At 63.6% G+C, this 54,580-nt stretch carries 62 protein-coding genes and 1 riboswitch (1 of these 63 cut by a window edge); of the genes, 32 read left to right on the forward strand and 30 right to left on the reverse strand.

Features of this window, described 5'->3' with window-relative positions:
- Positions 1-370: 370 nt before the first annotated feature.
- Both JQ600_RS37305 and JQ600_RS37310 read left to right on the forward strand, forming a co-directional pair.
- Positions 371-505 carry a hypothetical protein gene (locus tag JQ600_RS37305; RefSeq protein ID WP_283813474.1) on the forward strand — a complete coding sequence of 45 codons (135 nt, stop codon included), beginning with the start codon at positions 371-373 and terminating at the stop codon, positions 503-505.
- Positions 506-599: 94 nt separating this feature from the next.
- Positions 600-734: a hypothetical protein gene (locus JQ600_RS37310; protein ID WP_283813475.1), complete on the forward strand. Its 135-nt coding sequence runs from the start codon at positions 600-602 to the stop codon at positions 732-734.
- 29 nt (positions 735-763) lie between these two features.
- On the opposite strand, the gene JQ600_RS32995 is transcribed toward JQ600_RS37310, so the two are convergent.
- Positions 764-979 (reverse strand): hypothetical protein, encoded by a 216-nt coding sequence (locus JQ600_RS32995; RefSeq protein ID WP_212392339.1) that lies wholly within the window; start codon positions 977-979, stop codon positions 764-766.
- Positions 980-1,242: 263 nt separating this feature from the next.
- Here JQ600_RS32995 and JQ600_RS33000 point away from each other — a divergent pair, with 263 nt between their 5' ends.
- From JQ600_RS33000 to JQ600_RS33010, 3 genes are all read left to right on the forward strand, one after another.
- Positions 1,243-1,392, forward strand: coding sequence for a hypothetical protein (locus JQ600_RS33000; protein ID WP_212392338.1), 150 nt, complete (start codon positions 1,243-1,245; stop codon positions 1,390-1,392).
- A gap of 69 nt (positions 1,393-1,461) precedes the next feature.
- On the forward strand, positions 1,462-1,764 hold the full coding sequence (locus JQ600_RS33005) for a plasmid stabilization protein (protein ID WP_212392337.1): 303 nt from the start codon (positions 1,462-1,464) through the stop codon (positions 1,762-1,764).
- A gap of 11 nt (positions 1,765-1,775) precedes the next feature.
- Entirely contained in the window at positions 1,776-2,009 is a 234-nt protein-coding gene (locus JQ600_RS33010; RefSeq protein WP_212392336.1) for a hypothetical protein, read from the forward strand.
- Positions 2,010-2,109: 100 nt separating this feature from the next.
- Here the strand turns inward: JQ600_RS33010 and JQ600_RS33015 are convergent, their stop codons facing one another.
- The 3 genes from JQ600_RS33015 to JQ600_RS33025 all read right to left on the reverse strand — a co-directional run bounded on the left by JQ600_RS33015 (position 2,110) and on the right by JQ600_RS33025 (position 4,030).
- Positions 2,110-2,481, reverse strand: coding sequence for a hypothetical protein (locus JQ600_RS33015; protein ID WP_212392335.1), 372 nt, complete (start codon positions 2,479-2,481; stop codon positions 2,110-2,112).
- 218 nt (positions 2,482-2,699) lie between these two features.
- Positions 2,700-3,179, reverse strand: a complete 480-nt coding sequence (locus JQ600_RS33020) for a Crp/Fnr family transcriptional regulator (RefSeq protein WP_212269569.1) — start codon at positions 3,177-3,179, stop codon at positions 2,700-2,702.
- A gap of 161 nt (positions 3,180-3,340) precedes the next feature.
- Complete coding sequence (locus tag JQ600_RS33025) at positions 3,341-4,030, reverse strand: TIGR02594 family protein (protein ID WP_212392334.1); 690 nt, start codon at positions 4,028-4,030, stop codon at positions 3,341-3,343.
- Between the two features lie 240 nt (positions 4,031-4,270).
- Between JQ600_RS33025 and JQ600_RS33030 the strand changes: the two genes are divergently transcribed.
- Positions 4,271-5,137, forward strand: a complete 867-nt coding sequence (locus JQ600_RS33030; protein WP_212392333.1) for an alpha/beta fold hydrolase — start codon at positions 4,271-4,273, stop codon at positions 5,135-5,137.
- Between the two features lie 116 nt (positions 5,138-5,253).
- On the opposite strand, the gene metW is transcribed toward JQ600_RS33030, so the two are convergent.
- Complete coding sequence (gene metW, locus JQ600_RS33035) at positions 5,254-5,919, reverse strand: methionine biosynthesis protein MetW (protein ID WP_212269572.1); 666 nt, start codon at positions 5,917-5,919, stop codon at positions 5,254-5,256.
- Positions 5,916-7,124 (reverse strand): homoserine O-acetyltransferase, encoded by a 1,209-nt coding sequence (locus JQ600_RS33040; protein WP_212269573.1) that lies wholly within the window; start codon positions 7,122-7,124, stop codon positions 5,916-5,918. The genes metW and JQ600_RS33040 overlap by 4 nt, the downstream gene beginning before the upstream one ends.
- A gap of 87 nt (positions 7,125-7,211) precedes the next feature.
- A riboswitch (SAM riboswitch) is annotated at positions 7,212-7,291 on the reverse strand.
- 161 nt (positions 7,292-7,452) lie between these two features.
- Between JQ600_RS33040 and JQ600_RS33045 the strand changes: the two genes are divergently transcribed.
- The 8 genes from JQ600_RS33045 to JQ600_RS33080 all read left to right on the forward strand — a co-directional run bounded on the left by JQ600_RS33045 (position 7,453) and on the right by JQ600_RS33080 (position 14,531).
- Complete coding sequence (locus tag JQ600_RS33045; RefSeq protein WP_212392332.1) at positions 7,453-8,313, forward strand: chorismate mutase; 861 nt, start codon at positions 7,453-7,455, stop codon at positions 8,311-8,313.
- Positions 8,314-8,343: 30 nt separating this feature from the next.
- Positions 8,344-9,441 carry a histidinol-phosphate transaminase gene (gene hisC, locus JQ600_RS33050; RefSeq protein WP_212392331.1) on the forward strand — a complete coding sequence of 366 codons (1,098 nt, stop codon included), beginning with the start codon at positions 8,344-8,346 and terminating at the stop codon, positions 9,439-9,441.
- Positions 9,442-9,448: 7 nt separating this feature from the next.
- A complete protein-coding gene (locus JQ600_RS33055) occupies positions 9,449-10,390 on the forward strand; it encodes a prephenate/arogenate dehydrogenase family protein (protein ID WP_212392330.1) in 942 nt (313 codons plus the stop codon).
- A gap of 23 nt (positions 10,391-10,413) precedes the next feature.
- Positions 10,414-11,463 carry a malate/lactate/ureidoglycolate dehydrogenase gene (locus tag JQ600_RS33060; protein WP_212392329.1) on the forward strand — a complete coding sequence of 350 codons (1,050 nt, stop codon included), beginning with the start codon at positions 10,414-10,416 and terminating at the stop codon, positions 11,461-11,463.
- A gap of 23 nt (positions 11,464-11,486) precedes the next feature.
- The gene (locus JQ600_RS33065) at positions 11,487-12,104 is read left to right on the forward strand and encodes a HutD family protein (protein ID WP_212392328.1); all 618 of its coding nucleotides are present in this window, start codon (positions 11,487-11,489) and stop codon (positions 12,102-12,104) included.
- Positions 12,105-12,289: 185 nt separating this feature from the next.
- Positions 12,290-13,324: an amino acid ABC transporter substrate-binding protein gene (locus JQ600_RS33070; protein ID WP_212392327.1), complete on the forward strand. Its 1,035-nt coding sequence runs from the start codon at positions 12,290-12,292 to the stop codon at positions 13,322-13,324.
- Positions 13,325-13,342: 18 nt separating this feature from the next.
- Complete coding sequence (locus JQ600_RS33075) at positions 13,343-14,236, forward strand: L,D-transpeptidase (RefSeq protein ID WP_212392326.1); 894 nt, start codon at positions 13,343-13,345, stop codon at positions 14,234-14,236.
- A 136-nt stretch (positions 14,237-14,372) separates the two neighbouring features.
- Complete coding sequence (locus tag JQ600_RS33080; RefSeq protein WP_212269581.1) at positions 14,373-14,531, forward strand: hypothetical protein; 159 nt, start codon at positions 14,373-14,375, stop codon at positions 14,529-14,531.
- Between the two features lie 918 nt (positions 14,532-15,449).
- On the opposite strand, the gene JQ600_RS33085 is transcribed toward JQ600_RS33080, so the two are convergent.
- The 4 genes from JQ600_RS33085 to JQ600_RS33100 form a co-directional block, all read right to left on the reverse strand.
- Entirely contained in the window at positions 15,450-15,704 is a 255-nt protein-coding gene (locus JQ600_RS33085; protein ID WP_212269617.1) for a hypothetical protein, read from the reverse strand.
- Between the two features lie 13 nt (positions 15,705-15,717).
- Positions 15,718-15,975, reverse strand: coding sequence for a hypothetical protein (locus JQ600_RS33090; RefSeq protein WP_212269582.1), 258 nt, complete (start codon positions 15,973-15,975; stop codon positions 15,718-15,720).
- A 423-nt stretch (positions 15,976-16,398) separates the two neighbouring features.
- Positions 16,399-16,623, reverse strand: coding sequence for a hypothetical protein (locus tag JQ600_RS33095; protein ID WP_192738297.1), 225 nt, complete (start codon positions 16,621-16,623; stop codon positions 16,399-16,401).
- A gap of 242 nt (positions 16,624-16,865) precedes the next feature.
- A complete protein-coding gene (locus JQ600_RS33100; RefSeq protein ID WP_312011180.1) occupies positions 16,866-17,795 on the reverse strand; it encodes a LysR family transcriptional regulator in 930 nt (309 codons plus the stop codon).
- Between the two features lie 82 nt (positions 17,796-17,877).
- On the opposite strand from JQ600_RS33100, the gene JQ600_RS33105 reads away from it, so the two are divergent.
- Complete coding sequence (locus JQ600_RS33105) at positions 17,878-18,375, forward strand: SgcJ/EcaC family oxidoreductase (RefSeq protein WP_212269584.1); 498 nt, start codon at positions 17,878-17,880, stop codon at positions 18,373-18,375.
- A gap of 65 nt (positions 18,376-18,440) precedes the next feature.
- Here JQ600_RS33105 and JQ600_RS33110 read toward each other — a convergent pair whose 3' ends face one another.
- Positions 18,441-19,628 (reverse strand): DUF2125 domain-containing protein, encoded by a 1,188-nt coding sequence (locus tag JQ600_RS33110; protein WP_212392325.1) that lies wholly within the window; start codon positions 19,626-19,628, stop codon positions 18,441-18,443.
- 110 nt (positions 19,629-19,738) lie between these two features.
- Here JQ600_RS33110 and JQ600_RS33115 point away from each other — a divergent pair, with 110 nt between their 5' ends.
- The gene (locus JQ600_RS33115; protein ID WP_212392324.1) at positions 19,739-20,335 is read left to right on the forward strand and encodes a gamma-glutamylcyclotransferase; all 597 of its coding nucleotides are present in this window, start codon (positions 19,739-19,741) and stop codon (positions 20,333-20,335) included.
- An 83-nt stretch (positions 20,336-20,418) separates the two neighbouring features.
- Complete coding sequence (locus JQ600_RS33120) at positions 20,419-21,141, forward strand: GrlR family regulatory protein (RefSeq protein ID WP_212269587.1); 723 nt, start codon at positions 20,419-20,421, stop codon at positions 21,139-21,141.
- Between the two features lie 21 nt (positions 21,142-21,162).
- On the opposite strand, the gene JQ600_RS33125 is transcribed toward JQ600_RS33120, so the two are convergent.
- The 3 genes from JQ600_RS33125 to ftsE form a co-directional block, all read right to left on the reverse strand.
- Positions 21,163-21,876 (reverse strand): YdcF family protein, encoded by a 714-nt coding sequence (locus JQ600_RS33125; RefSeq protein ID WP_212269588.1) that lies wholly within the window; start codon positions 21,874-21,876, stop codon positions 21,163-21,165.
- Positions 21,877-21,992: 116 nt separating this feature from the next.
- On the reverse strand, positions 21,993-22,964 hold the full coding sequence (locus tag JQ600_RS33130) for an ABC transporter permease (protein ID WP_212269589.1): 972 nt from the start codon (positions 22,962-22,964) through the stop codon (positions 21,993-21,995).
- Positions 22,957-23,616, reverse strand: a complete 660-nt coding sequence (gene ftsE, locus JQ600_RS33135) for a cell division ATP-binding protein FtsE (protein WP_212269590.1) — start codon at positions 23,614-23,616, stop codon at positions 22,957-22,959. The genes JQ600_RS33130 and ftsE overlap by 8 nt, the downstream gene beginning before the upstream one ends.
- Before the next feature lie 204 nt (positions 23,617-23,820).
- Here ftsE and JQ600_RS33140 point away from each other — a divergent pair, with 204 nt between their 5' ends.
- A complete protein-coding gene (locus JQ600_RS33140) occupies positions 23,821-24,696 on the forward strand; it encodes an MJ0042-type zinc finger domain-containing protein (RefSeq protein WP_212269591.1) in 876 nt (291 codons plus the stop codon).
- 38 nt (positions 24,697-24,734) lie between these two features.
- A complete protein-coding gene (locus tag JQ600_RS33145) occupies positions 24,735-25,109 on the forward strand; it encodes a response regulator (protein WP_212269592.1) in 375 nt (124 codons plus the stop codon).
- 221 nt (positions 25,110-25,330) lie between these two features.
- Here the strand turns inward: JQ600_RS33145 and JQ600_RS33150 are convergent, their stop codons facing one another.
- Positions 25,331-27,991 (reverse strand): TIGR02302 family protein, encoded by a 2,661-nt coding sequence (locus JQ600_RS33150; RefSeq protein WP_212490311.1) that lies wholly within the window; start codon positions 27,989-27,991, stop codon positions 25,331-25,333.
- A 177-nt stretch (positions 27,992-28,168) separates the two neighbouring features.
- On the opposite strand from JQ600_RS33150, the gene JQ600_RS33155 reads away from it, so the two are divergent.
- Together JQ600_RS33155 and JQ600_RS33160 are read left to right on the forward strand one after the other, a co-directional pair.
- Positions 28,169-28,549: a carboxymuconolactone decarboxylase family protein gene (locus JQ600_RS33155; RefSeq protein WP_212392321.1), complete on the forward strand. Its 381-nt coding sequence runs from the start codon at positions 28,169-28,171 to the stop codon at positions 28,547-28,549.
- Positions 28,550-28,677: 128 nt separating this feature from the next.
- Positions 28,678-29,589, forward strand: coding sequence for an NAD(P)-dependent oxidoreductase (locus JQ600_RS33160; protein ID WP_212392320.1), 912 nt, complete (start codon positions 28,678-28,680; stop codon positions 29,587-29,589).
- Between the two features lie 38 nt (positions 29,590-29,627).
- Here JQ600_RS33160 and JQ600_RS33165 read toward each other — a convergent pair whose 3' ends face one another.
- From JQ600_RS33165 to argH, 4 genes are all read right to left on the reverse strand, one after another.
- Positions 29,628-29,888: a DUF3551 domain-containing protein gene (locus JQ600_RS33165; protein ID WP_212392319.1), complete on the reverse strand. Its 261-nt coding sequence runs from the start codon at positions 29,886-29,888 to the stop codon at positions 29,628-29,630.
- A gap of 57 nt (positions 29,889-29,945) precedes the next feature.
- Positions 29,946-31,211: a diaminopimelate decarboxylase gene (lysA, locus tag JQ600_RS33170; protein WP_212392318.1), complete on the reverse strand. Its 1,266-nt coding sequence runs from the start codon at positions 31,209-31,211 to the stop codon at positions 29,946-29,948.
- Positions 31,212-31,322: 111 nt separating this feature from the next.
- The gene (lptM, locus tag JQ600_RS33175) at positions 31,323-31,595 is read right to left on the reverse strand and encodes an LPS translocon maturation chaperone LptM (RefSeq protein WP_212392317.1); all 273 of its coding nucleotides are present in this window, start codon (positions 31,593-31,595) and stop codon (positions 31,323-31,325) included.
- A gap of 113 nt (positions 31,596-31,708) precedes the next feature.
- On the reverse strand, positions 31,709-33,106 hold the full coding sequence (gene argH / locus JQ600_RS33180) for an argininosuccinate lyase (RefSeq protein ID WP_212392316.1): 1,398 nt from the start codon (positions 33,104-33,106) through the stop codon (positions 31,709-31,711).
- Between the two features lie 128 nt (positions 33,107-33,234).
- Here argH and tlpA point away from each other — a divergent pair, with 128 nt between their 5' ends.
- Positions 33,235-33,924, forward strand: coding sequence for a thiol:disulfide interchange protein TlpA (tlpA, locus tag JQ600_RS33185; RefSeq protein ID WP_409363358.1), 690 nt, complete (start codon positions 33,235-33,237; stop codon positions 33,922-33,924).
- Positions 33,925-33,929: 5 nt separating this feature from the next.
- Here tlpA and JQ600_RS33190 read toward each other — a convergent pair whose 3' ends face one another.
- The 6 genes from JQ600_RS33190 to JQ600_RS33215 all read right to left on the reverse strand — a co-directional run bounded on the left by JQ600_RS33190 (position 33,930) and on the right by JQ600_RS33215 (position 37,965).
- Entirely contained in the window at positions 33,930-34,118 is a 189-nt protein-coding gene (locus JQ600_RS33190; RefSeq protein WP_212269601.1) for a hypothetical protein, read from the reverse strand.
- A gap of 61 nt (positions 34,119-34,179) precedes the next feature.
- Positions 34,180-35,061 (reverse strand): 3-hydroxybutyryl-CoA dehydrogenase, encoded by an 882-nt coding sequence (locus tag JQ600_RS33195; protein WP_212392314.1) that lies wholly within the window; start codon positions 35,059-35,061, stop codon positions 34,180-34,182.
- Between the two features lie 188 nt (positions 35,062-35,249).
- Complete coding sequence (locus JQ600_RS33200; RefSeq protein ID WP_212269602.1) at positions 35,250-36,200, reverse strand: electron transfer flavoprotein subunit alpha/FixB family protein; 951 nt, start codon at positions 36,198-36,200, stop codon at positions 35,250-35,252.
- The gene (locus JQ600_RS33205) at positions 36,200-36,949 is read right to left on the reverse strand and encodes an electron transfer flavoprotein subunit beta/FixA family protein (protein WP_192738320.1); all 750 of its coding nucleotides are present in this window, start codon (positions 36,947-36,949) and stop codon (positions 36,200-36,202) included. The genes JQ600_RS33200 and JQ600_RS33205 overlap by 1 nt, the downstream gene beginning before the upstream one ends.
- A gap of 225 nt (positions 36,950-37,174) precedes the next feature.
- The gene (locus JQ600_RS33210) at positions 37,175-37,747 is read right to left on the reverse strand and encodes a cob(I)yrinic acid a,c-diamide adenosyltransferase (protein WP_212269603.1); all 573 of its coding nucleotides are present in this window, start codon (positions 37,745-37,747) and stop codon (positions 37,175-37,177) included.
- 23 nt (positions 37,748-37,770) lie between these two features.
- The gene (locus JQ600_RS33215) at positions 37,771-37,965 is read right to left on the reverse strand and encodes a twin transmembrane helix small protein (protein WP_192738322.1); all 195 of its coding nucleotides are present in this window, start codon (positions 37,963-37,965) and stop codon (positions 37,771-37,773) included.
- Between the two features lie 180 nt (positions 37,966-38,145).
- Here JQ600_RS33215 and JQ600_RS33220 point away from each other — a divergent pair, with 180 nt between their 5' ends.
- Complete coding sequence (locus JQ600_RS33220) at positions 38,146-38,997, forward strand: YihY/virulence factor BrkB family protein (RefSeq protein WP_212269618.1); 852 nt, start codon at positions 38,146-38,148, stop codon at positions 38,995-38,997.
- Here the strand turns inward: JQ600_RS33220 and JQ600_RS33225 are convergent.
- The gene (locus tag JQ600_RS33225) at positions 38,933-40,183 is read right to left on the reverse strand and encodes an ATP-binding protein (RefSeq protein ID WP_212392160.1); all 1,251 of its coding nucleotides are present in this window, start codon (positions 40,181-40,183) and stop codon (positions 38,933-38,935) included. The two genes, JQ600_RS33220 and JQ600_RS33225, sit on opposite strands and share 65 nt — an antisense overlap.
- 87 nt (positions 40,184-40,270) lie before the next feature.
- The gene (gluQRS, locus tag JQ600_RS33230; protein WP_212392133.1) at positions 40,271-41,155 is read right to left on the reverse strand and encodes a tRNA glutamyl-Q(34) synthetase GluQRS; all 885 of its coding nucleotides are present in this window, start codon (positions 41,153-41,155) and stop codon (positions 40,271-40,273) included.
- Between the two features lie 37 nt (positions 41,156-41,192).
- Here gluQRS and JQ600_RS33235 point away from each other — a divergent pair, with 37 nt between their 5' ends.
- Complete coding sequence (locus JQ600_RS33235) at positions 41,193-41,840, forward strand: DNA-3-methyladenine glycosylase (protein WP_212392134.1); 648 nt, start codon at positions 41,193-41,195, stop codon at positions 41,838-41,840.
- Between the two features lie 2 nt (positions 41,841-41,842).
- Here JQ600_RS33235 and JQ600_RS33240 read toward each other — a convergent pair whose 3' ends face one another.
- Entirely contained in the window at positions 41,843-42,730 is an 888-nt protein-coding gene (locus JQ600_RS33240) for a LysR family transcriptional regulator (RefSeq protein WP_212392135.1), read from the reverse strand.
- A 145-nt stretch (positions 42,731-42,875) separates the two neighbouring features.
- Between JQ600_RS33240 and JQ600_RS33245 the strand changes: the two genes are divergently transcribed.
- The 8 genes from JQ600_RS33245 (at position 42,876) to JQ600_RS33280 (ending at position 52,297) form a co-directional block, all read left to right on the forward strand.
- A complete protein-coding gene (locus JQ600_RS33245) occupies positions 42,876-43,850 on the forward strand; it encodes a nitronate monooxygenase family protein (RefSeq protein WP_212392136.1) in 975 nt (324 codons plus the stop codon).
- Positions 43,851-43,938: 88 nt separating this feature from the next.
- Entirely contained in the window at positions 43,939-45,084 is a 1,146-nt protein-coding gene (locus JQ600_RS33250) for an ABC transporter substrate-binding protein (protein ID WP_249133266.1), read from the forward strand.
- Positions 45,085-45,096: 12 nt separating this feature from the next.
- The gene (locus JQ600_RS33255) at positions 45,097-46,623 is read left to right on the forward strand and encodes an acyl-CoA synthetase (RefSeq protein ID WP_212490312.1); all 1,527 of its coding nucleotides are present in this window, start codon (positions 45,097-45,099) and stop codon (positions 46,621-46,623) included.
- Positions 46,624-46,829: 206 nt separating this feature from the next.
- A complete protein-coding gene (locus tag JQ600_RS33260) occupies positions 46,830-47,912 on the forward strand; it encodes a DUF2855 family protein (protein WP_212392139.1) in 1,083 nt (360 codons plus the stop codon).
- 105 nt (positions 47,913-48,017) lie between these two features.
- A complete protein-coding gene (locus JQ600_RS33265; RefSeq protein WP_212392140.1) occupies positions 48,018-49,799 on the forward strand; it encodes an NAD(P)/FAD-dependent oxidoreductase in 1,782 nt (593 codons plus the stop codon).
- 142 nt (positions 49,800-49,941) lie between these two features.
- Positions 49,942-50,910 (forward strand): peptidyl-alpha-hydroxyglycine alpha-amidating lyase family protein, encoded by a 969-nt coding sequence (locus JQ600_RS33270; RefSeq protein ID WP_212392141.1) that lies wholly within the window; start codon positions 49,942-49,944, stop codon positions 50,908-50,910.
- A gap of 217 nt (positions 50,911-51,127) precedes the next feature.
- Entirely contained in the window at positions 51,128-51,685 is a 558-nt protein-coding gene (locus JQ600_RS33275) for an HNH endonuclease (protein ID WP_192738334.1), read from the forward strand.
- A 111-nt stretch (positions 51,686-51,796) separates the two neighbouring features.
- Complete coding sequence (locus JQ600_RS33280; RefSeq protein ID WP_212392142.1) at positions 51,797-52,297, forward strand: GrpB family protein; 501 nt, start codon at positions 51,797-51,799, stop codon at positions 52,295-52,297.
- 116 nt (positions 52,298-52,413) lie between these two features.
- Here the strand turns inward: JQ600_RS33280 and JQ600_RS33285 are convergent, their stop codons facing one another.
- A complete protein-coding gene (locus JQ600_RS33285) occupies positions 52,414-53,544 on the reverse strand; it encodes a hypothetical protein (RefSeq protein WP_212392143.1) in 1,131 nt (376 codons plus the stop codon).
- A gap of 265 nt (positions 53,545-53,809) precedes the next feature.
- Positions 53,810-54,580, reverse strand: partial view of a GMC family oxidoreductase gene (locus JQ600_RS33290; RefSeq protein WP_212392144.1) — the final stretch only. It continues 798 nt past the right edge of the window; the window shows 771 of its 1,569 coding nt (coding positions 799-1,569); its start codon lies off the right edge, out of view; it ends in the stop codon at positions 53,810-53,812.

Here is a 54,580-nt window from a genome sequence, read left to right on the forward strand (position 1 = left end):
GTTCAGCTCTCGCCTACCCGACGGCTTGACACCTGCAACGGGTGCCAGGACCACACGGTTTTGCCGTACGCTTATCCACGCCGTCGTCGAGGCGTAAACCAGCGTCCACCGCAACCCGTCCAACGTCCGTGACGACGGCCGACGCCCTCTGAGTGGGACGGGATGGGCATAGATGTGCCCCTGATTTGGGTCGAAGGAAAGGAGAATATTTTTGATTTTCAGAAATTTATGACTTGACATCATTTCTGATAATCGCAACTGATTTGCCCGTCGGGTCGTTTTGTCGCGCCTGCTGTGCCCGTCCGCGGGCATAGGCCATCCAAATGGAACCGGCGGCCATTCAGAAAGTTTACATGGGGTGGAGGACACCATGCGCAAAGTCTTCTCACTGTTGGACGACGAACAGCGGCAGGCTCTCATTGAGGTTGTTGACCTCGGCACGGCCGTTGCTTCAGCCGGGCTGATCGTGTCGCTCCTCAACGTGTTCGTCGATCTGGTGACGTGAACCGCCTGAGCCATCGGGTGGGTGGGAGTTTCTGGTTAGCCCGCTTCGAGGGCCGGAACGATTCGTGCTTTCGGTTTGAACCTGGAGGTGCGTTATGAAACACGATCTGATTCATGAGGACGCTGCGAGAGAAGCGCTGCCGACCGAGAAAGAGCGGAACTACGGGATGCTGACCGCTGGGGTTATGGCCCTGGTGGCTGTTGGAATGGCAATCTACTGGATTGTGTAGAGCCTGCCGGATTTCACAAAGCGCCGGCGTCAGGAGATATCGCGCGGAAGTTTCCAATCGGGCCGCGGGTCGCAGGGCTCTTCGACCCTGGCGACGTGATAACCGCTGGGAATCACCTGGCCGCCTTCCTCATCCGCAACCGGAACGTCCGTCACAAGCCCCTCTATCAGGGCTGCTCCCAGACCTCTTTCTCGGTAGGGGAAGGCACTTCCGATCTGCTTGTCGCCTTCAAATAGCGCATACATCGGGCCTCCTAACCAAAACCCCGCCAGCTACACGTGTAACTGACGGGGCTTTTGAGATGATATTTCCGGTGGATTTCTCCCTCGTTGTATCACTCGAATAATCAACGTGCCCGGAGAAGAATCGTTCCGATATTCCTGCCGATTCTTTTTGTGGCTGGAAGCGGACATCGAGCGGGGAACCAGGGCAATTGAGAGGCCGTTTGTTTCGGTACGCGCAAAGCGTTCATCGCACGAGTGTGCTTTGGGGGCTCCGGAGAAACGTCATGATCCGTAAATTAGCTTCGGGCGAATACCGGCTCTATTCCCGCAAGATCAATCCCAAGACCGGGAAGAGACGCAATCTCGGCACCTTCAAGTCCCGCGCCGCGGCTGAAAAACATGAACGCGAAGTTCAGTATTTCAAGAGGCATTAAGCACGGAAGCATCGATAGGAACTCTCCAGCACCGATGGTGTTTTTGCATCAACCAACGAAGGAGGGATCATGCCGCGCGGCGACAAATCATCCTATACCGACAAGCAAAAGCGTCAGGCCGAGCACATCGAGGAGGGCTACGAGCAGCGCGGCGTCTCCCACGACGAAGCCGAGCGGCGGGCCTGGGCTACCGTGAACGCTGAAACCCATGGCGGCAGAAAGAGCGGGTCCGGGCGAGGCAAGAAGGTGGACCACGCCCCGTCCCGCAAGGGCGGCAAGCTCGGTGGAAAGGCCGCCGCCAAACGCCCGGCGGCGGAACGTTCCCGGTCGGCGAAGACGGCGGCACAGACCCGTAAACGACGTGCAGCTTAAGGAGGCGAGAGATGGCCAGTTGCGAGACCTGCGGAAATTCGTACGACAAGGCTTTTCAGGTCGTGATGAACGGCAAATCGCACACTTTCGATAGCTTTGAGTGCGCCATTTTTGCCCTTGCACCAACCTGCAAGCAGTGTGGAACGCGCATCGTCGGTCATGGCCTCGAAAAGGCCGGCACCTTCTACTGCTGCGACCATTGCGCTCAAAACGACGGGGTCAGCGGGTTGCGCGACCGTCTTTGATACCGCGATGTCGCTGCAACGAGGATGACGGCATTAAGCCCGCCGGATTCACGCCCGGCGGGCTTAATGGTCGCATCTAAGTTTTAATGAGGTTTCCCGGTCAGGCCGTCTTGGCAAACATCGTGAGAACGCCGTCGGCGATGTTGATGGCCACGACTTGTGACGAAGTCAGGCCCTTGGCCTTGAGCACCGATGCCGCTTCCGGCGTCGCGTCGATGGACTTGCGAAGCGACTGAATGTCTTCCTCGCGGGTTTGAGCCACGAGTTCGTCGACCTTCGAACGTACCGCCGGCTGCAGATCCTTGACGTCGACGACCTGGATGCTCCGGATGACGGTGCTGGACTGCGAGGGCTGCTCCTCGGATTGCGAGGGGCTTCCCTGGGACTGCGAGGGGGTTCCCTGTGCCTGCACGATGGCTGGCGCGCCCAGAGAGAGGGCGGCAATGATGACGGATGCCGTAACGATGCGCATGCTCACTCCTTTTCAGTTTGACTGAAGGGACTCCTATCCACGAAGTTTGGTTGGGGTCTGATTCCGATGTGGCCATTCAGTGAAACCAATGCGGCTGCAATGCGCGCAGCCGAGCCTGCCGGTTCCCGGTCTGATCGGCCGAAGGTTCCGATTTGCCTGTCGGGGTGGATGTAGCGCCCTGCAGCGCGCTCAGCCCACCTGACGCACGCGAGGCTGTGTCAATCACTCGTGCGAAGCATCTGCAACTCGGCAATGCGTTTGTCGGCGCGGCGGAGCCGCCGGCAAAGCTCGCGGTTGATGTTCTGCATCACCATCACATAGGCGTGGATGTCGGCTTTGTAGCAGGCGTAGAGTTGCCGGGCGGTGAGTTCGTACAGCACGGTCGGGCTCTCCGCGACGACGGTGGCTGACCGGTTCTGCATTTCGATCAGCGTCATTTCGCCGAAAAAATCTCCGGGCTCGAGACCCGTCATGCGCAGGACGCGCCCGGACTCCAGCAGCTTGCTCACCACCAGCTGGCCGGAGTGAACGATGAACATCGATCGACCCGCCTCGCCTTCCGCGACGACCGTGGCGCCGGCGTCGAAGCGGCGCTCGGCCAGCATTGAGATCAAAAGATCGAGGCTTGCGTCTGAGAGGCCACCGAAGAAAGGCGTGGCGAGCAGGAACGCTTTCAGATCTGGGGAGCTGACAGCCATCGGACCAATATACCCGCGCGCCCGGCGGCGGCAAGCGGGCCAGGCCCGATGGGCTGCTCAGCGAGGGCGGAGGCTGCCCGCCGGCTTGCTTCGGCGAGGCCATGATGGGCACGGCGCCGACGCGCCTGCGCCCATCATCCGGTTCGACCGCAATGACGATTTCAGCTCGTCGGCATCACGTAGGCGTAGATCCGACCACGCGAGACCGGCGCTTCCCGGACCCGGTTGCCGTTGTTGCCGGAGATCATGATCGGGTTGCCCTTGGCGTCGATGCCGGTGATCACGCCGACATGGCCGCCGCCGCGGCCCCTTGTCATCACGGCGATGGCGCCGACCTGCGGGCCGGAGACGCGCTGGCCGTAGCTGGCGAACGATTTCGCCATGTCCGAGCCGGTGCCGCGATAGCCGGAATGCTGCAGCACCATGTTCATGAAGCGGGCGCACCACAGGCTGCCGCGCCCGGTCGGGTTGCCGCCTAGATACCGGCGCGCCTCGGCGACGACGTTGGAGGAACCAAAGTTGCTCGGCGCCATCACGCCGCCGGGCGGCGTCAGGGTCGAATTATGATCGGTAAAGGTTGCGCTGGCATCAACGTTTGCGTTGGCATCGGCAAAGCCGCCGGCCTGCATTTGCGCGACACCGCGCTCCCAGCGCGACAGGCGCGCGATCTTCCGGTGATGGTGGCGGGCGTAATGCCGTGCATGGTGACCGGCGTGGTAGCCGCGGACGTGGCGCCCTGCGCCATGGTGGGGCCGGGCTGACGCCGGCGTGGCAATGACTACGATCGAAACCGAACACAACGCCAGCGCAAGGACACGAAGCGACCGGCGAAACGCAAACAACTGAAGCATCTTTGATCCTCTATGACACACCACAATCCCGCAACGTTCGTGGACAAACGAACGCGGCGACGGGTTTGAATTTTTGGCTGTGGCGGGAGGAAGATTTCATGCGGCGGTGCGGAAACGATTCCGGGGTGATTCCGCGCCCATTTGATGGCCAAAAAGAAACGAGCCTGCCGCATTGCGGCCCAGAGCATTAACTGCAATTTTCGAGGCCGGAGAACGTGCCAAAACCAAGAGGAACCTTAAATGCCCCATGCCGTCACCAGCGATAATGTCCGCCTGTATTTCGAAGAAGCGGGCACGGGAACGCCGATCATCTTCCTGCATGAATTCGCGGCCGACCACACCAATTGGGAGCCGCAGATGCGCTACTTCTCGCGCGGCCACCGCTGCATCGCCTATTCGGCGCGGGGCTATACGCCTTCCGACGTGCCGCCGACATCGGACGTCTACACCTACCAGCATTTCTACACCGACGCGCTCGCGGTGCTCGATCACCTCGGGATCGCAAAGGCGCATTTCGTCGGGTTGTCGATGGGCGCCTATTCGTCGCTGCAGGTCGGCCTCAACGCCCCGGAGCGTGCGATGTCGATGACGCTGGCCGGCGTTGGCTCCGGCTCTGCAATCGAAAATCTCGAAGCCTTCCGCAAGCAATGCGTTGCCAATGCCGAGCAGTACGAGAAAATCGGCTCGGTGGAGGTCGCCAAAGTGACGCGCGAGGCGCCGAGCCGGATTCCGTTCCTGGTCAAGGACCCGCGCGGCCACGCCGATTTCTATGCCGCGCTGGCGCGCCATGACGCCAAAGGCTCGGCCAACACCATGCGCAGTTTTCAGGGCGGCCGCCCCTCGATCTACACCCTGACCGACGCGATCCGCAACGTGCCGACGCCGGCGCTGATCATCTGCGGCGACGAGGACGACAATTGCATCGAGCCGAGCCTGTTCCTGAAGCAGCATTTGCCGGCGGCGGGACTGACGTTTTTCCCGAAATCGGGCCACGTGCTCAACTTGGAAGAGCCGGCGCTGTTCAACGAAATGGTCGAGCGGTTTATCGCGCTGGTGGAGGCCGGGAGGTGGCCGGTGCGGGATCCGAGGTCGATGGTGGCGGGGTAGCCTCTTTCCGTCATTCCGGGGCGTGCGTAGCACGAGCCCGGAATCCATTGAGCGACTAGTTGCGTGGATGAATGGATTCCGGGCTCGCTACGCGCGCCCCGGAATGACGGCGGGCGTCATTTCCCCTTCTCCGCCCGGCTCAGCAAAAACACACCCTGCTCGCCGAACATGTTCCAGAACCACCACGGCAAATTCAGCCGCAACGGGCGGCCGTAGAGATCGAGGGCGACCGCGCGCTCCATCTTGACGTTGATCTGTTCGCAGAGCTGGACGAAATCCTTGATGGTGCAGAAATGGATGTTCGGCGTGTCGTACCAGGTCGCGGGCAGGTTTTCGGTGCGCGGCATGTGGCCGCCGACCAATAGCTGCAGACGCATCCGCCAGAACCCGAAATTCGGGAACGAGACGATGGCGCGATGGCCGATCCGCAGCAGGTTTTCCAAGACCACCCTCGGCTGCCGGGTCGCCTGCAGCGTCTGCGACAGGATCACGTAGTCGAAGGCGTCGTCGGGATAATTGACGAGGTCGGTGTCGGCGTCGCCCTGCACCACCGCAAGGCCCTTGGCGACGCAGCGGTTGACGCCCTCGCGCGACAGCTCGATGCCGCGGCCGTCGATGCCGCGGCTTTCCAAAAGCTGCAGCAGTTCGCCATCGCCGCAGCCGACGTCGAGCACTTTGGAGCCGCGCTGCACCATTTCGGCGACCAGCAAATGATCGCTGCGATAGTTCCCGGTGCGGCCGGGTGTGACGCCCGTGAGCGGCAACGCCTGTTGGATACTCATGACGCAGCGCCACCATTTTCGAGGCCACGCGCCTTGCCAGCGGACTCCAGGAAGGCACGGGAGATGTCGAAGAATTCGGGCACGTCGAGCAGGAAGGCGTCGTGACCGCGATCGGTTTCGATTTCGGCGAACGACACCCGCGCGCTCGATGCGTTGAGCGCATGCACCAATGCCCGCGATTCCGAGGTCGGGAACAGCCAGTCTGACGTGAACGACACCACGCAGAACCGCGTCTGAATGCCGGAGAACGCCTTCGCCAGCACGCCGTCATGATCGGCGGCGATGTCGAAATAATCCATCGCCCGCGTCAGATAGAGATAGGAGTTGGCATCGAAGCGCTCGACGAACGACGAGCCCTGATAACGCAGATAGCTTTCGACCTGGAAATCGGCGTCGAACGAAAATGTCGGCAGATCCCGGTCCTGCATCCGCCGCCCGAACTTGCGATGCAGCGCGGCGTCCGACAAATAGGTGATATGCCCGGCCATCCGCGCCACCGCGAGGCCACGATGCGGATGCGTCCCCTGATCGACATAGCGTCCACCATGCCAATCCGGATCGGCCATTACTGCCTGCCGGCCAAGCTCGTGGAACGCGATATTCTGCGCCGAATGGCGCGTGCTGCACGCGGTCGGGAGCGCGGAGAACACGCGTTTCGGATAGGCCGCGGTCCATTGCAGCACCTGCATGCCGCCCATCGAGCCCCCGACAACACAGAGCAGCGTGTCGATGCCGAGGCGGTCGAGCAGCATGGCCTGCGCCCGCACCATGTCCGGTATCGTGACGACCGGAAAATCCAGTCCCCACACCTTACCTGTCGCGGGGTTGGTCGAGGCCGGACCGCTCGAACCCATGCAGCCGCCGATCACGTTGGAGCAGATGATGAAATACTTGTCAGTGTCGAGAGGACGGCCAGGACCGACCATGATTTCCCACCAGCCCGGCTTGCCGGTCAGCGGATGCACATTGGCGACATGCTGATCAAGCGTCAGCGCATGGCAGATCATGATGGCGTTGGATCGCCCTGCATTGAGCTTGCCATAGGTCTGGTAGGCGATCTGGAAGGGCGCCAGATCGATGCCGCAATCAAGCCGCAACGGTTGATCGGCGCCGAACGCCGCCACCAGCGAACTCGGATGGTCCGCCTCGTGTGCGCGCTCCTCGGTATGCACCGAGGAGCTGGCTATCGACTGAACGTTTGTCATTTCGGCCACCGACCTCCCAAAGGGAGGCCCTCCCGGACAGAAATCAGGCCATAAAAAAACCCGGCCTGAACAAAGGTTCGACCGGGATCACTTCTGTCCCCGGCCTGTTTAGCGAGTTGTTTAACGTGGCTGCAAGCCGGCCGGCTCAAATGACCACGGAATAGGCTAAAGCTAGTCCGAAGGGAGCTTTTCGTCAAGGCGGGCCATGGTTAACCGGCCGGGCGCGCCATCATTGCTGATGTTTCTCTTTGCTTTCGGCGGCCGTCTTTCCTAATCAATGCCCTTGTATTTGCCGGTGATTTCGGCCCCCGGCGCTAAAGGCTAGAACATGTCCAAGGGATCCTCGAAGGCACCCCCCGCCCCGCCCTCCCTCGCGGTGCTGCGCCAGGAGATCGACAGCATCGACGAGCAGGTTCACCGCCTGTTGATGGCGCGCGGCGACATCATCGATCGGTTGATCCAGGTGAAAGAGACCCAGGAGGTCGGTTCCGCGTTCCGCCCGGCGCGCGAGGCCGACATGATGCGGCGGCTGGTGGAGCGTCACCGCGGCATTCTCCCGATCGACACCATCGAGAGCATCTGGCGCGTCATCATCTCGACGTTCACCTACGTCCAGGCGCCGTTCTCGGTGCATGCGGACGTCTCGGTCGGCGAATCCGCGATGCGCGATTCGGCGCGGTTTCATTTCGGATTCGTGGTGCCATACGTCGGGCATTTCAGCGCGCAGGCCGCGGTCGAAGCGGTGGCGAAATCGAAGGGCGATCTGGCGCTGGTCTCGGCGACGTCGAGCCGCACGCCGTGGTGGATCGAGCTCGAAGCCGACGGCGCGCCGAAGATCATCGCGCGGCTGCCGTTCCTCGAACGCGCCGACCATCCGGCAGCCTTGCCGGTGTTCGTGGTCTCGCGCGTCGCCGACAACGCCATGGTGACCGAAGTCGAGACCTGGAGCGTGCGCGTCTCCGGCTGGAACGCCGAGATTGCGCGCGCGCTGGCGCCGCTTGCCGAAATCGTCGCCGTCCCCGATACCGCCTTCGATGGTGCGGCGCTGCTGGTGTCGATATCAGGCATTGGCCTGGAGAAGATCAAAACCGCTTTGATCGAGGCCGGCGCGTCGGTGCGCTCTTCGGCCCTCGTCGGCAGCCACGCAACACGCTATACGGTGCCCCCGAACGGGGCGGCCAAATCCTAAAATAGACGCCCTACGATCCGGAGCCAGAAGATGTCCCGCCCCGTGCCGAACCCCGGCATTCTCGATATTGCGCCCTACACCCCCGGCAAGAGCCCGGTGGCCGAGCCCGGCCGCAAGGTGTTCAAGCTGTCCGCCAACGAGACGCCGTTTGGCCCGTCACCGAAGGCGCTGGCGGCCTACAAGGACGCGGCTGGTCATCTGGAGGACTATCCGGAAGGCACCTCACGGGTGCTGCGCGAGGCGATCGGCCGCGCCTTCGGGCTCGATCCGAACCGCATCATCTGCGGCGCCGGCTCGGACGAAATCCTCAATTTGCTGGCGCACACCTATCTCAAGCATGGCGACGAGGCGATCTCGACCTGCCACGGCTTCCTGGTGTACCCGATCGCGACCATGGCGAACGGCGCCAAGAATGTCGTGGCGGCCGAAACCAATTTCACCGCCGATGTCGACGCGATCCTGAAGCTGGTCACGCCGCGCACCAAGATGGTGTGGCTCGCCAATCCGAACAACCCGACCGGAACCTACATTCCGTTCGACGAGGTCAAGCGGCTGCGCGCTGGATTGCCTGACCATGTGCTGCTGGTGCTCGACGCCGCCTATGCCGATTACGTGTCGCGCAACGATTACGAACTCGGCATCGAGCTGGTGGCGACCACCGAAAACACCGTGGTGACGCATACGTTCTCCAAGATTCACGGGCTGGCGTCGTTGCGGATCGGCTGGATGTTCGGCCCGGCGAACATCGTCGACGCCGTCAACCGGATTCGCGGGCCTTTCAACGTCTCGACGCCGGCAATGCTGGCGGCGGTGGCCGCGATCGAGGACACCGCGCATGTCCAGATGTCGAAGACCTTCACGGAGCACTGGCGCAACTGGCTGACGGAAGAAATTTCCAAGCTCGGCCTCAAGGTGACGCCGAGCGTGGCGAATTTTGTGCTGATCCATTTTCCGCAGGAAAAGGGCAAGACCTCGGCGGATGCCGACGCGTATCTGACAAAACGCGGCCTGGTGCTGCGGGCGCTGAACAATTACGGCCTGCCGCATGCGCTGCGCATGACCATTGGCACCGAAGAGGCCAACCGCCTCGTCGTCGACGGCCTCAAAGACTTTATGGCGGGCAAGTGAGCATCACGTGAGCACTGAACCTCTCTTCAAACGCGTCGCGCTGATCGGCTTCGGCCTGATCGGGGGCTCGATCGCCCGCGCCGCACGCGCGCAGGGTCTCGCCGGCGAGATCGTCACCTCGGCACGCTCGGCCAAGACCCGCGCGCGGGTGGAAGAATTGCGCGTGGTCGATCGCGTGCTCGAAACCAACGCGGAAGCGGTCAAAGGCGCCGACCTCGTGATCCTCTGCATCCCCGTCGGCGCCTGCGGACCGGTCGCCGAGGAGATCGCGCCGTTCCTCGAGCCGGGCGCCATCGTCTCCGACGTCGGCTCGGTCAAGGGCGCCATCGCGCGCGACATGGGCCCGCATATTCCGCAAGGCGTCCATTTCGTTCCCGCCCATCCCGTCGCCGGCACCGAGCACTCCGGTCCCGATTCCGGCTTTGCCGAACTCTTCATCAACCGCTGGTGCATTCTCACGCCGCCGGAAGGGACCGATCCCGCCGCGGTGGAAAAGCTGCGCGAGTTCTGGGCCGGCCTCGGCGCCAAGGTCGAGATCATGACGCCGGATCATCATGATCTCGTGCTCGCGATCACCAGCCATCTGCCGCATCTGATCGCCTACACCATCGTCGGCACCGCCGACGAACTGGCGCAGGTGACGTCGTCGGAAGTGATCAAATTCTCCGCCGGCGGTTTTCGCGATTTCACCCGCATCGCAGCCTCGGATCCGACGATGTGGCGCGACGTGTTCCTGGCCAACAAGGAAGCGGTGCTGGAAATGCTCGGCACCTTCAACGAGGACCTCTCAAAACTCACGCGCGCGATCCGCCGCAACGATGGCGAGGCGCTGTTCGAGCATTTTACCCGCACCCGCGCCATCCGCCGCGGCATCGTCGAGATCGGCCAGGATTCGGCGGCGCCCGACTTCGGCCGCCCGCACGCGAATTTAACGAAGAAGCCGGAGTAGACCGGCTCACGACGGAGTGAAGCATGATCATCGACCATTCGAAGCTGCTTGGGCTTGCCAACCGCATAGTCACTGCCGGCGGCAGTTCGCCGACGGAAGCCGCCATCGTGGCCGAGCATCTGGTCGAGGCCAATTTACGCGGCCATGACAGCCATGGCGTCGGCATGCTGGTCGCCTATGTGCGCGACCTCGACGCCGGCACGCTGAAGATCAACCAGACGCCCGAGATCGTCTCGGACACCGGCACCATCTCGGTATGGGATGCCCGCGCCGGCTACGGCCAGGTGGTCGCGCGCCAGGCGGTGGAATGGGCGATCGAGGCGGCCAGGAAACACGGCGTCGCGGTCAACGGGCTCCGCAATGCGCACCATATCGGCCGCGTCGGCACCTATGGCGAGATCGCCGCCCGCGCCGGCATGGTGGCGCTGCATTTTGTGAATGTCGCTTCGGGTTCACCCGGCGTTGCGCCCTTCCGCGGCCGCGAAGGAAGATTCCTGACCAACCCGGTCTGCATCGCGATTCCCGGCACCGACAACAACGAGCCGATCCTGCTCGATTTCGCCACCAGCCGCGTGGCGCTGGGAAAAGTGCGGGTGGCGCATAATGCCGGCAAGCCGATGCTTGATGGTGCGTTGCTCGACCATGCAGGCCAGCCCACCACCGACCCTTCCGTCATGTACACCGACCCGCGCGGCGTGGTGCTGCCGTTCGGCGAGCACAAGGGCTCCGGATTGGCGCTGGTGTGCGAACTCCTGGCCGGCGCCATTGTCGGCTCGCCTAGCGTCACCACATCGACGCCGCCCGAACGCGGCATCATCAATGGCATGCTGAGCATCGTGATCGACCCTATCAGGCTTTCGACGCGCGACAGCATGATGGCCGAGATCGACGACATGATTTCCTGGGTGAAATCGGCCAAGCCAGCGGAATCGGAATCGCCGGTGCTGATCGCCGGTGAGCCCGAGCGGCTTGCGCGGGCGCAGCGTATCGCCAAAGGCATCGAAATCGATGACACGACCTGGGGCCAGTTGACTGATATCGCCGAGCGCTATCAGATCCGGATCGATAGCTGAGCAACTCCGTTTGGGCGCATGCAATGAAGTCCTCTGCCGGCGGGATTCAGCTAACGGCGCTCGATCCCGCCGGCTACCGGCATATGCCCTGGAAGAACGGCGGCGGGGTCACGATCGATATCGCCGTATCCATGCTCCCTGGATTCGCGCCCGGCAGTTGGGAAGGAATCGTCTGGCGTTTCAGCCGGACCGCCATCGTGACGCCGGGCGCGTTCTCGGATTTGAGCGGCTATGACCGCCAGCTGGCGCTGGTTTCCGGCGAGGGGCTCGTGCTCGGGACACCCGTTGGAGAGATCGACGTCAGGCAGCCGTTCAGGCCGGTCCGGTTTACCGGCGAAACCAGTATTGTCAGCCGGCTCGAAGCCGGATCCGTCGAAGTCGTCAATCTGATCGGCGACCGGTCGCGCGTGGCGATTGACCTCTGCTGCCTTTTGGACGGCGCAACGCACGCCTGCCCGGCCGGCATTCACATCGTCTATGCTGCGACAGCTTCCTGCGAACTGTCGATCAGCGACAAGGCCCGCGAAATCGCAGCCGGCCACGCGGTGCGCATCGATGCCGGAGAAAGTTTTGCGGTCGCAAACCGGCTTGGCACCGCCATCGTCGCCAGCGTTATTCCCGTGGTGCGGACATCCGGCTGATCCGGATGCGTCACGGAACGATGACGGTCGACGGCGCAGTTCCCATCGCGCAAGTGAGCGGGTCCAAAATTCATATGCCGGAAACACATTGGTAACGCTTCCACTTGTGTTAGCTTGCCAACACCACTTCCGCCAAAGAACTTGCCGCCACTGAAGAAGCTGCAGCCACCGATCGCGGGGAAAAAATGTCCGGCTCCAAGAAGCGACCCATCATCCTCCCCGTCATCGCGTTGCTGGCCCTGCTGTTCGCGAGCGGCGATCCGGCGCGAGCCCAGACTCTGAACGCCGTCAAGGAGCGCGGCACGCTGAATTGCGGCGTCGGCCAGGGACTGCTGGGCTTTTCCAGCATGGATGACAAGAACGCCTGGAGCGGCTTCGACGTCGATATCTGCCGCGCCGTCGCCGCGGCGATCTTCGGTGACCCTGCCAAAGTGACGTTCACGCCGCTCGATGCGGCCGCGCGCTTTTCCGCGCTGCAATCGAACAAGATCGACGTGCTGTCGCGCAACTCGACATGGACGATGTCGCGGGAAAGTTCGCTCGGCCTGATGTTTGCGGGCGTCGCCTATTACGACGGCCAGGGTTTCCTGCTGCGCCGGGATGCCAAAATCGACACCGCCCTGCAACTCGGCGGCAAGACCGTGTGCACCCAAACCGGCACCACGACCGAACTGAATCTGACGGACTATTTCCGCGCCAACGACATGCCGCTCAAGGTGCTGGCGCTCGCCACCGCCGAGGAAAGCCTCAAGGCCTATGACGATCGCAGATGCGACGTGCTGACCAGCGACGTCTCGCAGCTCTACGCCGAGCGTCTAAAACTCTCTGCGCCCGACAGCCACATCATCCTGCCGGAAGTCATTTCAAAGGAGCCGCTCGGACCCGCGGTGCGGCAAGGCGACGACCAATGGTTCAACCTGGTCAAGTGGACGCTCTATTCCCTGATCAATGCCGAGGAGCTTGGCGTCAAACAGGCTGGCATCGACGATGCGGTGAAATCAGCCAATCCCAACATAAAACGCCTGCTCGGCACCGAAGGCGAATTCGGCACGCAGTTGGGCCTCGCCAATGACTGGGCCGCGCGCGCCGTGCGGGCCGTCGGCAATTACGGCGAGATATATGAGAGAAACGTCGGCACGCAGTCGAAACTCAGCATTCCACGCGGGCTGAATGCGCTCTGGACCCAGGGCGGCATCCAGTACGCGCCTCCCGTCAGATAGTTCTTCAGGGGTCAGGCCATGACCGTGGATTATTATGCATTGCTGACCAAAGCCGTTGCCGGCAAGGACACCCTCGGCCGCGACAAAATCTACAAGGACGCCTATGACCTCATTACGAGGTCGTCCCACCTCACCCGCGAGGCCGCCGCCTCAAATGTCGCCGCCCTCGAAGCCGCGATCCGGCGGATCGAGGATGAGATCGCCGTCGAGGAAGGCCGCGACGCCGCTCAGATCAACGAAGTGTTGTCGGAAGGCACGAACTGGAAGCCATGGGCCGTCGGCGCCGGCGCGCTAGCTGCCGCCATCGCCTTGTCGGCTCTGGTCTATGGCTATGTCGTCACCAAAGGGCCCGTCGTCGTCGCCACCGGCGTGACGGCCCCACCGCCGAAAGCGGCGCGCGCCCGCGAAGACGTCGTGATGGCCGACCTGAAGGCCGGCGAGGACGGCGGCTCCACCGGCGAAGGCCTGCCGTTTTCGCTGCAGCGGCAAGTGGTGTTCTACCGCACCACCGTGGTTCCCGGCTCGATCGTGATCGACCGGGAAAACCGCTTTCTCTATCTGATCGATTCCAACAATTCCGCGCGCCGCTACGGCATCGGGATTGCGCAGGAATGCCTCAAGGGCGGCAGCTTCTTCCGCGTCACCAACAAGCTCGAATGGCCGGACTGGCGCTCTTCCGCGCAAAATGCCCGGGATGCCGACGCGTTGGCCGCCTCCGCCGGCCGTCCCGGCAGTCCGCTCGGCGCCCGCGCGTTGCTATTGGACAAGCCCGGGCTGCTGATTCATGGCACGAACTCGCCCAAAACCATCGGTCACCTCGTCGCTTCCGGATGCATCCGGCTCGTCAACGACGACGTCGAGGATTTGTACCGCCGGGTTTCGCTGGAAACGCGGGTGGTGTTTGTGAGCTAGGGGCTGGTGTGCGCGCCGACGGCGGGCGCAATACTCCGGCTGTGACCGTCGTCACAGCCACCGGGAACTGCCGCGCTTACTCCTGCCCTGATGGATGGCGGGAATAGCCCCTCCACCGGCAACAGGAGGGACTAAAATGGAACAGCTGACCAAAAAAGCCGACGAACTGACCATCGACGAACTCGATGCCGCGTCGGGCGGCGCCCTCTACCAGCCGCTCATCGTGGTTGCGATTGTCACCGCCGTTGCGATCCGCGCAGGCATCGAGTCGCTGGTTCACAAGATTACCCGTTGAGGTTCCTGCAAGCGCCTTGCGGCGAATGTTCGATTCTTCGAAAGGCGCTTGCAGCGCACGAAAACTCATCTCGTCGACAAAAGAGTCCTTGGATTACGTCGCGCGCGGATTAACGACGGTGTACCCACGCAACGAGCGCGCATGGATTCTCGTTGCGTGGCCACCCGAGTTGGCATCGTACGCCATCCACGTATCACCTCCGACATGCTGCTCCAGGACGAAGACGTGCCCGCGTCGCGCGGCAACCATTCCCGGTGCGGGCGCCGTCCGGGGAAACCGCAGCCAGTTGGAGGCAAGATTTAATCCGGGCACGATATGGCCGAACACCCGCATGGATGCGCCGCACCCGCAGAAAGAGCGGGGACAACCGGCTGGGCGCCCGCCGACGATTTGACCACGCCCGCTATTCGCTTCCGCCCTTGCATTGCGCGGCAAAATTGCCGGCCGTTCTGTGCTCTGCGATTCCCGGCCGTATGCGTTCACACTAACGCGTTGCGTTGGCGAATTCGAAAAGTCACACGGCATGGTTACGTTGCATCCCGGCGCTTGACCAACGATGCGGGGCGGGCGTGCTTCGGACGCGGTTGAAGAACAGGCAATGAGTACGGACGCAACAAATACTAGTCTCAACATGACAGGGCTCCGGCTTTTTAGCACCTGCCCTGCGTTCACATACCCATCATTGTTAGGCGAAAATGCGGTGGCGCAACGTCCGCTGCTCAGCCCTGAGCCCATCAGCGCCCGGGTTAGCCCCTCACAAGATCGGCCCCAGCGCGGGGGCTGGAGAGCGCTGGGGCCGTCTTGAGCGCGGCGCAGGGGCGGCCCTGGCGCTGCGCTAGAAGTTACCTGTTTGGAAGCGTCATAAGGTCCGGAACGGGCTCGGCGACCGGCCTCTTCGTAATTATCCCAATCCTCCCATCAGCTTTCACTCGTCAGATGTTTCAGCATCAGGTTGCACGCTTCCTCGGTCTCCTCGAACGTTGAAAAAGGCGATCCGCCGATCTTGATCGCCCCGCTGCCCAGATAAAGCGGACGCCATGACGCCACGTAGCCGGGCCGTCCGTGAAAGCCGGGGCCGGCGCGGCTCTCGTGGGTGATCACGAACGAAAAGCCGTCGCTGCTCGCGCTCCAGATTTCCAAACTATCGACGGCACGGTGGAATTGCAGGGCCATCAGCAGTCGTTCACTAGCCATCTTTCATCAAAGCTCGCCGCCACATGAAATCTCTTGCCAGAGCCCACAGCGCTTCAGCCGCGGGGTCCTGATCGGGCAGGACGAAATCAAAGCCCGCTGGACCGGGATCAGGTATTGAGAGCGCGTCGCTTTCTGCCTGGTGATGAAATTTCGGCAGCGACAGCTCCCATTCATTCGCTCTCACCGAGCTGCCTGTTAGTGGGCTTTGATCACCCAAGATTCCCATTGCTCCTGAGGGGCGCTTCGTCATCTGCTCCTCCTGCGGACAACCTCTCTTGTGGTGAGTTCCGAACTTGCAGTTTGCGATACTGTTTGAGTCGTCTGGCGGCCGATCACGGGCCTTACCTATCTGGACTCGATTTCGGAAGCTGCCATAGCCGAGCACCAAAGTGCTTCCGAGCGCAACATTCCCTCGGGGGTAAAGCACTCCCTTCACGGAGTACTCCATTTGCGCCGGGCAGATCACTTGAAAGATATATATCCAAGGCGATTAATGGCGCGAGGTCATTTTTTGCCAGCTCGATCCCGGTTGAGCGCGCCGACGTAGCGCGCCGATGCAAACCGGGGCCGCGTCATAAAAAAGCGACGCCCTCTCGTGACGTCGCGAAGGCAATCGCCAAAGCGAGACTGCTGAATCGAAAACGATCCGACAGCCTCGCCTTGCGCAATCAGCTCAAAAGATTGCGCTGATGCAATATCCGATGCCGCCGAGGAGCGCGCCGCCAATGGCACCCGGTATGGCGCCGATGCCGCCGACCGCCGCGCCGCCCATGCCGCCGGTCACGCCGCCGGCACCCACCGCGACGGCCAGTTCCTTCCAAAAGCCGCCGGCCGCGGCGTCGAGTTCATCGATCGAAAGCTCATGATTGGCTGCATCGTTTTTCGTAACGTTCGTCATTCCAGTTCTCCATCCATGTTGAGCTGCGGGATCATCCCGCAACCATCGTCAGGATGTCCGAATGGTTCGGAGTCTGCCGTGACAGAAATCACGCATCGTCAGCGCAGCTCGGTTGTTGAGAGAGTGTTCCAGAAACGGAACTATTCGATTCGAAAATTTACAGCAGCGTGCATCGTCGGACGCGCGCGTGGTTCTTTGAACCAGGCGCTGACGAGCGTCGATGTTTCAGGCCCGACGGCTTGTCATCGGCGTCTCATCTCGCCGCCCACCAGAACCGGCTTCAGTTCTCGAAGACAAAACTCAAACACGGTGCTTACCCTTGGCACTTTCCGCAGATCCTTATGGGTAAGCAGAAACAACGGATAATTCAGTTCGGGGATCGGACCGAGTACGTTGACGAGGTCATGGTCTGCCGCCGCATACACGGCGGGCAATGGCGCGAGACCCGCTCCGGACTTGATGGCCAAATGAACGCTGGGAATATTGCTGCAGGTTGCGACGATCGGCGCATTCGGCGCGTGCGATCTCATCCAACGCGCGGCGGGCAATCCTTCGATATCTCCGGAAAACTCGATAACACCGAAATTATTGAGGTCGCCGGATGTCTCCGGACGGCCGTGCCGGGCAACGAGGGCGGCGCTCGCGAAGATCGCCCAGGGCACCTCGGCAATCTTTTTGCCCACCAATGCACCGTTATCGGCACCTCCTCCCCGTATCGCGATATCAGCCTCGCCCTTGGAAAGATCGAGCGCCCGCTGTTCCATAATCAACTCAATCCTGATGCCCGGGTGGCGCGCATGAAACTGATCCAGGAACCCCGACCTGATGATGCGCTGTCCCACCGTGACGTGGCTGGTCAGTTTGACATGTCCGGCAGCGGTCAAATCGAGCGCGGATATCCTCCGATGCAACGCGTCGACCGCCGCTTCGACGTGCTCTGCATCCGCCAGCAATTGCTTGCCCGGAGGGGTCAAGCGATAACCTTCTGACGTACGCTCCGCGAGCGAACAGCCGATGGCGGTTTCGAGCGTCCGCAATCGCCGTTGCACCGTCGATGGATTGACGCCAAGCGCCTCGGCGGCGCTGGCGAGGCTGCCCTGGCGGGCCACCGCCAGAAAATATCGCAGGTCGTTCCAATCGAACATCAGGTCCACCCGCATCTTTGCCGACACGGCGCGCAAACTTGCGGCTCCAACCAGCCGGCCTTCGATAGTAATATTCGTACAGACCTTTCAGACCATTGCAGGATCAAACATGAAACAGCATCTGTCCATGGTTTATGCCGTTGGTCTCGCCCTGCTGGTTTCGGCGCCTACCGCATTCGCGCAAACACCCGACGGCGAGAGCGAGGCTGCCATCCGGCGAATCATCGTGGAAATGACAGAAGGATTCAACAACCACGACGGCAAGGCCGCCTCGCGCATGTACATGCAGGATGCCCGTCTCGTCACCGTTCGAGGTGACGTGATGAGCGGTCCCGCCGAGATTGAAAAGGGATTATCGGCCATCTTCGCCGCCCGCGCAAAAAATGCCACGCAACGCACGATGGACGTCAAGATTCGGTTGGTCAGGCCCGACATTGCGTTCGCTTATGTGACCAACGAACTGAGCGGACTGGTCGCCCCGGACGGAAGATCGTTACCTGCGCATCAGGAGTTGAGCTTGCGTGTATTCGTCAGGGATGGCGGCTCGTGGCAGGTAGCCGCATTTCACAACACAATGATTGCCCCATTTGCGCCACCCGTCCGGTAGGAAGCAGCACGGCGCGTGAGGATTCCACGTTCGTCGTCCCGGCCAATGTCGGGGCGGCAAAGCGATCAAAACAGCGGCGGTATCTGCCCAACCTTCAGAGGCCCCAGCAACACCGCGCCGTCGACGAAGCGCAGCGGGAAGCTGCGTGCCTTCTTGCCTTCAAGCTCGGCTGCGGTGCCGAGCGAATTTATGCCGACGGCGACGCCGACATTGGTGTTCTGCTTGACGACCTTGCCAAGACCCGGAATAGCCTTGTCGAGCGCGCCGAACAGATTGGTGAGGTCCTGGCTCTTGACGCCGGGCGCCACGCGATCGAGCGTGGCCTGCGGCACGCCCTGCTCCAGCATTTTGTCGATACCCAGCGCCGGGATCACCCGCTCCAGACCCGTCACCGTCATCTGCAGCTCGCCCTCGATCTGCCCCTGCGCGTTGAGGCCCAGTGTCCCCGCGGCCACGGCGACCAGTTCGCCCTGCTGAATCCGCGAGCGCACGATCTCGACCTTGCCGCCCGCGGCCTGCATTTCGCGGAAGCGCTCGGGCCACGGCTTCGGCGAGAAATCCTTCAGGCCGCTGAGCTTGGTCTGCACATCGGATTCGAACGGCGTCGCCAGCAGCGGATGCAATTCCTGAATGCTCCCTCCTGATATCTGCAGCGCGGTCTGGATCACCGGATCTGCAATCGATGATCCCTCCGCAAGCCTGCCGTGCAGTTCAACACGGTTGGCGCGCGCCAGCGGCGTCTGCACCGGTCCGTTGACGCGCTCGATCGAGGGATTGTCGAACACGATCGAGGCGCGCTCCGGAACGGCCGGCAGCCCCGCGACGCTGCTGCGGCCAACGCTCCAGCTCACCTTCAGCGACGGCGGCTGGCCGCGATCGGCAATCGTCGCCGGCGCCTTGAACTCGGCGATCAGGAGTTTCGGCTGGTAGATCGAGGCGATCACCATGATCTCGCCGAGCCGCGCCGTGAACGGCGCGCCCGCGCCCGCGGTCTGCGAGACCAGCGTCACGCTGGCGTCCTCGCAGCGGACTTCGAGGCGGAACGGATAGCCCGCGACCGAGCGCTTGCCGCAATCATAGATCCGGCCGGCTTTCGCTTCCTGCGCGCGCCACGCATCGGCGCGCACGCCGACCTCGGACGCCGCATAGAACCAGAAACCGCTCCAGGCGATGGCTGCAACCACCAGCAGTGCGGGCAAGATGAAAAGGCGCCAAAGCGGGCGCCGGCGCGGCGCAGGGGTGATGTCGGGCATGCGGCGACCTTTGGCTCATGATTTTGTCAAATGTAAGCGAGTAGAGACCCGGGCAAAAGCCGCTGAATTCGCTTCGCTTTGCCTAGCTGTTCTGGTAGCCGTGGCGCCCGATGTCCGCAATGACCCTGCAAGATTCGGAATTCTCGAGCGGCGACCTCTGGGTGTTCGGCTATGGCTCGCTGATGTGGCGGCCGGGCTTCGAATTCGTCGAACGGGTGCCGGCCCGGCTGATCGGCGAGCATCGCGCGCTCTGCGTTTATTCCTTTGTCCATCGCGGCACGCCTGAAAAGCCCGGCCTGGTGCTCGGGCTCGATCGCGGCGGCGCCTGCCGCGGCATCGCGTTCCGGGTCGCGGAGCAGAACCGCGCCGCCACGGTCGCCTACTTGCGCGAGCGCGAACAGGTCACCTCGGTCTACCGCGAGGTGCAGCGCTCGGTGTGGCTGGAAAACGAGGCGCGGCAGCGCGTCAGCGCGCTGGCCTATGTGGTCGATCGCGGCCATGTGCAGTATGCCGGAAGGCTGTCGCTGGCGGACCAATTGCGTCACGTGCTGCAGGGTCATGGCCAGTCCGGCATCAACCGCGACTATGTGCTGGCAACGGTGAAGGCGATCGAGGCCGAAGGTTTTCGCGATACGCAATTGCATCAGCTGGCACTGATGCTGCACGATTCGCACCCGGTCTTGCACCGGAAAACGCCTGCGAAATAGGCGTTTGCGGCATTTTCGCCACCCTGCTTCGATGAGGTGGAAAACGGGGTGACGCAAATGGCGTTCTGGGCTAGGTGTCCCGCATGGGCACGACATCACGCCGTTTCGACGGCTTCTTCAAAAGCGAATTCAGGGTCAACGATGCCGTCGGACGCAGCGTCAGCTACGTCCGGGACGGCAAGCTATTGGGTGGCAATTCGGGGTTCGCCCACATCGGGACCTATCGTTTCGACGGCGAGGCGATCGCCGTCGAGGTGACCAGCCGCCGGCACAATTTCGGCGCCGATCATCAATCGCTGCTCGGCTCCGACATTTCGACCATTGCGGTCACCGGACGGGCCGTCGGAAAAGCGTTTTGCTTTGAGGGCGGCTCGCCGCAAATGCCCAACGCGACGTTTCGATCCGTGATGACGCCGCTCGACGAGAGCGAACTCGCAGCCCCCGGCACGATCGGCGAAGGCGGCATTTCCGACGGGCTGTACTCGATTCACCTCAAAATCCTGGACGGCGTGCCCGGCGGCTTGACCGGCGTCATGCTGCTGAACAACGGCCGCATCGTCGGCGGCGATGCCTTCTTCTATTACCTCGGATCGTATTCATCATCGAACGGCCGCTGGAAGGGCCAGATGGTCAATCAGGAACACACCCCGGCGCGGGGTGAAGACCCGGTGTTTGGCGGGCATGAAATCGGAATCGGGTTTTCCGGGACATGCGATGCGGAGGGCGGCACCCTCGAGGGTACCGCGCTCGCGGGCAAGCGAAGCATCCGGTTCGAAGCCGAGCTGAAACTGATCTGCGCGGCTTAGATAGAGCGCAGGCAACAACCATCAATTGGCTTGCGCGGTGGCCGGCCGGCGCGGCGCCGTCGAACCGGCCGGCTGATCGTCGGGCAAAACTTCGATGCCGATATCGGCGAGCCGCACCCGCACCTCCGCCGCGACATATTTCGCATATTCCGACAGCAGCAGACGGAAGGTCGCACCTGAGGTCCACCATGGCTCGTCGCGCCATTTTTCGCCGACCACCGCAAACGGGATCAGTTCGATATCCGGCATCGCATGCGACAATTCGACGATCGCCCGCGGCATATGGTAGTTCGAAGTCACCACGATCAGCGATTTGAAACCGCGGTCCTTGACCCAGCGCCGCGTCTCCGCCGCGTTGCTTCGCGTATTGACGGCCGAGCGGTCGAGATCGACGCAGCAGCGCAGCAGCGAATGGTTGTCGGGCAGCGTACGGGAGATGTCGCTGGCGGCGTTGGTCGGGTGCACGCCCGAAATCAAGAGCCGCTTGCCATAGCCGCCGGCCAGCAATTCCATCGCATCCGATACCCGCGACGAGCCGCCGGTCAGCACCACGATGCCGTCGGCATTGCGGGCCGGCTTGATTTCGACGCCGCGCAGTTGCGACAGGAAGCCGATGAAGCCCACCGCCGCGCCGACGAAGCCGAGCGCCAGCGTGGCGACGATGGTCGCACGCAGCCACCCTCGCGGCCGCACGGCCGGCGCATTCGGCGACGTATCGTCGGGTTGCACACGCATGCAGTTCTTGCTGTCCTCTCCGCTCGCAATTCTAGAAGTTTTTTGGGCGAAGTGGAGTCTGGTCCGGTGCCCTCCCCCGGATCAAGTCCCCGGCCATTGCTTCGCTCGAAAACGTTTCAATCAATGTCGTCCAGCGTCGCAAACAGCGTCCGCCGCGAGGCCCAGGCCGTGATCGCGGCGATCAGCACGGCCTGCGCCGCCAGCGCCAGATAGCCGGACGGACGCAGCGAAAACGTGCCCAGCAGCGCGGCGAATTGATCGCCGACCGGCGTGCCCGAGAACCAGCTCGCGATCGATTCCGAGAAACCAAAACCCAGCATTGCAGCGCCGCCGCCGATCAACCCGCCCTCGAGGCCGAGCCTGAGGAAATGCCGCAGGAAGCGGTTGGCGATGTAGCTGTCGCCGGCGCCGACGAAATGCAGCACCTCGACGATCGGGCGGTTCGCCGCCATCGCGCCACGCGTTGCAAACGACACCGAAATAATGGTCGCCACGATCACCAGCGCCAGGATGCCGATGCCGGCGAATACCGTCGCCCCGGTCATCGAGCGCATGCGCTCGATCCAGGCGCGGTGATCGTCGACGCTGGCGGAGGGGGCTGCCTGCAGCACCCGCGCGCGCAAGGCGGCGAGGTCGGGCGTGGTGCCCGGCTGCACCCTTGCTACGATGACGCGCGGCACCGGCAGTTGCTCGATCGACAGCCCGGTGCCGAGCCACGGCTCCAGCAATCTGGCCGACTCGTCCTTGGTGAAGGGCCGGACCTCGACGATGCCGGGCTGCGCCCGCATCGCCTCGACGGCCGCGATCGCATCGCGGTCGAGATCGCGGCCTGCCGAGGGACGCACCTGGATGGTGATTTCGCTGGCAACTTCCGATTGCCACTCCGCCGCCGACGCGCTTACCAGCAGCACGGTGCCCGTGGTGATCGAGGCGAGGAACGTCATGATCGCGACCACCGCGACCAGCGCGCGGCCGGAGATCGAGGCGCGCGGCACGATCGGCGACATGTTGCGCGCCCGCGCCGGGACCTGCGGGCGTTCGTGCCCGAGATCGACCAGCGGACCATGCTCGTCACCGGATCTACTCATAGATATGCAGCCGTCCCTGATGCAGCACCAGACGCCGCGCCTCGTACTGATCCATCAGCGTGATGTCGTGGGTCGCGATGATCACGGCGGTGCCCGACTTGTTGAGCTCGATGAACAGCCGGAGCAACCGCCGGCCCAGCGTCGGATCGACGCTGCCGGTCGGCTCGTCCGCCAGCAATAATTGCGGACGCGAGATCACCGCGCGCGCGATCGCCGCGCGTTGTTTTTCGCCGCCGGACAGGATCGGCGGCAGCGCATCCATGCGCTCGCCGAGCCCGACCCATTTCAACAGATCGATCACTTCGCGCCGGTAGCTGGATTCATCCCGCCCCATGACGCGGAACGGCAGCGCCACGTTCTCATAGGTCGTCATGTGATCGAGCAGGCGAAAATCCTGCAGCACGATGCCGATGCGTTTGCGCAAATCCGCAACCTGGTCCTTGCCGAGCAGCGAGACGTCGTGGCCGAACAGATTGACCAGACCGCGCGTCGGCCGCATCGACAGGAATAACAGCCGCAGCAGCGAGGTCTTGCCGGCGCCCGACGGGCCGGTGAGGAACTGGAAGGAATGGGCCGGGATCAGGAACGACAGGTCGCGCAAAATCTCCGGGCCGAGCCCGTAGCGCAATCCAACATTTTCGAACCGAACCAAGCTCAGCTCCGCTCGAGATGGGCCTCGGCTTCTGCCTCGGCCTCGACGTTTGCCTGGGCCTTGACCGGAAACCCATACCTTGGGGCTCGCAGCCCCAGGCTTTGGGCGCGAGCCGGACAAAACGGTTGTGCGACCGTTATGGTTTCCGATTCGTTAACGGTCGCTAGGTAGCATCGGCCCAAAGACACTGTGGAAACGGGCTCCATGCACATCGTCTGCCCCCATTGTACAACATCCTACGCGATCAAGCTGGCCACCCTGGGTGCCGCCGGCCGTACCGTCCGCTGTTCCCGCTGCAAGGAAACCTGGCTGGCGCGCCCCGAGGACGCGGTCGAGATCGCACCTGCCGTGCCGGCGATGGCGGAAGCCAGCCAGGGAACCGGAAATGCCGAGGCCGACGCGGCCGCCGAGTGGGAGGCCATGGCCCGCCAGGAAGAGGCGCAGGACCCCCCCGTGGTCGACAGCCCGTCGATTTCGGCCGATTGGCCCGCCGAGGGCGAAGGTTCCCGGGGAAATGAAGCCGACTGGCCGTCGGTCGCCCAGCAGGATGCCGAGGCGCATCAGGAGGCGGTTTCCACCCACCGCTCGCGGCTGGCCAAGCTGTTCCGGCTGCCCAAATTGCCGTCCATGCGGATGCCGTCGATCGGCGCTCCCGTCGCCTGCGCCGCGATGGGCGCACTGGTCGTGGCGCTGATGTTCTGGCGCACCGACGTGGTGCGGCTGCTGCCGCAGACCGCGACGTTCTACAAGATGGTCGGGCTCGAGGTGAATTTGCGCGGGCTGTCGTTCAAGGACATCAAAATCACCAACGAGACCGTCGACGGCAAGCCGGTGCTTGTCATCGAAGGCATGATCGTCGGCGAGACCAGGAAGCCGGTCGAATTGCCGCGGCTGCGCTTTAGCGTTCGCGACGAACAGGGCGCGGAGATCTATGCCTGGAACGCGGTGCTCGAGCAGCCGGTGCTGAAGCCGGGCGAGCGCGCCTATTTCAAGTCGCGGCTGGCGTCGCCGCCGCCCGAAGGCCGCAATATTGATGTACGCTTCTTCAACAAGCGGGATCTGGCCGCCGGCCGCGCGTAAACTTGGCCGGACGTCCCGCTCGCAAATGAGCTGTTGCCATGCCGCGTGTATTGATTGCCGACGACGAAGACTCGATGCGCTCCCTGGTGGCGCGCGCCATCGCCATGGACGGCCATGACACCGTCACCGCCGAGGACGGCGCCGAGGCGCTTGAAATCCTGACGCGCGAGAAGGGTGCGTTCGACCTGCTGCTCACCGACATCCAGATGCCCGTGATGGACGGGATCGCGCTGGCGCTGGCGGCGGCGCGCGATTTCCCCAACCTCAAGATTCTGCTGATGACCGGCTTTGCCGATCAGCGCGAACGCGCCTCCGGCCTCAATGCGATCGTGCATGACGTGGTGACAAAGCCGTTTTCGGTGGCCGATATCCGCACCGCGGTCGCCGATGCGCTGGCGGCAAGGAAGATGTAGCGCGGATCATCTTGTGAGCGGCTCAACCCTCCCCTGGAGGGGTCCGAGACAAGCGAAGCTTGCTCGTGGGTCGGTTCGCATGAAGCGCAGCGAAATGCGAAACGGGGTGGGGTGACGGTCTCTCACCTTGCACACTGTTCGTGTGGAGAGACCGTCACCCCACCCCGCCGCTTCGCGTCGACCCTCCCCCTCCAGGGGAGGGTAAGCACGCCGAAGCCGCTCTAGTAATCCTTCAGCAGCCGCTCGATGTAATCGAGTTCGATCTGCGGGCGGGCCGGATCGGCGAGGCGCCGGCGCAGTTCTTCCAGAATGCGGCGCACGCGTTGCACGTCGATCTCGCCGGGGATCTTCACCGAATAGTCGTCGCTGAACTCGTTGCTGCGCATTGGCCGCCCGAGCGGATCGGTATTCCGTTGCGCGCCCTGCTGCCGGCCGTTCGGATTGCCCGGGCCGTCTCCCGGCTGGTCGCCGTCGCCCTGCTGCATCGCTTCGGCGAGGCTCTGGGCGCCCTTGCGCAGCGCATCCAGCGCGCGGCCTTGCGAATCCACCGCACCGTCGGCGTTGCCTTCGCCGAGCCGGCCGGAGGCGTCACCCATCGCGCCATCGGCCTGCTCCAGGCCGTCCTCGCCGTCGCCCTGGTCGCCGCCGGGCTGGCCTTGCTGACCCTGCTGACCCTTTTCGCCGCGCTGGCCTTTCTCGCCGCGCTGGCTCGGACCCATGCCGCGCTTGGCGAGTTCTTCCTGCAATTTCTTCAAGCGGTCGCGCAGGCCCTGCTGGTCCTGCTGCAGGTCGCCCATGCTCTGCTCGCCCTGCTTGCCGCGCTGACGATCGCGCCGCGAATCCTGGCCCTGCTTGTAGGTCTTGTCGCGCAATTGCTGCTGCTTGCGGATCATGTCGCCGAGTTCGTTCAGCGCCTGCTCCATGTCGTTGTCGCCGCCCTGCCCGGGCTGCGCCATCTGCAGGTTTTCCAGCATCTGCTGCAGCTGCTCCAGCAATTGCTTTGCCGCATCCTTGTCGCCGGAGCGTGACAGCCGCTCCATCCGGTCGAGCATGCTCTTGAGATCCTGCTGGCTCAGCATCTTGGTATTGGGATCGAGCGGCCGCGCCAGTTGCTGCGGATTGTTCTTGAGCTGTTCGGCGAGCTGGCGCAGGAAATTATCCAGAGCGGCCCGCAGATTGTCGGTGAGCTTCTTGATCTCCTCGTCGCTGGCGCCGCGCTCCAGCGCCTGCTTCAGCGCCTCCTGCGCCGCGCGCAACGCCTTGTCGACATCGGTGATGTTGCCGTCCTCGATCGTGACCGCGAGCGACCACAGGCTCGCCACCACCTCGCGCATGGCGTCATCGGTGCGCGCCGCCTCGAGCTGGCGCGAGACGCTGTATAGGCCGAGATAATGGCCGGCTTCCGGCGTAAACAATTCCGGCGCGATCATCAGCGCGGCAAGCGCGGCATAGACCTGGCCATTCTGGTTGGCGTCGAGCGCCAGGATGCGGCGCTGCTCGATCAGCGCGCGCGCTAAGAGCTTGGTGAACAGCCGCTCCGGCAGCCGCATGTTGAACGGCTCGCTGCGGCCTTCATTGCCGGCCTCGTCCTTGGCCGTCAGCGTCAGCGTGACGTCGGCGCCGGCATAGGGATCCTCGCTGAGATCCTTGACGGTCTGGCCGACACCATTGCGGGTGCGCGCGTTCGGCAGGGCCAGCGGAAACTGCGGCGCCGGGAACAGCGGGCGCGCCTCGGCGGTTTTTTCGGCAGTCTTCTCGGCAGTCTTCTCGGCGGTCTTGTCTCCGCCCTTGGCGCCCCTTGCCGGTTCCTTGACGATTTCCCTGACTGCTTCCTTGCCGGGATCGGCCGGCCGGGCCGCGAAGGAGGCGCGCGCTTCGGTAACGCCGTAATCGTCCTCGAGCTTGTAGGACATCTGCAGCGAGCCACGGGCCTGGCGCTCGGGATCCTTCGCCAGCGAAATGGTCGGGGCACGGTCGGGCGTCGCGGCGAACCGCCATTGCGGCTGGCCGGCCGGCGCACGGACATGGGCGGTGCCGTCGCCGGCGATCTTGAAATGCCGCTCGTTGGTGCCCTTCGGCGCCTGTTCGCTGGGCGCGACTTCAGTGACGCCGCCGCCCACCACAACATCGATCGAGCCGCCGCTGGAGCGCACCAGCAGCGTGCTGCCGGCCGGAACCGCCAGCGGCCCGCTATTGGTTCCAGCGTCCTTGCTCGCGGCGGAAAGAATGATCGGCGGCTTGCTGGTGTAGACCGGCGGCGTCACCCAGGCATCGACCCGGACATTGGCCGGCGCCAGCACCCCGTTCCAGTCGAAGGCGGCTGCGATGCGCATCGCGCGCTCGTCACCGGCGGCAAAATAGGCCGCCACCGCCATCACCATGACCAGCGCACGCAACGCCCAGGGATCGTGGATCGGCAGCCGCGGCGACGGCAGACCGGCGCGGATCCGCTTGATCGAGGCCAGCGTCCGCTCGCGCTGCTCCTTCCAGAGGGCCAGCGCGATCGGATCCTTGCTGGCCAGCGTGTCGGTGAGCGCGGTCGCCGGGCGATGGCGAATGCCGGTACCGCGGTCGAGCCGGCTCAGGCTCTCTTCACGGGTCGGCCAGCGATAGCGCAAAATCGGGTACAACGCGCCGAGCGCGAGGCCTGCGAACAAGGCGATGCCGACGACACGGGCGACAAACGGCAGCGCCAGCCACAATCCGGCCCAGGACGCCACCAGAAACAGTCCGACGACGGTCAATAGCCGGGCCAGAATCGGCCATCCGCGCTCCCACGCGATCGCGTACTGGGCCCGCTGCAGGGCCTGCGTCAGTTGAAGCCGCGCCACCGCATCCGGCTCGCGCGCTGGCTCCGTGGGGTCAGGGTTGGCGCCGTTCAATAAACTCTCCGGGTTGCCGACAAATCAGCCTAGCACAGCGGCGGCAATGAGGCACCCGTTTCCACGGCCAACCCACACCCGGAAATACGCATAACACGAAGGCGTGACTGCGGGGCTTCCACCCCCTAACGTCCGCCCGAACCCGCAAAAATACCGCAAGAATACCGGAGGAACGTCATGGACAAGAAGACCTACGACAAGGGCCTGGAAGTGCGCAAAGCCGTGCTCGGCGAGGCCTATGTCAACAACGCCCTGAAGAACGTCGACGATTTCAACCGCCCATTCCAGGAGCTGCTCACCGAATATTGCTGGGGCGCGGTGTGGGGCCGCGAGGAACTGCCGCGCAAGACCCGCAGCATGCTCAACCTCGCCATGATCTCGATCCTGAACCGGCCGCATGAACTGCGCACCCACATCAAGGGCGCGCTGACCAACGGCGTGACCAAAGACGAGATCCGCGAAATCTTCATGCAGGTCGCGATCTATGCCGGCGCGCCCGCCGGCGTCGACAGCTTTCGCATCGCGCGCGAGGTGTTCGCGGAAATGGACAAGGCTTAGAACCGACCAACACTCCACCAAGAATTTTCCGTCATTGCGAGCGAAGCGAAGCAATCCACCTCGCCGCACAAAGAAAGAATGGATTGCGTCGCTGCGCTCGCAATGACGAAACAAGGAAAATCAACACCATGGAAATCGGATTCATCGGCCTCGGCAAGATGGGCTTCCCGATGGCGCGCCGCCTGATCGAGGCAGGCCACCAGCTCACCGTGTTCGATACGCGGAAGGAAGCCACCGACAAGCTTGTGGCGCTCGGCGCGCAAGTGGCGTCATCGCCAAAGGATATCGCCAATCGCTGCGAAACGGTGCTGGCGAGCCTGCCGTCGTTGCAGGCCTCGCTCGACGTCGCCACCGGCGCCGGCGGCGTGATCGACGGCAAGCGCGTCAAGCGCTTCATCGACCTCTCCACCGTCGGCTCGCAAATGGCAACGCGGATTCACGGCCTCCTGGCCGCGAAGAACATCGTGCAGATAGACTCTCCTGTCAGCGGCGGCGTCGGCGGCGCGGAAAAAGGCACGCTCGCCGTGATGGTGTCGGGCCCGCGCGCCGATTGCGACATGTTGAAGCCCGCGCTCGGCGTCATCGGCAAGGTGTTCTTCATTGGCGAGAAACCGGGTTCCGCGCAGACCATGAAGCTCGCCAATAATTTCCTGTCGGCCACCGCGATGGTGGCGACCTCGGAAGCGGTGGTGATGGGCGTCAAATCGGGGCTCGATCCGGCCGTGATGATCGACGTGATCAATGCCGGCTCGGGAATGAATACCGCCAGCCGCGACAAATTTCCGCGCGCGGTGCTGCCGCGGACGTTCGACTTCGGCTTCGCCACCGGTCTGATGGTGAAAGACGTGCGGCTCGCGCTGGACGAAATGAAGTCACTGGGGCTGTCGATGGAGGTCGCCGAAGCGGTCGGGCGCCTGTGGGAAGTGGTGATCCGCGATCAGGGCGAGGGGTCGGATTTCACCGAGGCGATCAAGCCGATCGAAAAGGCCGCGGGTGTGATCGTCGGCGGCGCCAAGGGCGGCAGTCACGCGGCGAAGTAGCGCGCCGCGCACCCCCGGAGCTCGATCGCTAATAGCCGCTAATAGCCTTGGCGATAACGCCGGCCGCTGCCTTCCGGACGTCCGCCGTAATACGGATTCTCGATGCACTGGGCGGGAAGGCCCAGCGCGGTCGCGTTGCATTGCTCCAGCGAGGTATAGGTGCATTCGATGCGTTCACCACCGAAATTCTGGATGGCCTTGAGGCAGACCGGATACCTCGGATTATAGGTCTGGGCGCGCGCCGGCGACGTCGCCGAAACCGCCGCCATCGTCAAGACAGCCAAAGCCAGAATGCGCATCGGAACCTCCTTTGAAATCGGCACAATGTCAGCGCGCGCTGACAAATATGCCTTGGGTCACAGCCACGGCGCCTGCCGGTCCATCGCGATCAGTTCGTCGACCTCGATGCGCGGACGCACCACCGCGAATTGATCGTTCTTGACCAACACTTCCGGCACCAGCGCGCGGGTGTTGTAAAAGCCTGATTGCACCGCGCCATAGGCGCCGGCCGTCATGATCGCCAGGAGATCGCCGGCCTTGGGCTCGGGGATCTGGCGGTCGAGCGCCAGATAATCACCGGTCTCGCAGACCGGCCCGACCACGTCGGCGGTGATCGTCGGCGTGCCCGGCGCAGCTTCGCGGACCGGCAGGATGTCGTGATGGGCCTCATACAGCGTGGGGCGGATCAGATCGTTCATCGCGGCGTCGATGACGACGAAATTCTTGGCGTCGCCCGGCTTCACGTAGATCACGCGCGCAACGAGGATGCCGGCATTGCCGACGATCATCCGGCCCGGCTCAAACATCAGCGTGCAGCCGAGATTATGCGTCACCCGCTTGACCATCGCGGCATAGGCTGACGGCAGCGGCGGCGCTTCGCGGTCCATGTGATAGGGAATGCCGAGCCCGCCGCCGAAATCGATATGCGAGATGTTGTGGCCGTCGGCGCGCAAGGTCCGCACGAAGTCGGAGAGAATCCGGAAAGCGGTCTCCATGCGGCTCAGATCCGTGATCTGGCTGCCGATATGCATGTCGGTGCCGGTGACCTCGATCCCGGGCAGCCTTGCGGCACGGGCGTAGACTTCGCGGGCACGCGCAATCGGCACGCCGAACTTGTTCTCGGATTTCCCGGTGGCGATCTTGGCGTGGGTGCCGGCATCGACGTCGGGATTGACGCGCACCGAAATCCGCGCGGTACGGCCCATTTCGACCGCGAGCCGCGACAACAGCTCGAGTTCAGGCTCGGATTCGACGTTGATGCAGAGGATATCCGCCGCCAGCGCGGCGCGAAGTTCCGCCTCGGTCTTGCCGACGCCGGAAAACAGGATCTTGTTTGCGGGGATCCCCGCCGCCAGCGCCCGCTTCAACTCGCCGCCGGAAACCACGTCGGCGCCGGCGCCGAGTTTCGCCAGCGTGCGCAGCACCGACTGGTTGGAATTGGCCTTCATGGCGTAGCAGACCAGCGTCTTCTCGCCGGCGAAGGCCTCGGTGAACACCCGGTAGTGGCGCTCCAGCGTCGCGGTCGAATAGCAATAGAACGGCGTTCCCACGGCATCCGCGAGATGGGAAAGATTGACCGCCTCGGCGTGGAGCACGCCGTTGCGATAGTCGAAGTGATTCATGGTGCGCCTTATAGCGTTTTCAAGCGAAGTGGGAACCGGTTCGCAGCGCAATCAAGTTTACGCAGATTGCGTGTACTTATCTGCGGCGGAAAACGCGTCAAAGCGAAATGCTCAGTTACCCAGCAGCGGGTCGAGTATGAATGGTTTCTTTTTGCCTCTGGCCGCCTCCGGCGGGGCGTCTGACCCGAAGCCCGGATTGTATACCCCCGGCTGCGCCGCGCGCTCGGTCTCCGAATCGGTGGCCGCGGATTGCGACGACGCATTCGAGGCGCTCGGCGGCAGATCAAGGCCGCCCTTGCGGCCGCAGCCGCCGAGCGCAAGCGCGCTCACGCTCAGCAGGATGATGGCCCATCCCGACGAAGTCGGCCGGTAGTTACGTGTCACGACTAAATCCCCAATGCGCGCCGCACCATACAAAGATTGCCTTGCGATGGCGAGGCCTGACGCCCCCATGAAACCCAAGAAAAACCCAAGAAATTACAGCGAAATTTTTGGCCTCAGCCCAATTTTCGCTCTTTTTCCAGCCGCTTCAGCCAGGACTTGGCCTGGGCTGTCACATTCTTCGGCGCCGTGCCGCCATAGCTGGTGCGGCTCTTGACGGACGCCTCCACCGACAATACGCGCAGCGCCTCTGCCGTAATCTTCGGCTCGACCTCCTGCATCGCCTTCAGCGGCAGCTCGTGCAGCGCCACGCCCTGTTTCGAAGCAAGACCGACGATGCGCCCGGTGACGTGATGGGCGTCGCGGAACGGCATTTTCAGCGTCCGCACCAGCCAGTCGGCGAGATCGGTGGCGGTGGCATAGCCCTCGCCCGCGGCCGCCTTCATCCTGTTCTCGTCGGGCACGAGGTCGGCAACCATGCCGGTCATCGCCCGGATCGCCAGCGAGAGGGCTGCGAACGCTTCCATCGCGCCCTGCTTGTCCTCCTGCATGTCCTTTTGATAGGCGAGCGGCAGCCCCTTCATGACGATCAAGAGCGCCGTCAGCGCGCCGATCACCCGCCCGGTTTTGGCGCGCACCAGTTCGGCCGCATCGGGGTTGCGCTTTTGCGGCATGATCGAGGATCCCGTGGTGAACTTGTCGCTCAGCCTGATGAGGCCGACCAGCGGCGAGGTCCAGATCACGATCTCCTCGGCGAAGCGCGACATATGCACCGCCGCGATCGACGCCGCCGACAGGGTTTCGAGCACGAAGTCGCGGTCCGAGACCGCGTCGAGCGAATTGGCCATTGGCCGGTCGAAGCCGAGCGCCTTGGCGGTGGCGTGGCGGTCGATCGGAAACGAGGTGCCGGCGAGCGCGGCCGCACCGAGCGGTGATTCGTTCAGCCGCTTGCGCGCATCCGCAAAGCGGCCGCGGTCGCGCGCGGCCATCTCGACATAGGCCAGGAGATGATGCCCGAGCGTCACGGGCTGGGCGGTCTGCAGATGGGTGAAACCGGGCATCACCGTGCCGGCGTGTTCCAGCGCCCGCTCTACCAGGACATATTGGAATGCCGCCAGCGCCGCATCGGTCTCATCGATGGTGTCGCGCACATACAGACGAAAATCGGTCGCGACCTGGTCGTTGCGCGAACGCGCGGTGTGCAGCCGGCCGGCGGCGGGGCCGATCAGATCGGTCAACCGGCTCTCGACGTTCATATGGATGTCTTCGAGCGCGCGCTTGAAATCGAACGACCCTTTTTCGATTTCTGACAGAATCGTGTCTAGACCTTTGCCGATATTTTTCGCATCACCGGCCGTGATAATGCCCTGCGCGGCGAGCATCGCGGCGTGGGCCTTGGACGCGGCGATGTCCTGGGAATACATGTGACGATCGACGTCGATGGAGACGTTGATTTCCTCCATGATCGCATCGGGACGCTCGGTGAACCGGCCGCCCCACATCTTGTTGCTCATGACTTCTCGCTCACGACTTCTTATTCAGGTGCTGGCTATTCAGGTCTGGCATTTATCGTCGAAACCGGCGAAACGCCGTGCCGGTTTCGGCCGTAACATGAGCACTGCATAGCCGTATCTGATACAGGATGACAAACGATATGCCCGAAACGCCTGCCCCTCGCCCGGCCGCCACGCGCCGGATCCCCATCGCCGTCGGCGCGGTCCTGATTGGGGCGGCGATCGGCTTTGCCGGGGTCTACGGGTTCGGCGGCTTCAAGCGCGGCTCGGGCGGCGATGCCGCCTGTGCGGGCGCGGTCGAGCTGGCGCGGAGGATCGGGCCTTTGGCGCATGGCGAGGTCGCCGCGCTGACCATGGCCACCAGCCCGCTCCGGCTCCCCGACCTCGCGTTCGAAGATGCCGAGGGCAAGCCCCGAAAACTCTCGGACTGGCGCGGCAAGACCGTGCTGGTCAATCTGTGGGCCACCTGGTGCGTGCCCTGCCGGAAAGAGATGCCGGCGCTCGACAGCCTGCAGACCAAGCTCGGCGGCAAGGATTTCGAGGTGGTCGCGATCAACATCGACACCCGCGATCCCGAAAAGCCCAAAAACTTCCTGAAAGAGGCCAATCTGACCAAACTGGCCTATTTCACCGACGCGAAAGCCAAGGTTTTTCAGGACCTTAAGGGCATAGGCAAGGCGCTGGGCATGCCGACTTCGATCCTGGTGGACGGCCAGGGCTGCGAAATCGCCAATCTGGCCGGTCCCGCCGAATGGGCCAGCGACGACGCGATTGCGCTGATCAAGGCCGCGGTGAAGCCGGTGACGGCGGGGTTCTAGAGGTTTTAGGCGATCGCGTTCAGATTGCCGCCGACGCCCGGCGCAAGGTTGGCCGTCGAGGGGGTGCCGAGCAGAGTCTGGACCGCGAATTTCTCGGCGTCGTTGTTCTGTTTGATCATCGAGGTCTGAATCTGCTGCTGCAGACCGCCCGCCTGCATGGCGAGCATGCTCGAGACCATAGCCATCATGTCCATACGCACGACTCCCGAAACGCCGGGAGACCCTAGCCGAGGCTGGTTAACGAGAAATTGAGGCTCAGCGCGTCGGGACCGGCTTGTCGCCGCGGTAATCGTAGAAGCCGCGCTGGGTCTTGCGGCCGAGCCAGCCGGCTTCGACGTATTTCACCAAGAGCGGACACGGCCGGTATTTCGAATCCGCCAGCCCCTCATGCAGCACCTGCATGATCGACAGGCAGGTATCGAGGCCGATGAAATCGGCCAGTTCCAGCGGGCCCATCGGATGGTGCGCGCCGAGCTTCATCGCCGCATCGATCGCCTCGACATTGCCGACGCCTTCGTACAGCGTGTAGATCGCCTCGTTGATCATCGGCAGCAGGATGCGGTTGACGATGAAGGCCGGGAAATCCTCGGACACCGCGATCTGCTTGCCGACCTTGGTGACAAAAGCCTTGGCGGTATCGAAGGTCTCGTCATCGGTGGCGATGCCGCGGATCAGTTCGACCAGTTCCATCGCCGGCACCGGATTCATGAAATGAATGCCGATGAATTTCTCGGGACGGTCGGTCGAGGCGGCGAGCCGCGTGATCGAAATCGACGAAGAATTGGTGGCGACAATCGCTTCCGGCTTCAGCACCGCGCAGACGTCGTGGAAGATCTTGCGCTTGACCTCTTCCTTTTCGACCGCGGTCTCGATCACGAGGTCGCAGTCCGAAAGCCCATCGAAGGTTTCGGTCGACGTAATACGGTCCAGCGCCTGCTTGCGCGCGTCCTCGGTGATGACCTTCTTGACCACCTGGCGCGACAGGTTGCCGTTGATGGTCGCCATCGCCGATTTCAGCCGGTCGGCGGAGACATCGTTGAGCACCACGTCCAGGCCGGCCAGCGCCGCCACATGGGCGATGCCATTGCCCATCTGGCCCGAGCCGATCACGCCGACCTTCTTGATTGTCACCGCCATCTTGTCATCCACTCGAACGGCACGCATATCGCGCCAGTTCATCCCGTTAGGCCCCGGTCCGAACCGAGGCTTAAACCTGTTTTCGACGCGTTTTCTTCAAGCGAACCCGGTAGCCACTTCGCTTGAAAACGCTGTCCCTAGATTAACACCGGCCGGAGCTTACGCGTCCGGCCGCTGTTTGACTGCCGTTATTTTCCGAGCTTGCCGAGCGCCTCGGTCAACTCCGGAACCGCCTGGTACAAATCCGCGACCAGGCCGTAATCGGCGACCTGGAAGATCGGCGCGTCCTCATCCTTGTTGATCGCAACGATCACCTTGGAATCCTTCATGCCGGCGAGATGCTGGATCGCGCCGGAGATGCCGATCGCGACATAGAGCTCCGGCGCCACCACCTTGCCGGTCTGGCCGACCTGCCAGTCGTTCGGCGCATAGCCGGCATCGACGGCGGCGCGCGAGGCGCCGACGCCGGCGCCTAACTTGTCGGCGAGCGGCTCGATGTACTTGGCGAAGTTCTCGCGGCTCTGCATGGCGCGGCCGCCGGAGACGATGATTTTCGCGGACGTCAGTTCGGGGCGGTCGCTTTTGGCGACTTCCTCGCCGACGAAGGTGGAGAGGCCCGGATCGGCCGCGGAGGCGGCGTTCTCGATCGCAGCACTGCCGCCGTCACCGGCCGCGGCGAAGGTCGAGGTCCGTACCGTGATGACCTTCTTGGCGTCCTTGGACTTCACGGTCTGGATCGCGTTGCCGGCGTAGATCGGCCGCTCGAACGTGTCGGGTGAAATCACCTTGATGATTTCGGACACCTGCATCACGTCGAGCAAGGCGGCGACGCGCGGCATCACGTTCTTGAAGCGCGAAGTCGCGGGCGCGACGAAGGCGTCATAGGACGGCGCCAGCGCCACGATCAGCGCCGCCAGCGGCTCGGCAAGGTCATGGGCATAGGCGTCGCCCTCGGCAACCAGCACCTTGGTGACGCCGGCCAGCTTCGCCGCCGCCTCGGCCGCCGCCTTGGTGCCCTGGCCGCCACCGGCGACCAGCACGTGAACCTCGGCGCCCAGCTGGGTGGCCGCGGTCAGCGCCTTGTTGGTGGAGTCCTTGAGGGCCTCGTGGTCGTGTTCGGCAATCAACAGCGTGGTCATCAGAGAACCCCGGCTTCGGTCTTGAGCTTGGAAATCAGTTCGGCGACGTCCTTGACCTTGACGCCTCCCTTGCGGCCGGGCGGCTCGGTGGTTTTCAGCACTTCGAGATGCGGCGTGAGATCGACGCTGTAGTCGGCTGCGCTCTTGTCGGCGATCGGCTTCTTCTTCGCCTTCATGATGTTGGGCAGCGAGGCGTAGCGCGGCTCGTTGAGGCGGAGATCGGTGGTGACGATGGCCGGTCCCTTCAGCTTGAGGGTCTGCAGGCCGCCGTCGACTTCGCGCGTCACCTTGAAATCGGAGCCGTCGACTTCGAGCTTGGAGGCAAAGGTCGCCTGCGACCAGCCGAGAAGTGCGGCCAGCATCTGGCCGGTCTGGTTCGAGTCGTCGTCGATCGCCTGCTTGCCGAGGATGACGAGGCCGGGCTTCTCTTCGTCGACGATGGCTTTGAGAATCTTGGCGACCGCCAGCGGTTCGACATTGCCTTCGGCCTTGACCAGGATGCCGCGGTCGGCGCCCATCGCAAGACCGGTCCGGATCGTCTCGGAGGCCTGTGCGGGCCCGATCGATACCACCACCACTTCGGTCGCCTTGCCGGCTTCCTTCAGCCGCAGCGCTTCCTCGACGGCGATTTCGTCGAACGGATTCATCGACATCTTCACGTTGGCGAGTTCCACGCCCGTTCCGTCGCTCTTGACGCGGACCTTGACGTTGTAATCGACCACCCGTTTTACCGGCACAAGAACCTTCATCGATCCTCTTTCGCTTGAATTCTGGGGTTTGGTGAGCTCTCTATTAGCTTGGGCGCGGAACCTAAAGGTCCCGCTATCGGCGGTCAACGCGCGAAAGCCAAAAATCGACCCCTTTGGAAGGCCAGAGCCTGTTCCGTTTCGATTATCGAAACGGGGCTCCGGATTCCTTTTTTTGACGCGTTTTCTGAGCGCGAACCGGGTCCACTTCGCTGGAAAACGCTATGTTTAGCGGTTCTGGCCGGGCACCCACAACACGTCCCCGGCGCCATTATCGTTCATGGCGCGGCTGGCGACGAACAGGAAATCCGACAGGCGGTTCATATATTGTATGGCAGGCTCGCTGACCGGCTCTTCCGGCCTGGCCGCCAGTTCCACCATGATCCGTTCCGCTCTGCGACATATGGTGCGAGCGAGGTGCAGGTATGCCGCAGCGGGGGTGCCGCCGGGCAGCACAAAGGAGGTCAGGGGCGCCAGATGGGCGTTGAGCGTATCGATATCGCGCTCGAGCCGCTCGACCTGGCTGGACAGCATGCGCAGCCGCTCCGCCTTGCCGTCGCGCTGGGGCACCGCGAGATCGGCGCCGAGATCGAACAGGTCGTTCTGGATCAGGCCCAGCATCGCATCGAGTTCGCGCGCCTGCGCCAGATGCAGCCGCACCACGCCGATCGCGGCGTTGGTCTCGTCCACGGTTCCATAGGCGCTGACGCGCAGATCATATTTCGGGCGGCGTTCGCCGCTGCCGAGCGCGGTGGTGCCGTCATCGCCGGTCCGCGTGTAGATTCGATTAAGCACGACCATTGGCGGATCCCCTCTTACTTGCCCTATTTGCCCATCGCCCAGACCACGGCCATCGTGATGACGATGGCGATGAATTGCAGCAGCACCCGCAGCCGCATCAGATTCTGCGAGCGGCTGGGCGAGCCGCCCCGCATCATGTTGATGAGACCCAATAACAACACGATCGCAACAGCAGCGACCGCGATGGGCAGAACAATCGAACCAAAAAAGGATGCCATCGGCGCTACATAACACCGCGCCGGGCCGGCCGCCATACGTTCACAGAGCCTGCACCGATGCCTGATCGATCTGGCTTTTAGCCCAATAATATCAGAAGCTAGGGTGATGTTCGGATCGAACCGTCAATCGCAAGGCCAGGGTGGCATGTGAGGCAGGCCAAGTACGTCTATCACGTCGTGATGGATGCATTTTATACGTTCCTCGCCGATGACGGCTGGGCGATCGCCAGTCATATCGCGCTGTCGACGCTGATGGCGCTGTTTCCGTTCCTGATCGTGCTGACCTCGCTGGCCGCCTTTGTCGGCTCCAAGGAACTTGCCGACCAGTCCGTTGAACTGTTGTTGCAGGTGTGGCCGCAGCAGGTCGCCGATTCGCTTTCAGGCGAAATTCACGACGTGCTGACCACGACCCGCGGCGACCTGCTGACCATCGGCGCGGTGCTGGCGGTGTATTTCGCCTCGAACGGCGTCGAGGCGCTGCGGGTGGCGCTGAACCGCGCCTATTCCGTGATCGAGCCGCGCAGCTGGTACTGGCTGCGGCTGGAATCGATCGGCTACACGCTGGTCGCCGCCTTCACCGCGCTGGCGATGGCGTTCCTGATCGTGCTGTTTCCGTTGATGCTGGAGGCGGCGCGGCGCCACATTCCCTTCTTCGTCGAGACCAACGAGCACTTCCTCAACGTCACCCGCTACAGCGTCACCATCGGCGCGCTGATCATCGCCCTCTTCATCCTGCACGCGTGGCTGCCGGCGGGACGCCGGGGCTTTCTGCAGATCCTGCCCGGTATTATTTTCACTTTGGTTGCGTCGCTGCTGTCGGGCATCGTGTTCGGCCAGTATCTGACGCGCTTCGCCAGCAACTACGTGACGATGTATGCGGGATTGGCATCCGTCATTATCGCGCTTGTGTTCCTGTATTTCATCGCCGCTATCTTCGTTTATGGCGGCGAACTCAACGCAGCGATCATCAAGTCGCGGCTGCCGCACGGCGTGTCGCTTCAAGCAGCGCAGTCGCTAGCGCACGTGGACTGACCGGCTTGACCAGGAAGGCGTCGGCCCCCGCAGCGCGCGAGGCCGCCTCGTCCTCGCCGCGCCCCGACACACAGATGATGGCGATGCGGCCGAACGGCGGATCGAGCGCCCGAATGCGCCGGATAGCCTCGATGCCGTCGATGCCCGGCAGCACCATGTCCATCAGCACCGCGTCGAAACTTCCTTGCGCGATCCGCTCCGGCGCCGCCTCGCCCTGGCCGATGAACTCGGTCTGATGGCCGAGTTCGGTCAGGATGGCGTTGAGCACGACGCGGCCGAACGGATTGTCCTCGACGCTGAGCAGGTGCAAGGGCCGCAGCGCCCCGGTCGACGGCTCGCCGTCGGCCCCCGTCATGATCGTAATCGGGCCCTTGGCCGGCGAAATCACGACGCTGAGCGTGAAGGCGGTGCCGCCGCCGCGCCGCTGCGTCACCACGATGTCGCCGCCCATGGCGCGCGCGAGCTGCTTGACCGACGACAGCCCAAGCCCGGTGCCGCCGAACTTTGAGGCGATCGAGACATTGGCCTGCGAGAACGGGCGGAACAGGCGCTTGATCTCGCTGAGCGTGAGGCCGATGCCGCTGTCGGAGACCGCAAAGGCGACGCCGATTTTGCCCCTGGGCGCGCGCAGCGGCGACACAACAAGCGTGACGCTGCCCTGTTCGGTGAATTTCACCGCATTGTCGATCAGGTTCTCCAGCGCGGCCCGCAGCCGTACGGGATCGCCGACGGCGAATGCCGGCAGCTTTTCAGAGATCTCGACCGACGACTGCAGGCCCTTCGCCGCCGCCCGCCCGGTCAGCGAATCGCCGGCGTTGCGCGCGAGCGTGCGCAGATCGAAGAAATCGTGGCGCACGGTGAGCCCGGGACCGCTGCTGCGCGCGGCATCGACGAACAAGGTCGCAAGGCTCGCCAGGTGTTCCGCGCCGGCCTTGATGGTGTCGATCCAGCGCCGTTCGCGCTCGTCGAGGTCGGAGGTGGCCAAGAGATTGCTGATCGCGAGAATGCCGGTCAGCGGCGTGCGCACCTCGTGGGCAAAGGCCGCCAGCGCCACTTCGACCACGCCGGGCCCGGCCGCCGCTTTCCGCGAACCGCGTTTCTTCGCGGCAACGCGCGATACGCGCTTCTTCTTCGGCTGCCTCTTGGTCAGCCGTGTTGTACGCTGTACGCGCGGTTTTGCCGCCATGGTCCCCCACACCCCGTCCTTGATCAGCATGGCATGCCACGGCGGCCGGAGTCACGAAGGCCTTTGCGGCAGCTCACAGCAGTAGAACTACGGAAGTCCCAGCAGGCGGCGGATGTGGGCAGGCGTGGCGCCCTGCCCACGCAATTCGCGCAAGGCAGTGGCCTTGGTCGACTTCGACAGTTTCTGTCCGGCGTCGTCGAGGACCAGCCGGTGATGCCGGTAGGCCGGTTGCGGAACACCGAGCAGCGATTGCAGCAGCCGGTGCACGCTGGTCGACCAGAACAGGTCGTGGCCGCGCACCACGTCGGTGACGCCCTGCAGGGCGTCGTCGATCACAACAGACAGATGATAGCCGGTCGGCGTCTCCTTTCGCGCCAGGATGACGTCGCCCCAGGCTTCCGGCCGGGCGGCCACGAGCCCGGTTTCGCCGCCAGCGCCCTCGCCGTGCTCGATCCAGGCGAGATCGGGCGCTTGTGCCATGGCCGCCGCCATATCGAGCCGCAACGCGTAAGGCAGCCCCTGTTCGATCAATTGCCGCCGCGCCGGCGCGGAAAACGACTTCGCGGCGCCCGGATAGAGCGGCGCGCCATCGGGATCACGCGGCCAGGACGTTCCGGTTTTCGCGGCGGATTCCCGTTCGGCGACCAGACGGGCGATTTCCGCGCGGCTCTCGAAGGCGGGATAGATCAGGCCGCGGCCTGACAGTTTTTCCACCGCCTCGCGAAAGTCGGAAAGATGTTCGGATTGCCGCCGCACCGGCGCTTCCCAGCCAATGCCGAGCCATTCAAGGTCCTGATAGATCGCGGCCTCGAATTCCGGCCGGCACCGCGCCGCGTCGATATCCTCGATGCGGAGCAGGAATCTTCCACCGCTCGCGCGCGCCAGCTCGAAATTCAACAGCGCCGAAAAAGCGTGGCCGAGATGGAGGTAGCCATTGGGGCTTGGCGCAAATCGGAACACAGGTGACGGCATTGATCTCTTTCGCAGGACATGATGGTTTTAACGGGCAATGACCATTCACCTCAACTCCCAGGCCGACCTCGAAGACGCGATTGCGGCCCTCGTCGTACAGGACAAGCGGCTCAAACCGATTCTCGAACTCACGGGCATGCCGGCGCTGCGCCAGCGCGAGCCGGGCTTTGCCGGGCTGGCGCATATCGTGTGCGGTCAGCAACTCTCCACCGCCAGCGCCGGGGCGATCTGGGGGCGCCTCACCGCCGCGTTCGATCCGTTCGATCCCGAACCCATCCGCAAGGCGCGTGCCGACCGCCTCGGACGGCTCGGCCTTTCGGCGGCCAAGATCAAGACGCTGAAGAACATCGCGCGCGAACTGGCCGCGGAGCGGTTGAACCTCGACGTGCTGGCGGAAGAGGATGCCGACGCCGCGCACCATACGTTGACGGCGCTGCATGGCATCGGCCCATGGACCGCCGACGTCTATTTGCTGTTCTGCCTCGGCCATGGCGACGCCTGGCCGGCCGGCGATATCGCGATCCAGGAAGCGATCAAAATCGGGCTCGGCCTGCAGACGCGTCCGACCGCCAAACAGATGGCGCCGCTGGCCGAACCGTGGCGTCCGATGCGCGGAGCTGCCGCGCATCTGTGGTGGAGCTATTATCGCGTGCTGAAGAAGCGCGAGGGTGTGCTTGCGAAGTAACCTTAGCCGCGCAATCTCACCCGGTCCTCGCGCGCGCATGCCGTGACGAAGTCGATCACCGCGCGCACGGCGGGGAGTTCGACCAGATCCGGATGCGCCAGCAGAAAGAGATCGGCTACGCTGACGAGTTTTTGCGGCGCGACCCGCACCAGATCGGGATCGCCGGCAGCGACGAAGCAGGACAGCGCCGAGATCCCAAGGCCGGCCTTCGCCGCGGCCAGCATGTCGCCCTGCGACGAGCAGCGCAGCACCACCGTTCCCTGCCGGGTGATGAGATCGCTCCAGCGCGCCAGGCGTTCGTTCGAGGCCCGGTCGGCGAAGCCGATGACGCTGTGCCCCTTCCATTCGTCGCGCCGCTCCGGCAGCCGTCGCCGCGCCGCATAGGCGCGCGAGGCGTAGAAGCCGGTGCCGAGCCGGCCGATCCTGCGGCCGATCAAATTCTCTTCGCCGCTGTCCACCGGACGCAGCACGACATCAGCCTCGCGGCGGCGCACGCTGGCCGGAAACGGATGGGTGATGATCTCGATCTGGATGTGGTCGTGCGCGCGCAGGAACGGGCCCAGCCGCGGCATCAGCCAGTGCGAGGCAAAGGTCGCCCCGATCGAGAGCTTGACGACGCCGCGGGCGTCCGCACCGGTCGCCGACACCGCGGCCTCGGCGCGCAACGCCGCCGCCGCCATGGCGTCGACATGCTCACGGAATTTGCGGCCCTGCGAGGTCAGCGACAGGCCTTCGTTGGAGCGCGCGAACAGGGGTATGCCGAGCTGGCCCTCCAGTTCGGCGATCTTGCGGCCGACCGTCGGATGGCTGGAACGGAGCTGGCGCGCCGCCGCGGCGAAGCTGCGGGTTTCGGCCACTGCGACGAAGGTCTTGCACAAGTCCCAGTCCATCGGCGACCCATATGTTCATTACTGAATAGTCAGCTGTTCAATATTGAACGTCGGCGGCGGCCCGTCCAGCCCTATAATGCAGGGCGTAAGCAAGCCGGCTGGAGCGGAACCGTTCGCCGGCCTCAAAACCCAAAGGGAGGATTGAATGCCGTTGCCAGCGTCGCTTGCCAATTCGCTTGAACTGCCGGTGGTTGGCTCGCCACTTTTCATCGTGTCCGGGCCGGAGCTCGTGATCGCCCAGTGCAAGGCCGGGATCGTCGGATCGTTTCCGGCGCTGAACGCGCGGCCGGTCGAAAAGCTCGGCGAATGGCTGAGCCGAATCGAGGACGAACTCGGTGAGTACAAGGCGCTGCACCCGGAGAAGAAGGTCGCGCCCTATGCGGTCAACCAGATCTGCCACGCCTCCAACGACCGGCTGATGAAAGACATGGAAACCTGCGTCAAGCACCAGGTTCCGATCATCATCACCTCGCTGCGGCCGCCGCTGGAGATCGTCGAAGCCGCGCATTCCTATGGCGGTGTCGTGTTCCACGATGTGATCAACGTCAAGCATGCACGCAAGGCTGCCGAACAGGGCGTCGACGGGTTAATTCTGGTTTGCGCCGGCGCCGGCGGGCATGCCGGTACGCTGTCGCCATTCGCGCTGCTGCGCGAGGTCAAGCAATGGTTCAAGGGCACCATCCTGCTGTCGGGCGCGATCTCCGACGGCTGGAGCATTGCCTCCGCGCTCGCGCTCGGCGCCGACCTCGCCTACATGGGCACCCGCTTCATCGCCACCGAAGAGGCCAATGCCGACCTCGCCTACAAGAAGGCGCTGACCGAGCACGCCGCCCATGACATCGTCTATTCGAACCTGTTCACCGGCGTGCACGGCAATTATCTCGGCCCCTCGATCGTGGCCGCGGGCCTCGATCCCGACAATCTGCCGGTCGCCGACAAGACCAAGATGAATTTCGGCTCCGGCGGCAACACCAAGTCCAAGGCGTGGCGCGACATCTGGGGCTCGGGCCAGGGCATCGGCCAGATCAATGATGCGCCGCCGGTCGCCGAACTCGTCGCGCGCCTGAAAGCCGAATTCGACGACGCCGGCAGCGACTTTCTGAGGCGGGCGCGCGCTTAGGCGGCGCGCCCCCGGCTTCGACAACAATCAAAACAGAGGGATGGGAACGATGAGCGTGTCACGCACTGCATTGAGCATTGTGTTCGCAATGTTGGCGACCGCAGCCGTCGCCGCCGACGACAAGGGCGAAATCCGTATCGGCCAGACGCTGCCCTATAGCGGGCCGGTGTCCGGCTTCGGCGTCATCGGCCGGGCGCAGGAGGCCTATTTCGAGAAGGTCAACGCGGACGGCGGCATCAACGGCCGTAAGGTCAAGTTCATCACCCTCGACGACGCCTACTCGCCGCCCAAGACGGTGGAGCAGACCCGCAAGCTGGTCGAGCAGGAAGAAGTGCTTGTCATGTTCGGCTCGCTGGGTACCGCGACCAACAACGCCGTGCATCGCTACCTCAACAGCAAAAAGGTGCCGCAGCTGTTCGTGCTGAGCGGCGCCACCAAATGGGCCGACCCGAAGAATTACCCGTGGACCATGCCGGGCATGGCGACCTATCAATCCGAGGGCGTCGTCTATGCCAAGTACATATTGCAAGCCAAGCCGGACGCGAAGATCGCCATCCTGGCGCAGAACGACGATTTCGGCCGCGACTATGTCGCCGGCTTCAAGCGCGCGCTGGGAGACAAAGCCGCGACCATGATCGTCTCCGAGGCGAGCTATGAGACCAGCGCGCCGACCATCAGTTCGCAGCTCGCGACGCTGAAGGCCTCCGGCGCCAACGTGATGTTCGGCGTCGTGCTCGGGAAATTCACCTCGCAGATGATCAAGGGCGTCGCCGAACTGAGCTGGAAGCCCGACCTGTTCTTTGTGCCGACATCGGCGTCATCGATCTCGTTCCTGGAGCCCGGCGGACTGGAAAACGCGGTCGGGCTGATTTCGTCGAGCAACCAGAAGGACACGATGGACGCTCAATGGGCCAATGACGCCGGCGTGAAAGAGTATTTCGCGTTCATGAAACAGTACTTGCCCAATGCCGATCTCAACAATTCGAACTACGCGGCGGGCTACCATTATGCCAACCTGATGACGAAGGTGCTCGCTGCGTGCAAGGACGATTTCAGCCGCGAGAACGTCATGCGCCAGGCAGCTTCACTGCGCCAGGTTTCGCTGCCGCTGCTGTTGCCTGATATAACCGTGTCGACCGATGCCGAGGATTATCTGCCGTTCCAGCAATTGCGACTGCGGCGCTTCGACGGCAAGAGCTGGGTCGGCTTTGGTGAAATTCTGGACGACCGATAGGGAGCACGCAACGTGATCATCGGCGGCGAACGTTCCATCAGCTACCCCCAGATCTACGACCGCATCGCACGCGCGGCGACGGGATTTCAAAGCCTCGGCCTTGGCGGCGGCACGCCGGTCGCCATGATGCTGCGCAATGATTTTGCGTTGTTCGAGGTTACCGGCGCAGCCGCAGCGCTTGGCAGCCCGGTGGTTCCGATCAACTGGCACCTGAAGGCCGAGGAGGTCGCCTATATCCTGGCCGACAGCGGCGCCGAGATTCTGGTCTGCCACGCGGACCTGTTGCCGCAGATCAGGGACGGGCTATCAGCCCATATCAAGCTGTTGATCGTGACCACACCGCCGGAAATCGCCGCGGCGTTCAATGTTCCGCCCGCGCTGACGCAAATCCCTGGTGGCATGACCGACTGGGACGTCTGGCGCGACACCCATGCGCCATCGCAGGAGTCGCCGATCGGCAGCGCGCCGATGTTCTATACGTCGGGCACCACGGGCCTGCCCAAGGGCGTGCGGCGCAAGCCGATGAAGCCGGAACAGCAAGCGGCCTCGGCGCGCGTGGGCACCATCGCCTACGGCATCAAGGCCGATGACGATCAGATCGTCCTGATGAACGGCCCGATGTACCATTCGGCGCCAAGCTCCTACGGCATGCTGGCGTTTCGCAACGGCTGCCGCATCGTGCTCGAACCGCGCTTCGACCCCGAGGACATGCTGCAACTGATCGCGCGCCATCGCGTCACCCACATGCATATGGTGCCGACCATGTTCGTGCGGCTGCTGCGCCTGCCGGACGAGGTGAAACAACGTTACGACCTGTCGTCGCTGCGCTTCGTCGTCCATGGCGCGGCCCCCTGCCCGCCGCAGGTCAAGCGCGCCATGATCGACTGGTGGGGACCGGTCATCAACGAATATTTCGGCTCGACCGAAACCGGAATCCCGGTGTGGCACTCGGCCGAGGAGGCGCTGGCCAAACCCGGCACCGTCGGCCGAGCGATCGAGGGCGGCGTCGTCAAGATCTTCCGCCCCGACGGCGAGCTGTGCGGCGTCAATGAGCCCGGCGAACTCTTCATGCGGCAGGTGTCGGTGCCGGATTTCGATTACCACGGCAAGGCCGAGGCGCGCGCCGAGGCCGGCCGCGACGGCCTCGTCAGCGTCGGTGACGTCGGCTATCTCGACGAGGACGGTTATTTGTTCCTGTGCGATCGCAAACGCGACATGGTGATATCAGGCGGCGTCAACATCTATCCCGCCGAAATCGAGAACGCGCTGATCGGCATGGACGGCGTGCGCGACTGCGCGGTGTTCGGCATTCCCGACGACGAATTCGGCGAACGGCTGTTTGCCTGCATCGAGCCTGACACCAACGCCGCGCTGTCGCCGGCGGCGGTGCAGGAATTCCTGCGCACCCGCCTCGCCAACTTCAAGGTGCCAAAGGACATCCAGTTCATGGACGCGATGCCGCGCGAAGCCACCGGCAAGATCTTTAAACGCAAGCTGCGCGATCTCCACGCCGAGGGCGTGCTGCGGGCGATCGCGTGATCCGCCTGTCCGTGATTGCGAGGAGCGAAGCGACGAAGCAATCCATCTATCCCCGGGCGGAAAGGTGGATTGCTTCGCTTCGCTCGCAATGACGGGGATGCATTTCGACGCTTGATCCGAACGATGTTTTAAACATCATTGCTGTTTGCAAAACGTTCATCGTTGGGCGCAAAGATCACCGCACGTCACAAGCAGGGATCGAGCACATGCACGCCACCGACTTCATCGTCGCCCGCAACGATCTGCAGCAATGCAAATCGATCGAAACGCAACTGCCGGACGCAGCCGCGTTGCCGGCCGACGCGCTGCTGGTCAAGATCACCCGCTTCGCCTTCACCGCCAACAACGTCACCTATGCCGTGATGGGCGATGCGTTGAAATACTGGCAGCTGTTTCCGGCACCAAAGGATTTCGGCAACATTCCGGTGTGGGGATTTGGCGAGGTGATCGCCTCGAAGCATCCGAACGTCGCCGTGGGCGAAACCCTGTTCGGCTACTTCCCGATGGCGACGCATCTCGTGATCGAGGCCGCCGACGTCAGCAAGCGGGGCTTGCGCGACGGTGCCGCGCACCGGCAGGGCGTGGCGCCGGTCTACAACGCCTATGCCCGTGTCAGCGGCGATCCGGCGTTCACCGGCAAGCAGGGCGACTATCAGGCACTGCTGCGGCCGCTGTTCATGCTGTCGTTCCTGGTCGACGACTTCCTCGCCGAAAATGATTTCTATGGCGCGCGCCGCGTAATGCTGTCGTCGGCCTCCAGCAAGACCGCGTACGGCCTGGCGCATCTCGTGCACGGGCGTGACGGCATCAAGGTGATCGGGCTGACCTCGGCTCCGAACGTCGCATTCGTCAAATCGCTCGGCTGCTACGACGAAGTCGTGACCTACGACGCGGTGACATCGCTTCCTGCGGATTCGCCGGTCGCTTATGTCGACATGGCCGGGAGCAGCGAGCTGCGTGAAAGGCTGCACCGGCATTTCGGCGACCAGATGAAATATTCCGGACGCGTCGGCCTCACCCACCGCAGCACGTCGCCCGAAGAGCCGGAATTGCCGGGCGCCAAGCCGAGCTGGTTCTTTGCGCCGGACCATATCCGCAAGCGCGCCAAGGAATGGGGACCGGGCGGCGTCGATACGCGCTTTGGTGCAGCGTGGGCCGGCTTCGCGCCGAAACTCGATCAATGGCTCACCGTGACCGAAGGCCGCGGACCGGCGGCGGTGCAACAGGTCTATCTCGACACCCTCAACGGCCGCGTGCCGCCGGACCAGGGGCATATCCTGTCGATTTAGAGATATCCGCTATCTCGTCACGCTCTTTCTGCAGCCTCCCGAATGGGTATAGGCTCGCGGGAACAGGGATAACGCCGCATAGACGGCCGGTGACGAGAAACGCGCATGCTCGACAAGACGGACGATATTTCGGTAGCCGCCGACAACTGGCTGGCGCAGTTCGAAGAGGCGCTGGCGAAATCCGATAGCGGCCTGCTGAAGGCGCTGTTTCATGCCGACAGCCATTGGCGCGACGTGCTGGCGTTGAGCTGGAACATCCAGACCGTCAACGGCGCGGACGCGATCCTGAAAGAGCTGAGCGTGCACGCGCCGGCCGCTGGCCCTGTTGGATTTGCGGTCGATCCCAACCGCGCCGCCCCGCGCAAGGTGATGCGCGCGGGCACCAACGCGATCGAGGCGATCTTCAAGTTCGAGACCAAAGTCGGACGCGGCAGCGGCATCATCCGGCTGATCCCGGATGCCGCCAACGTTCTGAAGGCCTGGACGCTGCTGACCGAACTCGGCGAGCTCAAGGGCTTTGAGGAGCAGATCGGCGTCGCGCGGCCGCGCGGCAACGCTTATTCGCGCGATTTCCGCGGCCCCAACTGGCTCGATCTGCGCAAGGCTTCTTCCGGCTATGCCGAGCATGATCCGACCGTGCTGGTGATCGGCGGCGGACAATCCGGCCTCTCGATCGCGGCGCGGCTGAAGCAATTGAATGTCGATACGCTGATCGTCGATCGCGAGAAGCGCATCGGCGACAACTGGCGCAAGCGCTACCACGCGCTGACGCTGCACAACCAGGTGCAGGTCAACCACCTGCCCTACATGTACTTCCCGCCGAACTGGCCGACTTACATTCCGAAGGACAAGCTCGCCAACTGGTTCGAGGCCTATGTCGAAGCCATGGAGCTGAACTTCTGGACCGAGACCGAGTTCGAGGGCGGCAGCTACGACGAGACGGCGCAACGCTGGACCGTGACGCTGCGGCGCGCCGACGGCAGCACGCGCACCATGCATCCGCGCCATGTCGTGCTGGCGACCGGCGTCAGCGGCATTCCGAGCCGGCCCGAGATTGCCGGTCTGAGGGATTTTCGCGGCACTGTGATGCATTCCAGCCAGTACGACGACGGCGAGAACTGGAAGGGCAAGCGCGCGATCGTGATCGGCACCGGCAATAGCGGCCACGACATCGCGCAGGATCTGCATTCCAGCGGCGCCGAGGTGACGCTGTTTCAGCGCTCATCGACGCTGGTCGTCAGCATCGAGCCCTCGGCGCAGCTGGTGTACGCGCCCTACAATGAGGGCACGCTCGAGGACAACGATCTGATCGCGACCTCGATGCCGCTGAAGGTGGCGCGGAGGAGCCACGCGCTGACCACGGAGAAATCAAAGGAGCTCGACAAGGAGCTGCTGGAGGGGCTGGCGCGCGCGGGCTTCAAGCTCGATTTCGGCGAGGATAACACCGGCTGGCAGTTCAAATACCTCACCCGCGGCGGCGGTTATTATTTCAACGTCGGCTGCTCCGATTTGATCGTCAAAGGCGACATCGCTCTGAAGCAATTCGCCGACGTCGAAGGCTTTGTCACCGATGGCGCTGACATGAAGGACGGCGAGACCATCGCCGCCGATCTCGTCGTGCTGGCGACCGGCTACAAGCGGCAGGAAGAGCTGGTGCGGCTATTGTTCGGCGAACCCGTCATGAACCGCGTCGGCACCATCTGGGGCTTTGGCGACGGCCAGGAACTGCGCAACATGTACACCCGCACCGGCCAGCCAGGCCTGTGGTTCATCGCTGGCGGCCTCGCGCAATGCCGCATCGGATCGAAACATCTGGCGCTGCAGATCAAGGCGATCGAGGAAGGGTTGCTGCCGCGCGGTGCCAAGCCGGCGGCGGCCAGCGCGTGAATCCATCAACCAAACCAACGCCGTCATTCCGTGGCGTGCGAAGCACGAACTACGATGTGCAATTGCACATCGGAGAATCTCGAGATTCCGGGTCTGGTCCTTCGGACCATCCCGGAATGACAGCAACAATGGGGGAATAAACATGCCATCCATTCTGGGCTCGGGCGAACACCGTTATCGCGTGGTGGAGAACTGGGCGAAGCTGCCCGATGGCTGGAGCCTCTCCGACGTCGCTTCCGTCGCGGTCGACAGCCGCGACCGCATCTACGTCTTCAACCGCGGTGCCCACCCGATGGTGGTGCTGGACCGCGAGGGGAATTTCCTCAGGAGTTGGGGCGAAGGGCTGTTCAACCGCGCCCATGGGCTGCACATCGACGCCGACGACAATCTCTATTGCACCGATGACGGCGACCACACCGTGCGCAAGTGCTCGGTCGACGGCAAGGTGCTGCTGACGATCGGCATCCCGAACCGGCCAAAGCCGTATATGAGCGGCGAGCCGTTCCACCGCTGCACCCATACTGCGCTGTCGCCGAAGGGCGAGATCTATGTCTCTGATGGTTACGGCAATGCCTGCGTCCACAAATACACACCCGACGGCAAGCTGCTGAAGAGCTGGGGCGAGCCGGGCTCCGATCCCGGCCAGTTCAACATCGTCCACAACATCGCAACCGACGTGGACGGCTTCGTCTACGTCGCCGACCGCGAAAACCACCGCGTGCAAGTGTTCGACGGCAACGGCAAATACGAGACCCAGTGGAACAATTTGCACCGGCCCTGCGCGCTGCATTGCTGCGGCGGCAAGCATCCCACCTTCATTGTCGGCGAGCTCGGCCCCGGCATGCCGGTCAACCTCAAGGTACCGAATCTCGGGCCGCGACTCTCCATCGTCGACGCCAAGGGCCAGCGGATCGCCCGGCTCGGCGGCGAGGACGGCCCGGGGATCGAGACCGGCAAATTCCTCGCCCCCCACGGCCTGGCGCTGGATTCCAGGGGCGACATCTATGTCGGCGAGGTCGGCGTCACCAACTGGAAGACCAGCTTTCCGGACACGCCGATGCCGTCAGAGGTCGGCGTCGGCCGCTGCCTGCAGAAGCTGGAGAAGGTGTAGGACCGGCCGCGCGGCTCGAGGCTGGCACGCCCGATCACGATGGATTGACCGCCGATGCCTGCCCCTGGAGATGCCTTGGAGGCCCGCGGAATCGTGGCGATTCGTGGGCGGCATATGCTGGATAAGGCCCGGAACGCTCTTCACAATCCCGTCACGCTGCCTGTAGTATGCAGGGCGCATGCTGCTTCGCAGCTAACATGGGAGTCAGGAGCGTTTCTTGAACGCACACGTCTCGCAAGGCGGTTGGCCGGTATTGGTGCTGAACGCGGATTTCCGGCCGCTGAGTTACTACCCGCTGTCTCTCTGGTCGTGGCAGGACGCGATCAAGGCGGTGTTCCTCGACCGCGTCAACATCGTCGAGCATTACGACCGCGCGGTGCACAGCCCGAGCTTCGAGATCCAGCTGCCGAGCGTGGTGTCGCTCAAATCCTTCGTCAAGCCGACCACGCATCCCGCCTTCACCCGGTTCAACGTCTTCCTGCGCGACCGGTTCTGCTGCCAATATTGCCTGGCGCATGACGACCTCACCTTCGATCACATCATCCCGCGCAGCAAGGGCGGCCAGACCACCTGGGAGAACGTCGTCGCGGCCTGCTCGCCGTGCAATCTGCGCAAGGGCAATTTGACGCCGCAGCAGGCGCGGATGTTCCCAAGGCAACACCCGTTCGCACCGACCGTGCATCAACTGCACCGCAACGGGCGCCTGTTCCCGCCGAACTATCTGCACGATAGCTGGCTCGACTATTTGTATTGGGACACCGAGCTCGATCCGTAGAGCCGGGGACGCTGTTATCGCGGGAATCAAATGAGTGCCACGCTTTCCGGCGCTGTGAGTTTCCGATAATTCAATCTGAGATAAGCGGGTACGCCGCGGCCTGGCTTTCCCATGCCCCTTACGAGTTCGATCACGCCCTACGATCCCGAGTGGCCGCAACGGTATGCGGAGGAAGCCGAGCGATTGTCTCCTACCTTCGGATCGGCATTGCAGGAGATCCATCACGTCGGCAGCACAGCCGTGTCGGGATTGGCGGCGAAACCTGAGATCGACATCCTGGCCGTGGTCACATCCGGCAGCGTTCCCGAGGAGTGGACCCGGGCATTTGAAGCGCTTGGCTACCGGCGCGGCGGCGACCTTTCGCAAGGCCACCATTTCTTCAAGCGGGATGTCGGCGGCGTCCGCACGCACAAGCTCCACGTTTGCCGCGAAGGCCATCCGGCCATCGCGCGAATGCTCAAATTCCGAGACCATCTTCGCCGGCATCCGGCCGATCGGTTGAGGTATCAGGAACTGAAGCTCGCCCTCGAACGCGAAAATGCCGACGGCATTCACAAGTATCTTGCGGACAAGGCGCCGTTTATCAACTCCCTTCTCGCCGGCCTCGAGTGAGAACCTGCGCTAGCGCACCAGGCCGACTGGTGGCCGGCACGTCCGCGCATGCACGCTCCGTTCGGACCAAGGAACCATTGCGATTCGGCGGGCAACCGGCAATTGCGCGCTCGAATTCACAACGCTTCAAGCGCGCCGCGCGATGGTGCCATCGGCAGCCATTCCGGGATACGGCGCTTCGCGATCCAATATGGTCGCCAGAGCGATTGCCAAGCGGCGCGGTCGAGCGGCGCCGTGCCCCAGTCACGCGCCCCCATGTTGACATGCGACAGGTCATGCAAGTGCAGCCACTGACGCGCCGCCCACCACAGCTCTCGCGGCACCTCTGCGTTCCCAGCGGCTTTGAGCTCGACGATATTCGGCAGCGGATCGCGATATCGCGAAGCAACGCGCAGCGTGGCAACGCGCTCCCCGTCGCGCCGAACGCTCCAGAGCCGCGAGCGATTATGCGCCAGGTTGTAGCCATAGGTGTGCAGGCAATTCCGCATGGCGTCCGCTTCTTCGGCGATAGCGACGATGGTGTCCAAGGGCAGGAAATCATAACCGGCCACGCGACCGGTCCGGAGCCACATGTCGCTGATCGGCAGGCGACCGAGATTCACCTGCAATGCGATGAGCATTCGCCAGTCGTCTGCAGCCGCAAGGGCCGGACCGATGCGCATGTCCGGCGTCCACGGCTTGCCGATCAGCCCGTGCCCGTACGTTGCCGGCTGGCCGGAAAACCATGACCAGAGACTGATCAGCCGCAATCGGGCCGGATTCACACGCCGCTGCTCGCGGACAAGCTCGCGCGCGATCCACACCGCCGCCGCCTCATGCGCGAGATCGGCAACATCAGCCACGACCTGCAGCCAAATCGGGGCGAGCCTGGGCGAGCGCGGAAAATGGTTCGCGATCTGCCGGCGAAACAGCTCGCCGTCAGGCAAACTCCGGATCGGACGCGTGAGCGCCTCCGGCGGCACCTTTCGCAGCCACATCGGCACATCGGCCGCCACCGCCGCCTCAGCTAGACCGAGGCCATCGACGACGTGCGCGAGCGCCGGCGCGGGATCGAGCCCGGGCCGCGGGACGGCCAGCGCGAAGAGAAGCGCGGGAAAGCTCGCGGCAAGGTCCGCAATGCGCGAGTGCCGCATTGCCAGAACACGCACCTCTCCCTGGAACCGGGGATGATATCTCCGGAGCCGACGTTCAAGCAGGTCGGAGCGCGCGGCCTCCCGGCGAGGGGCCAGCAACAGATTCGAAGTCATGACAACAATTCCGGAGCGCGGACTCAGAGGTCCGCAGCCAAGATTCGATCGCGTTGAGGATTTGGATGTTTCACCCGGGGTTTGAATCCCGGGACGCGCGTCAAATATCGCGTATCGAACCCGGGAAGCGCGCAGACGTAAACATGGTCGCCTCCATCGATGGCGTTGCGGAGCCGTCCCAATAGCCAGTTTTCCGCCGATGCGCAACCCGGGAATGCATCCTGCCGGCAGTTCACCTGACGCCCGGCTGGCGTCGGCCTTCCTCTCACCTCTCCCCTTTCAACCTGTCCGCCATTCGCTCGGCGATCGCGACCGTCGTCAGATGCGTGTTGGCGCGCGGGACTTCGGGCATGATGGAGGCGTCGATGACGCGCAGGCCTGTGCAGCCGATCACGCGGCATTCGGGATCAACTACCGAGCGCGGGTCGTCGGCTGCGCCCATGCGGCAGGTGCCGCTGGCGTGCTGGGCGTCGCTGCACTCAGTGAACAGCCAGTCGTCGAGTTCGGCGTCGCCGAGCGCCTCGTCCATCGAGCGTCCGGTGGCGCCATACTCGACACGGTGGGCGATGTCGGTGATGGCGGGCTGCAGGCAGATCTCGCGCAGGCGGCGCGCGCCGTCGCGCATACGAATGAGATCGCTGCGGTCGGACAGCATACGCTCCTCCACCGCCGGATCGATGGTCGGGTCTGACGTGGTGATGCGGACGTGGCCCTGGCTGAACGCCTGGTAGACCGACACCGCGATGCGGCCGCGCGCGGTGCTGGCCGTCTGATTGACGTCGCGGGCGAGGTTGCCGGCGATCATGATCATGTCGTTCTCACCGGCGCCTTGGAGGCCGGAGCTGTAGCGCAGGCAGCAATTGGTGTGCCGGTGCATCAGCGTGCCGACCTGGCCGTGCTCGCGCAGATGCAGCAGCGCATCCATGATCGGATGATCGAGCAGGTTTTCGCCGACCGGCAGGTCGGTCAGAACAGGGATGCCCAACCCTTCCAGCAATGCCGCGGGGCCGATGCCGGAGCGCTGCAGAATGGCGGG

This window comes from Bradyrhizobium sp. AUGA SZCCT0176 (genome assembly GCF_018130145.1).
Lineage (GTDB): Bacteria > Pseudomonadota > Alphaproteobacteria > Rhizobiales > Xanthobacteraceae > Bradyrhizobium.

Bases quoted from the DNA above. Each gene is read 5' to 3' on its own strand.
- JQ600_RS37305 (WP_283813474.1), top strand. From the start codon at position 371: ATGCGCAAAGTCTTCTCACTGTTGGACGACGAACAGCGGCAGGCTCTC.
- JQ600_RS37310 (WP_283813475.1), top strand. From the start codon at position 600: ATGAAACACGATCTGATTCATGAGGACGCTGCGAGAGAAGCGCTGCCG.
- JQ600_RS32995 (WP_212392339.1), bottom strand. From the start codon at position 979: ATGTATGCGCTATTTGAAGGCGACAAGCAGATCGGAAGTGCCTTCCCC.
- JQ600_RS33000 (WP_212392338.1), top strand. From the start codon at position 1,243: ATGATCCGTAAATTAGCTTCGGGCGAATACCGGCTCTATTCCCGCAAG.
- JQ600_RS33005 (WP_212392337.1), top strand. From the start codon at position 1,462: ATGCCGCGCGGCGACAAATCATCCTATACCGACAAGCAAAAGCGTCAG.
- JQ600_RS33010 (WP_212392336.1), top strand. From the start codon at position 1,776: ATGGCCAGTTGCGAGACCTGCGGAAATTCGTACGACAAGGCTTTTCAG.
- JQ600_RS33015 (WP_212392335.1), bottom strand. From the start codon at position 2,481: ATGCGCATCGTTACGGCATCCGTCATCATTGCCGCCCTCTCTCTGGGC.
- JQ600_RS33020 (WP_212269569.1), bottom strand. From the start codon at position 3,179: ATGGCTGTCAGCTCCCCAGATCTGAAAGCGTTCCTGCTCGCCACGCCT.
- JQ600_RS33025 (WP_212392334.1), bottom strand. From the start codon at position 4,030: ATGCTTCAGTTGTTTGCGTTTCGCCGGTCGCTTCGTGTCCTTGCGCTG.
- JQ600_RS33030 (WP_212392333.1), top strand. From the start codon at position 4,271: ATGCCCCATGCCGTCACCAGCGATAATGTCCGCCTGTATTTCGAAGAA.
- metW (WP_212269572.1), bottom strand. From the start codon at position 5,919: ATGAGTATCCAACAGGCGTTGCCGCTCACGGGCGTCACACCCGGCCGC.
- JQ600_RS33040 (WP_212269573.1), bottom strand. From the start codon at position 7,124: ATGACAAACGTTCAGTCGATAGCCAGCTCCTCGGTGCATACCGAGGAG.
- JQ600_RS33045 (WP_212392332.1), top strand. From the start codon at position 7,453: ATGTCCAAGGGATCCTCGAAGGCACCCCCCGCCCCGCCCTCCCTCGCG.
- hisC (WP_212392331.1), top strand. From the start codon at position 8,344: ATGTCCCGCCCCGTGCCGAACCCCGGCATTCTCGATATTGCGCCCTAC.
- JQ600_RS33060 (WP_212392329.1), top strand. From the start codon at position 10,414: ATGATCATCGACCATTCGAAGCTGCTTGGGCTTGCCAACCGCATAGTC.
- JQ600_RS33065 (WP_212392328.1), top strand. From the start codon at position 11,487: ATGAAGTCCTCTGCCGGCGGGATTCAGCTAACGGCGCTCGATCCCGCC.
- JQ600_RS33070 (WP_212392327.1), top strand. From the start codon at position 12,290: ATGTCCGGCTCCAAGAAGCGACCCATCATCCTCCCCGTCATCGCGTTG.
- JQ600_RS33075 (WP_212392326.1), top strand. From the start codon at position 13,343: ATGACCGTGGATTATTATGCATTGCTGACCAAAGCCGTTGCCGGCAAG.
- JQ600_RS33080 (WP_212269581.1), top strand. From the start codon at position 14,373: ATGGAACAGCTGACCAAAAAAGCCGACGAACTGACCATCGACGAACTC.
- JQ600_RS33085 (WP_212269617.1), bottom strand. From the start codon at position 15,704: ATGGCCCTGCAATTCCACCGTGCCGTCGATAGTTTGGAAATCTGGAGC.
- JQ600_RS33090 (WP_212269582.1), bottom strand. From the start codon at position 15,975: ATGACGAAGCGCCCCTCAGGAGCAATGGGAATCTTGGGTGATCAAAGC.
- JQ600_RS33095 (WP_192738297.1), bottom strand. From the start codon at position 16,623: ATGACGAACGTTACGAAAAACGATGCAGCCAATCATGAGCTTTCGATC.
- JQ600_RS33105 (WP_212269584.1), top strand. From the start codon at position 17,878: ATGAAACAGCATCTGTCCATGGTTTATGCCGTTGGTCTCGCCCTGCTG.
- JQ600_RS33110 (WP_212392325.1), bottom strand. From the start codon at position 19,628: ATGCCCGACATCACCCCTGCGCCGCGCCGGCGCCCGCTTTGGCGCCTT.
- JQ600_RS33115 (WP_212392324.1), top strand. From the start codon at position 19,739: ATGTCCGCAATGACCCTGCAAGATTCGGAATTCTCGAGCGGCGACCTC.
- JQ600_RS33120 (WP_212269587.1), top strand. From the start codon at position 20,419: ATGGGCACGACATCACGCCGTTTCGACGGCTTCTTCAAAAGCGAATTC.
- JQ600_RS33125 (WP_212269588.1), bottom strand. From the start codon at position 21,876: ATGCGTGTGCAACCCGACGATACGTCGCCGAATGCGCCGGCCGTGCGG.
- JQ600_RS33130 (WP_212269589.1), bottom strand. From the start codon at position 22,964: ATGAGTAGATCCGGTGACGAGCATGGTCCGCTGGTCGATCTCGGGCAC.
- JQ600_RS33140 (WP_212269591.1), top strand. From the start codon at position 23,821: ATGCACATCGTCTGCCCCCATTGTACAACATCCTACGCGATCAAGCTG.
- JQ600_RS33145 (WP_212269592.1), top strand. From the start codon at position 24,735: ATGCCGCGTGTATTGATTGCCGACGACGAAGACTCGATGCGCTCCCTG.
- JQ600_RS33155 (WP_212392321.1), top strand. From the start codon at position 28,169: ATGGACAAGAAGACCTACGACAAGGGCCTGGAAGTGCGCAAAGCCGTG.
- JQ600_RS33160 (WP_212392320.1), top strand. From the start codon at position 28,678: ATGGAAATCGGATTCATCGGCCTCGGCAAGATGGGCTTCCCGATGGCG.
- JQ600_RS33165 (WP_212392319.1), bottom strand. From the start codon at position 29,888: ATGCGCATTCTGGCTTTGGCTGTCTTGACGATGGCGGCGGTTTCGGCG.
- lysA (WP_212392318.1), bottom strand. From the start codon at position 31,211: ATGAATCACTTCGACTATCGCAACGGCGTGCTCCACGCCGAGGCGGTC.
- argH (WP_212392316.1), bottom strand. From the start codon at position 33,106: ATGAGCAACAAGATGTGGGGCGGCCGGTTCACCGAGCGTCCCGATGCG.
- tlpA (WP_409363358.1), top strand. From the start codon at position 33,235: ATGACAAACGATATGCCCGAAACGCCTGCCCCTCGCCCGGCCGCCACG.
- JQ600_RS33190 (WP_212269601.1), bottom strand. From the start codon at position 34,118: ATGGACATGATGGCTATGGTCTCGAGCATGCTCGCCATGCAGGCGGGC.
- JQ600_RS33195 (WP_212392314.1), bottom strand. From the start codon at position 35,061: ATGGCGGTGACAATCAAGAAGGTCGGCGTGATCGGCTCGGGCCAGATG.
- JQ600_RS33200 (WP_212269602.1), bottom strand. From the start codon at position 36,200: ATGACCACGCTGTTGATTGCCGAACACGACCACGAGGCCCTCAAGGAC.
- JQ600_RS33205 (WP_192738320.1), bottom strand. From the start codon at position 36,949: ATGAAGGTTCTTGTGCCGGTAAAACGGGTGGTCGATTACAACGTCAAG.
- JQ600_RS33210 (WP_212269603.1), bottom strand. From the start codon at position 37,747: ATGGTCGTGCTTAATCGAATCTACACGCGGACCGGCGATGACGGCACC.
- JQ600_RS33215 (WP_192738322.1), bottom strand. From the start codon at position 37,965: ATGGCATCCTTTTTTGGTTCGATTGTTCTGCCCATCGCGGTCGCTGCT.
- JQ600_RS33220 (WP_212269618.1), top strand. From the start codon at position 38,146: ATGGATGCATTTTATACGTTCCTCGCCGATGACGGCTGGGCGATCGCC.
- JQ600_RS33225 (WP_212392160.1), bottom strand. From the start codon at position 40,183: ATGGCGGCAAAACCGCGCGTACAGCGTACAACACGGCTGACCAAGAGG.
- gluQRS (WP_212392133.1), bottom strand. From the start codon at position 41,155: ATGCCGTCACCTGTGTTCCGATTTGCGCCAAGCCCCAATGGCTACCTC.
- JQ600_RS33235 (WP_212392134.1), top strand. From the start codon at position 41,193: ATGACCATTCACCTCAACTCCCAGGCCGACCTCGAAGACGCGATTGCG.
- JQ600_RS33240 (WP_212392135.1), bottom strand. From the start codon at position 42,730: ATGGACTGGGACTTGTGCAAGACCTTCGTCGCAGTGGCCGAAACCCGC.
- JQ600_RS33245 (WP_212392136.1), top strand. From the start codon at position 42,876: ATGCCGTTGCCAGCGTCGCTTGCCAATTCGCTTGAACTGCCGGTGGTT.
- JQ600_RS33250 (WP_249133266.1), top strand. From the start codon at position 43,939: ATGTTGGCGACCGCAGCCGTCGCCGCCGACGACAAGGGCGAAATCCGT.
- JQ600_RS33260 (WP_212392139.1), top strand. From the start codon at position 46,830: ATGCACGCCACCGACTTCATCGTCGCCCGCAACGATCTGCAGCAATGC.
- JQ600_RS33265 (WP_212392140.1), top strand. From the start codon at position 48,018: ATGCTCGACAAGACGGACGATATTTCGGTAGCCGCCGACAACTGGCTG.
- JQ600_RS33270 (WP_212392141.1), top strand. From the start codon at position 49,942: ATGCCATCCATTCTGGGCTCGGGCGAACACCGTTATCGCGTGGTGGAG.
- JQ600_RS33280 (WP_212392142.1), top strand. From the start codon at position 51,797: ATGCCCCTTACGAGTTCGATCACGCCCTACGATCCCGAGTGGCCGCAA.
- JQ600_RS33285 (WP_212392143.1), bottom strand. From the start codon at position 53,544: ATGACTTCGAATCTGTTGCTGGCCCCTCGCCGGGAGGCCGCGCGCTCC.